Genomic DNA, 55,789 nt, shown 5'->3' with positions numbered 1-55,789 from the left:
TCGGCTCGATCGGTGCGCAGGTGGCGCTCGCGCTCGGCGCCGAGGTCTACGTGGCCGAGAAGAACGAGAAGGTGCACGACTACGCCCGTGAGCTGGGCGTGAAGGACGTGGCCACGGACATCAAGGCGTTCGCCGACCAGGGGCTCGACGTCGTCGTCGACTTCGCCGGATACGGCACCACCACCGCGGGCGCCGTGGAGGTCGTCCGGCGCGACGGCCGCGTGGTCCAGGTGGGGCTCGGCGTCGCGGAGGGCACCATAAACCTCCAGACACTCACCCTCAACCAGGTCGTCCTGCTCGGCTCCCAGGCCGGCACGCCCGAGGACTGCCTGGCGGTCATCGGCCTCATCGCCGATGGCAAGGTGAGCTCGCGCATCACCCGGATCGGCTTCGACGAGATCGGCGAGGGCGTCGAGCGGCTCGAGCGCGGCGAAGTGGTGGGGCGACTCGTCGCCATCTACGACTGAGCCGATCGGGCCCGCCCACGGAGGCTGTGGCGGGGCGGGCAGGACCGAAAGACCCCTCCCACCCCGTCTGATCGACACCGGCTCAGTCGCGGCGTCGGATCGGATCGCTGCCGTCCCAGATGCGGGCCGCTTCGGCGATCGGCTCGGAGTACGCGGCGGCGCAGGGCGGTGGGGCGCGGCGAGCGCTTCGTAGGTGGCGTTCCAGGCGTGCAGCGTCTGCACCACAGCGGTTGCACCAGGCGGGACTCCGGGGCGGACGACCGGTAGGGCGGCGCACCGGACGCGCGCGCCGCCCTGTCAGCCGTCAGGCGGCCGGCGTGTACGTGCGCTTCCCGCGTCGGTATGCGATCTCACCCAGCACGATGTCCACGGCGAGGAAGGCGGCCAGCGGGATGCCGAGCAGTGGCACGAAGTAGCCCAGCACCGCGATCGTCGCCAAGAGCGGGACGAGCAGGTACGGCGAAACGTGCTGCCAGGCCCCGCGGGACAGCGGACGGCCGAAGGCGGAGCCGCGGCCGCGCTGCCACCACATGCGGTAGCCCAGCACGATCAGCAGGATCAGGCAGAGGGCGAGGGCGGCCAGCGCGATCTGGTTGACGATGCCGAACAGCACGCCCGTGTGGGCGTCGATGCCCCATCGGGTCAGCTTGGCGAGCAGCGGGTAGTCGTCGAACCGCAGCACGTCGGTGACCTCGCCGGTCGCCGGATCGACCGCGACCGAGTCCTGCTTCTCGGGCCAGCCGCGCTGGATCTGCTTCACGACGTACGCGGTTGAGGCGTCGGCGGGCGGGACGATCTCCACCGGGTTCGACAGGCCCTCGGAGCGGGCGGCCTTCAGTACGACGTCGAGGCCGACGTCCGTGCCCGTCGCGCCCTCGGTGCCGCCCGCCGTTCCGCCGCCGTGCTCGGCGTGCTCGCCCCCGGCGGCGACGCCGGCAGCCACCGTGGGCGTCGCCTGACCGAGCAAAGTCCGCAGGTCGTCGATATTGGCCCCGGCGTAGGTCGACCAGGTCAGTCCCGTGGCCGACAGGAAGAACAGACCCGCCGCGGCCCATACGCCCACCGAGCCGTGGACGGTGAGTGTGCGCCGGCGGCCGCTCGTACCGCGCACCTTGCGCTGGGCCCGACGCCTCCCGAACCACAGCACCAGGCCACCACCCGCGATCACCCACAGCCAACTGGCGGCGAATTCGCTGTACATGCGGCCCGGCTCGCCCAGGTGCAGATCGCGGTGAAGGTCGTCGATCCAGGTGCGCAGCGGCAGCGCACCGGTGGAGCCGTACTGCTCCAGCGCCCCACGGACCTCGCCTGTGTACGGGTTCACGAAGACAGCGAGCGTGTGGTCGGCCTCGATGCCCTTCACACCGGAGAGCAGCACGCGCATTGTCGCGCCGTCCTCCGGTGAAGGTCTGACCGCACTGATGGTGCCCTCGGGATGTGCTTTGCGGGCCGCGGCCACCTGCTGCGAGATCGGCAACTCGCTCTTGCCGACGGGGACGCGCAGTTCGTGCGCGTACACGATCTTCTCGGCCTGGAACGAGCAGGCGTACAGGAATCCCGTCGCGGCGGCGACGAGCAGGAACGGCGCGACGAGCACACCCGCGTAGAAGTGCAGGCGCAGTACAAGCGGACGCAACGACGCCCAGGCGGACCGGTCCCCGGAGGTCTGTGCCTCCGTGACCTCCTGGCTGTCTCCGGACGTGCGGGATTGCGATGTGACGGACATGGTCTGATCTCCTGAATCCGAAGGCGGTCATCCGGGGTGCGGACGACGGCACACGAGGGCGCGACGATCCGCGATCCGGAGAACGGGGAAGCGGCCATGGCACCCGTGCGGGCGCACGGCCGGGGCCCGAGGCGCGGCGAAGGCCGGCTGCCTCGGGATGCCGGCTGTCGTCAGGCGACAGCGGTCCCCGGAGGTGGCCCCCGAGAGGTGATCGCGTGAACGAGGAGGAGCAGCGGCGACCGGTCCGTGGTGCGGCGGCGTACGCGGAGGCGCGAACGGTGCGGCGGCACGGGCAGGGCGAGCAACAGCCGCAGCGGCGCGGCCAGCCATCCGGCCACGACCCGCAGGATGCGGAACGCGGCGCGCTCGCCGTAGGCGAGCCACAGGCCGCACAGCAGCGCGGCCAGCAGGTGGGCGGTGAGCATGCCCAAGGACGACGAGCCGCCCATCGCGTGCCCTGCGTGATCCATGTGACTCATGCTCATGTGGCCCATGCCCATGGAGTCCATGTGCATCGAGCCCGTATCCGTGGTCATGGAGCCCATGCCATGCCCCGTGGAGAGCACATCCATGGAAGCCATGCCCCCGGAGGCCGAGCCGCTCGCCGATCCCGCAGCCGCCGACTGCGCGAACGAGAACGCCGAATGCAGGGCCGTCTGGGCGGCGACTACGACGGACACGATCAGCGGAAGCCCGCGCTCACGTCCCGCAAGGCACCAGCCCCCGGCGCCGGTCACGGTCACGCCGGCGGCCATGGCCCACGCGGACACGGTGTTTCCGGACATCATGACGTGACCCAGAGCGGCGAGCAGCACACAGACGGCCGCGAACACCGCGGCCCGAACCGTGCGAGCAGACCACCCAGCAGTCATGGCGCCTCATCCTCACAGGACATCGGTGCTCTTGCATGGATACGCACATCGCCCCGGCACCGCACTCAACCCGACGCACGTGATCCAGAACACAGCAGCGCACAGGAACCTACCCAAGCGCTGGATGAGTACACACCCGAGCGAGGACGGTCCCGCCGAGACCTATCGATCTCGGAAGCGTTGATGACCGCCCAGGCCCGCTCGGCGATCCGGTTGCGTTGGTCTCGGGCGTATTCGATTCGTTCCTGCTGGGTCAGCGCAGTGCCATGAGTTCGTCGATATCTGTACGCAGCTGGAGGTAGCGCCGCTCGGCGTGCCCTCGGCGATCGGCCGGTAGTGCGCCAGTGTGTTGATCTTCTCCGAGGTTAGGACGCGGCGCAGGAAGTCCAGGCGCCGGTTGCGGCTGGGCGGCTCGATCGCCTCGGTCTCGAATTCGTAGGTGACCTGTTCGGTGACGGCCAGCGAGACGGTCACCGTGACCTCTTCGTCGTCCTCGCCCACGTGCTCCGCCTGCTCGGGCTCCGGCCGACGGACGTTGAGCAGGCTGCTGGAGGAAAGCAGGAACGGGCCGGGCCCGCTGGGTGCCGCGTCGATGTGCACGGTGGCGGCGTCAGTCTCGGTGTCTTGGCTGGTGTCCAGGACGCTGAGGTCGGCGCCGCCGACGACGGGGATCTGATCGCCGGCCTTTCAGCTCGCCCGCACAGGCTGTGGGTTCGCCGGCGAAGGAGTGGTCAAGGCAGTTGGTGCCGTGTTGCATCGCGGTGGCCATGAAGCGCGGCCAGGCCACCTAAACCTGGCCGCGCTACGAGCCTGTCACCTGCACCGCCTTTCACCGCAGTTCTATCGCTGGGCGGCAAAGGCGTCGTCGGCGGCGGCGAGTACGCGCAGGATGTTGTCGGATGCGAGAGCGCGCAGCTCAGCGAGCGTCCAGCCACGTGTGGCGAGTTCGTCGAACAGGGCCGGGTAGCGGGAGACGTCGGCGAATTCGGGCGGCAGTGCGGGCGTGCCGTCGTAGTCGCCGCCTCTTGTTCCTCGCCGACTTCAACAACCGCGAGCTTCCAAGAGGCACTTCCTTCATGCGCGCACGGCGGCCAGCTCACCCGATCCAGGACCATGTCCGATCATGAACGACCACACGATCGGAAAGACAACGGCTTGCGAAATGCTCAGGCAGCCCAGGGAGTTTCTGCTCGACCCTGCCCTCGGACGCGCCCTGGCTCCGTCGCTTTACGCGCTCCCGTGAGCCGCCGTGACCAGCCCCGGTCGGGACATCTGCGACCACACCAGCAACACGTCGCTCACACTGCCCTGTTGACGCGTGCCAGTGATCACCATAGGCTGCCTCGCCGTCGGCTCCGGCACGCACCCGGAATCCAGATTCCGTCCGTCTGCGCGCGGCCGCCCCTCGTCGAGCCGTCGACGGCGGGTCAGGGGTCGCTGCCCGACAGCACCACCTGCACCGCCCCGTACCGACAACTCCGGGAGCAGCAAGTGAGAAGACGTCGCGCGGCCGCCTGGGCCGCATCAGCCGTCATCACCACCTTCGCATTGACCGGCACGCTCGCCGGACCCGCCGCCGCAGCGCCCGGCGCGACATCCGGGTCTGCCACCACAGCGCAGGCCCCGTCGGAGGTGGTGGCCACCGCGACCGACCCCGTCACGCACGAGGAGAACGCCCGCGTCCCGGAGGGCTCGCTCTGGACGCAGCACTACTTCCCTTCCTCGGACGGCAGCGGGGTCGAGCTGCACGCCGACGTGCTGCGCCCGGCAGACCTGCCGGGCGATGCGAAGACGCCGGTGATCCTGTCGGTGGGCCCGTACTTCTCCCACGCGGGGGAGACTTCTCCCGCAGGGTGGGACCGGGTCGGGCCATCGGCGCGCTTTCAGGATTTCATCGACGGCGCGCGGCTCATGGAGCGTGGATACACCTTCGTGATGGTGGACCTGCGCGGCTTCGGCGGCAGCACCGGGTGCCTGGACTTTCTCGGCCCGGGGGAGCAGGCTGACATCAAGGCGGCCGTCGAGTGGGCAGCGAGCCGGCCGTGGTCGACTGGCAAGGTCGGCATGTACGGCAAGTCGTACGACGCCAACACCGGACTGGCGGCCAATACCCTCAAGCTCAAGCCTCTGCGGGCGATCGTTTCCCAAGAACCGACGTGGAACAGGTACAACTACCTGTACAGCAACGGGGTGCCGCGTTCCAACGTGACCAGCACCCCGCGGAGTTACTACTCGATCGCGACGATGGCGACGCTGGCCGATGACAGCGACCACTACAAGGCGAACGCGGGGTACGAGAAGAACCACCCCGAGTGCGAGAGTGACAATCTCACCAACACCCAGAACCCCGACCCGAAGTCGTCGTTCTGGCGTGCCCGCGATTTTGCCTCTCGCGCCGCCGGATCCCAGACGCCGTTGTTCGTCACGTCGGGCTTCATCGAGGACAACACCAAGCCCGAGGAGATGCAGAAGTACCTGGCCAACCATCAGGGTCCGCAACGCGGCTGGATCGGCCAGTGGGAACACGTGCGCGGTAACGAGACCAATGCCAGGGGCCAGCTCAAGATGGGACGGGCGGGCTGGTTCGACGAGGTGATGCGGTTCTACGACCAGTACCTCCGCGGCATTGAACCGTCGGTGACCGACCCGGCGTTCTCCCTCGAGGACAGCCTCGGCCACTGGCGCGCCGAGCCGACCTGGCCGGTGACCAACGACTCGTACAAGGTGCGGCTGGCTCCCGGGCAGTACGTCGACGACGGGGGCAAGGCTCAGAAGGCCGCCTTGTCGATGACGGCGCCGGAGTCTCAGGGCTGGGACATCGAGTACTCGCCGGAGGTCGACTCGCTGACGACTGACCAGACGAGTGCGATCAGTGCCGACGCACCCGCCAACAGTTACTGGACCTGGTCCACGCCCGCCGCTGAGCAGGTGCGGATCACGGGTAGCCCGGAGATCACGCTGAAGACCAGGGGTCAGGGCAACGTCTGGGCACGGCTGTGGGACGTCGCTCCGGACGGCAAGGCGACGATGTTCAACGAGAACGTCGCACTGCTGGAAAGCAGCGGATCAACCTCCTTCGCTCTGAAGGCGACGGACTGGACCTTCGAGCAAGGGCACCAACTGGGGGTCCAGATCGGAACCATCACCTCAAACGGCTGGCGGAGCATTCCCTCGGGTGAGATGATCACGGTTTCCGACGCGCGGCTCGCCCTCGAGGTGCAGGACCCGCGGTTCGACTCGCCGACCCAGGGTGACCGCTCGCCGTACCTGGACACGTACGTGAGGGCGAACACCACCACGCTGAAAAACGTCGGCACCCCCACCTTCCCGCTGAGCATCTCAAAGAACGGATGACCTAGCGGCTGCCCGGCACTCGCATATGCGGGTGCCGGGCAGCGTGGCGTATCGCGTGCCGACGGTGATCAAGGTTCAGGCTGAACGACTCATGACGCTGAGGTCTGCCGAAAAACAGTACCTGCCCGACCCTGGTGGTCATTCGGCTTGGTCAAGCGGCGAGGCGTAATTCGAGTCGGGCGAGGTGGCTTGTTCGGGTGCGGTCGAGAGGGTGGCCGTTCCACCAGGCGTCGAGTCGGATCAGGTTCAGTGCGACGGCGCTGTAGACGTGTTCGAGGTGGGTCTTTGCCAGGCCGCGGTAGCGGGCCTGGTGCAGGTCGGTGACGGCGACTGCCTGTCGGATGGTGCCCTCGACGCCGGCGCGTAGGACGTATTCGGTGTTCCAGTCCTTGGTCTGCTGCCGCGCGCGAGCGTGCCGTAGGGCCTCGGTCATCTGCGGTGGGTGCAGGGACAGTTGGCGGCGGTTGCTCTTCGCGGTCGTGCACTGCTGTTTGAAGGGGCAGGGGATGCAGTCCAGGGCGGCGAAGGACACGACGGTCTTGGTTACCCCGTTTTGGATGTTCGGGGTCCAGGCGGTGCTGGTGTTGCCTGTGGGGCAGACAGCCTGATGGTTCTCCCAGTCGATGGTGAAGTCGTGAGCGGCGAAACCCTCCTTGGCCTTGGCCTGGCGGGAGGTGTCCAGCAGGACCGGGGTGATCAGGGCGACGCCGTAGCGGGCCGCGGAGCCGGTGATCAGTTCGGCGCTGGGGTAGCCGGAATCGATGTAATGCTCATCGGGGAGCAGGCCACGACGCTGCTGGGACTGGTGGATGCCTTCCAGGGCTTTGCTGTCGGGCAGCGTCGAGGCGGTGGTGGCGACATTGGTGATCACATTGGGCCGCCTCGGCGCCCGATCGGGCTTCGGCCTGCGCGGGGTCTTGGCTGCGGCCTTCGCCGTCGGCGGCACGTGCTCGGTGCGGCCGGCATCGTCGGCCGCGGTGGCGCAGGTCTCACTGATGTGGACCTTGTACCCGTTCCAGAAGGCGTCGCGTTTGGCGCTCCAGCGTGTGTCGGTGTCGTAGGGGGAGGCCAGGCGGGTACTGCCGGGCGGGAGTCCGTCACCGTCTTCGGTGTTCTTCTCCCGCCGCTTGACCACCTCCCGCCCGTTCCTCGCGGTGGTGCGGGTGTAGTTCTGCAGCAGCACGATCCGCAGGACCTGGGCTGCGGGCAGTTCCCGCAGCCACCCTGGCTGTTCGGGTGCGTAGACCGCGCCGAGCAGGGCAAAGCCGTCGCGGGCGTAGTCGATCGCGAGGGCGTCCTGCTTGGTCTTGGAGGCCGGCATCTTCCAGGAGTCGACCCGGCGTCCGTAGCGCCGCGACCAGCCGGGCACGTCGATGACCTGGGCCAGCCAGTCGGGAGCCGCCGCCGCCAGCGTCTCCACCAGTGCGCGGACCGACTCGCCCACCAACTCCAGCCGGTTCAGGTCCCGCACTGCCGCGACCACCGAGGTGGAATCGGTGCGCTGCTTGCCCCCGGCCTCCACCAGGCCCATCTCCTTGAGCCTGGCCAGCAGCAGGTCGAGCACCTTCTCTTCCAGGTGGTGGGCGACCACCCGCGAGCGGAACTCGGACAGCACCGTGTGGTCGAACCCGGTGTCCGCCAAGTCCAGCCCCAGCGCGTATGCCCAGGACAAGCGGTCCCGCACCGCCTCGGCCGCCTGCCGGTCCGTGAGGTTCTCCGCCATCTGGAACACCGTCACCAACGACAGCCGCCCCGGTGACCAGCCCGACGGACCTGTCACCCCGAACGCGGACGCGAACTCCACGTCGGCGAACAACTCCCCGAACCGGTCACGCACCGCCACCGGCAGCGGCATCTCCCGCCCGTGAAACCTGGCCCGTACCGCCCTGGCGACCTCCGCCGTCGGCTCAGGCCACGGCTGCGGCACCATCGTCATCCCGGCCCCACCCCCGCGACCGGAGGCAGGAAGAAACCGGCCGCACCACGATCATCTCGCAGACAGACAGCCCAACAGCACACTCAGCGAATGACCACCAGGGTCCTGCCCTTGCCGATAACCTCATCCGTGCACGTCAAGCGACATGTTGGTACTCGTGGAGGATGCCGCCCAGGCGTTCACGCCTCCGTATGCCGAGGTCGGCGATCTGACCTGGATCGTCGATCGCCGCGGGCAAGGGCTGTAGCGGACGGGCGTTCGCGATGCCCTGGTGGGGTCGGTGGCAGTTGTAGAACCGCTCGAACTCGCGCAGGGCATGGCGGAGATGGCGCTGGTTCCAGATCAAGGTGCGATCCAGGAGTTCGCGGCGGCGGGTCTGCACCCATTGGGCTGCGAGCTGGGTTTCCGAGGGGAGGCGTTCGCCGGCCTTGAGGTTGCCCGTCGAGATTTGGGTTCGCAGGTCAGCGGCGATGGTGTGACGGCGGGAAGGCACGGCGTGAGTCACCGCCTCTCAGCATTCGCAGGGCGATGAGCCGGGTCCGGGAGCGCATCGTCAGCAACTCACCCGATTCGAAGAGGAGGCGTTTGGCGCCGCCGGGGAGTTGGAAGAGGTCGGCCACGCGGCACGGCGTGCCGCCGATCTGGATGACGTCTCCGAGTTGCACGGTGGCCGAGGTGATCTCGATGTTGGAGGCAAGGGCACCGCTGGGTGCCCATCCCCTCACTGGGGTACCTCCCTCGGAGTCCTGCGGTCGTCGACCGGATGACAGGCGCACTCGCACGCTTGACCAGTCAGATCACCCGCCTGAAGAGGCGGCACCGAGAAGAAGTACCGGCTCTGCGAGACGCGCTCGAACAAGCTCACGGCGAGAACCTGGACCTCCGCCGTGAACTCGACCGTCGCGGTCGCGACACGACCAGACCTCAGGAGCAGGGGCCCTGCTGACAGATCAGTCCGCGCGTTCCAGCCCGAGGGCACTACCCACCGGGGTCGCCCGCCACATCGCGCTGACCTGCGGAAGCGATTCGATGAGCGTGGCGATCTGGGCCAGCGCTGCGGCCCGTTCAGGACCGATGGGATCGAAGTCAAAGCCCATGCTGTTGGTCCAGGCCATATCGCCCAGGTCGGCCCAGGCCGGAGCGTCGGCGAAGAACAGCTCGAGTTCTACGTTCCAGTGCTGCGGCTGCCAGAACTCGTCATCCTGGTCACCCTCGTCGCTCACCGCGAGCTGCCTGGTGAAGGCCAGTGCGGGGCGGTCATCATTCCAACTCCACCGGCCCCACTGCACGATGAACCCGTCGCCGTCGTCCTCTGCAGGCTCAATCCCATCGATCTGCTCCTGGACGAACTCCTGGAACGCAGACCAGGCCCGCGCAACGTCGTCGACCGCATCCGGGTCAAGTCCATGACGTCGAAGGATCAGCGCGAACATCTCAGGACTGTTCCTCCAGTGCGTGACCACGCCGGATGCTAACCGATCACCGCCAGCGCCAGGACGGCACCAAGCAACAGACCACCAGAAGGCCGCGATAACGCGCCGCGCTCGAGGTCGTTACAGCCGTCGCAACATCATCCCGAACTGGGAAGTAGCTATCAAAGAATCTTCGAACTCCGGATAGCGAGCGGTCCGAGCAGGATCACGTTCTCGCGGGCGTGCAGGAAGTCGAGCTGTCCGAGGTGCTCGACGGATCCATCCACATGACCTGCCAGCCGTGGCCGTCGAGGTCGAAGAAGCTGCGTGAGTACATGAAGCCGTGGTCTTCGGGGCCATCCGCCTCGGAGCCGCCCGCGGCGAGCGCAGCCTCAGCGACCCTGTCAACCTCATCGCGGGCTGACACGCTGAAGCAGTAGAGCGCCAGCGTGTGCGTGGTGGGATCGGCCATCGGCAGCTTCGCGAACTGCGCGAACGTCTCGTGGCTGAGCAGCATGACGGAGGCTTGCTCGCCGACCAGCATGCAGGCGGCGGTCTCGTCGGTGAACATCGGGTTGTAGCTGAACCCGAGCCGCGCGAAGAACGCCTTGCTGCGCTCGATGTCCGCCACGGGGATGTTCACGAACAGCATGCGACCGGCGTGTGCGGGAGTGGTCATGATGGGTCTCCAGTCCGAGGTTCGATGATGTACGACGGGGTAGACCAGCCCAGCCTGCGGAACTCATCGGTGGATTTCGGAACTCGCATCGAGCGACAGGCCGAAGCCGCGGGGAACAGCTATCAAGGCCTGCCGTCGATTCGGACGATGGCGCCACCTCCGAGTGTCCGCGCCCGTCCCGGCCCCAGCACAATCACCCTGCCGCCTCGGCTGCTCCAGTCGCAGACAGCGAACCCCGTGGGGCCCTCGTGTGAGTTACGACTTTCTCCGTTGATTCAAGGCGGCTCGCTCCGCTCACCGCGCGCAGGCCCGGCCCCCGGCCGGGCCTGCGCTCCAGTCTCCGCCCCGTTCCAGCCCGGCCGGTGCCCACGCCGCGCTCACAGCAATCAGTCACCTGATGCCAGAGAAGGTCCGTCGTGGCTGGCAGGGTCGGCTCCACGGCAGCCACTCTGGCGCGATCCACGAAGATCACGGCCTCAACGCCGCTCCTTACCCAGCAGGTCTACAGACTGCCGGACGCGCCGCAAACTTACGGCCCTGCTCCCTCGCCAAAATCGGCTCTGACGACGATCTTGTGATCCGGCCCGTGACACCAGGGCCTCCTATGACGATGTCAGGCGTGCGGTTCGCGGAGTCTTGAGGCGCTTCTTCCCCATTTGGCCGATGTCGTCGTCGAGTTCGTTCAGCATTCAGTGGACCAGATCGTCCTGCACACCCACGCGCGAGCGGCCAGGGCGAGGTATCCGCACTGTTCCAGGGCGTCTGGCGGGTGCACGGCCGATACTTCCGGCGCTTGGCGGACGCGGCGATCGGGGACAGGGCCGTGGTCGTCGAGCTGCTTGTGCGCCGTTTCCGCTGCCTTAACGGCGCCTGCACAGCGGTGACGTTCGCCGAGCAGATCGAGGGGCTGACCACGCCTCACGCTCGCAAGACCCCGCTGCTGCGGTCGGTGCCTCCGTCCATCGCCTGCATGCTCGCCGGCCGACCTGGTGCCCGTCTCGCCGCACTGCTGGGCATCCGGGTCGCCAAGGACACCCTGCTGCACCTGCTCCGCACTATGCCCGACCGGCGGGTGGGCCCGGTACGGGTGCTGGGCGTGGACAACTTCGCACTAAGCAAGGACGACTTGTACGCCACCATTCTGGTGGATCTGGAGGCTCGCCGGCCCGTCGACGTGTTGCCAGGTCGGGACGCCGAGCCCTTGGCCGCGTGGCCGGCCGGGCACCCGGAGGTGGAGATCATCTGCCGGGACCGGGCCGGTGCTTACACCAAGGGCGCCCGAACCGGCGCCCCGCAGGCCGTGCAGGTTGCCGACGGCTGGCGCCTGTGGCGGAACCTCGCCGAGGACGTGGCGAAGACCGTCGGCTCGCACCACACCTGCATCCGTTCCGCGTTCGCGACGAGCCCAACCACCGAGCTGGAGATGGCCGGCGGCAGGACTCAGCCCTTCGACCCTCCCGATGGGACGCGTGACTGCCTCGGCCGCCCGCGGCGCCTGGTCGCCCGCACCCGGGAACGCTACGCGGCGGTGCAGGAACGGCTGGCCCAGGGCAAGTCCCTGACCGCGATCGGCCGGGATCTGCGGCTGGATCACTCCACCGTCCGCCGCTTCGCCCGCGCCGCCATCATCGACGAGCTACTGGTCAAGGCGGTCAACCGGCAGTCCATCCTCGACAAGTACAAGCCCTACCTGCACCAACGGTGGAACGAGGGATGTCACGACATCCCCCGGCTCCACCGTGAACTCCGGGGGCTCGGCTTCCCCGGCGACATCCGGACCGTCCGCCGCTACCTGCGGTCATCGAAGGAGCATGACCTTCCAATGACACCCCGGCCCCCTCCGCGCCTCCGTCGGGTGGTCCGCTGGATCATGACGAACCCTGGCCGTCTCCCCACCGGCGACGCCCAGGAGCTCAAGGAGATCCGGGCTGCGTGCCCACACCTGGACGCTGCGGCCGGACACGTCCGCGACTTCGCCTCTGTGCTCCACAACCGACGCGACGACCTGCTGCCCGACTGGATGGACCGCGTCCTCGCCGACGACCTACCAGCTCTGCACTCCCTGGTCACCGGTCACGTCGGGACCAGGACGCAGTCGTCGCCGGCCTGTCCAGCTCCTGGAGTTCGAGCCAGGTAGAGAGCCACGTGACGCGAATCAAGCTGATCAAACGGAAGGGCTACGGCCGCGCCATGCTCGACCTGCCCCGCAAACGGATCCTTCTCGCGACCTGACTGGGCCCGGTCCGGTCGATCACAGGCGAGTGTCAGGTTGCTCCGACCAGCCGGGTGGCGCCGTCCAGATTTGCAGGGTCGGCTGGGATCTCTGCCACAGGTCAGCCCACGTACGACAGAGGTGGACCAGCACCTGATGATCAGCCCACCACTGTGAGGTGTGCCCAGAGGCTTTCTCTACAAGCCGCAACGTCGGCCGCTGGGAGCGGAGCTCAGACAGATGTTGATCGACCTCGTCGCCGTGGACACGCTCGACGAGAGTGAAGTGCCCTGCGGCGGCGAGGAGCGCATCGCACTCAATGAAGTGGTCCAGGGAAGGGAATGCTCGAACCTCGTCCGTCCCCCAGCCGATCATCACGGTGCCGTCGGGTAGGACTGAAGCGCCCGTGCCGCTGGCCGTGGTCGGGTGGATCGCGTAGAGGAATTCGACCCGCTCGTCACCGGGGTCCGGGTCCAGAACAGGTGCGAAGAAGATTCGCTCGCCCCAGTAGGGGCTTTGGTAGCTCAGCCCCGTGTAGCGGTCCTGGAGGCGTCGAAGCGAGGCGATCACATGGCCGTCGTGCGAGCCGAAGACCCCGTCGAGACGGGTTCGGCACTCCGCATCATTCATGCCGCGGTCTGCATCGATCACCTCGGCGTGCTCGCGCAGGAACTTGAGTGCGCACTGAGTCAGTGAGGCTGGGTGATCCAACACGTTCGGCATGCCGTCTATCTTGCACGTGCCTGCCTCAGGGACAGGGACGGCACCCGCCGGCTCCACCATCAGGCAGGCCCGGTCACGAACGGTGAGTCCTGCCGCCCGAATCCGTTGAACCCCGGGTTGAATCCGTAGCTGACCGGCCCCTGGCCCAGTCGGCTGCGGCAGGTGAAGGACGCCAGGCGCACCACTCGCCTGAGTCCGGCGCCAGGCAGGACCACAGGCGCAACGCCGAGGAAGACGCGGTGGACCCGGTCTGCGGCATGCACCTGGACCCAGCCATCGCCCCCGAACGGCGCGACACCGAAATCGGTAGCCACTTCTTCTACTCCGCGCAGTACGCAGCCAGATTCGGCACCACCCCGGACCAGCTAACCCCACGCCGGCGGTAGGCGGGACACTTGAGGGAAGAGCAGATGACCACGATCCCTGACCGCCCCAGACGCCGGACTCGGCACGGAGCGCCGCCCTGCACGGAGCGCCGCCCTGCACGGCTACGCCGCACAAGGTCGAGGGCCAGGTACGTGGGATCACCCGCATGGTCGACGATCGGTACTGCATCGACATCCTCACCCAGATCTGCACCGTCAACCGATCCCTGCAAGAAGTCGTACTCGGCCTCCTCCACAACCGCGTACGGCACTGCGTCACTGACACCGCCCGCGCCGACAAGGCCCAGCGCGAGGCCAAGCTCGACGAACTCGCCTCGCTCTAAGCCGCATACTTCGCCTGTGATCGCTCCTCAGACTGGTGAGGTCGCATGTTGAGGTGTCACGCATTCACGGCTGAAGCCCATAGCTCAATGACGCTGAGTGAGCAGTCAGGGGGCGACCTGATCACCGCCATCGACAAGCACACGGGCCAGGTGCCCAGCGTCGCCAGCATCCATCGCGCACCGCACTCCTGGCCGTGGGGCCGCTGGCCCTCCCCGCCAGGCCGAACATCACTGGTCGTCGGAGCGGCGCGGTGCTGTCCTGGGTAGGGAAGACGGCGTGGGCGAGGCGGCAGGTCCACGGATGCTGGCGCGCAACGCTTCGTCCGCCAGGGCGGTCCGACCGCGGCCGCTCCGTAGCAAAGCGGAGGAGACCGATGCCATGCTGCATCGCCGCACGGTCGGTGACGTGATGGCCGGGGAGGTCGTCACCCTCCGCCCCAACACGCCGTTCCAGGAGGTCGCCGCGCTGCTGGACGCGAACGACATCGTCGCGGCAGGTCGGTCTGCCGGGTCCTGAAGCCAACGTCGGAGGAGATCAGAGCGGCCCTCCTCCGACGTTGGAACTGACGGCCTCGCGCATAGGGCAGCTCCCCAGTTCGCCCCACCTCGCAACGTGGCCGTTTCGGCCAAGTCGAGCATTCGGCAGACGCCTCCAGTGCAGGCCCTCCACAGTCGAGGCCGTGCTGTTGAAGGGCTTCAGTCCGTCCGGAATCGAGCACGTTCGAACCTCCCGTCGCGTCGTTAGACCATGCGCTGCCGAGCGCCCCAGGTGTAGCACTCCCCCTTCAGGAAGGACCCGGGTGCCTGTGACTGACACCACGCCTGTAAACGCGAAGACACCGTCCTCTCCACCGCCGCCCCCTATCGACGGTTGGCGACCGTGGCACCACCGCAGTTTCCGCCTGCTCCTGGCCAGCCGGCGCGCGGGGCTATCCGCCAGTGCGATCAACGCCGTGGCGGTGCCCATCTGCACGCTCTCCGAGCGGCGCCTCAAGCGCTCCGTGATCGTCCCGGACGGCACCCCCGCAGCCGGCCTTGCTTCCGCGGAAGGAAACCGGCCTTGACGGAGACCACAAGCAAGCTGCACGACGAGCACGGCGAAGACGACGATGCCTCCACTACGCCCCTCATCGAGGAGACCCTGACGTTCGACCACCCGGGCGGGGACAGCCTGGAACTCGCCGACCTGCTGACCGGACGCAGCATGGCCCGCCGTCTCCCCTCCCTGATTCGGCGGACCTCCTCCCTGGCATGGGAAGTCGCCCCCCGGGCATTCGCGGTCTTGCTCGCCTGCCAAATCGTCTCCGGAGTGGCGGGGGCACTCGGCCTGTTCGCCACCACCCAGGCGTTCTCCGCGCTCATCGCGACGGCTCACGACACGAGTCGACTGAGCGGGGCGATCCCGGCCGTGTCCGTTCTTGCCGGGACGGCCGGCCTGCGGGCGCTGCTCGGCATCACGATCCAGGCCCTGTCCAACCGGCTGTCCCCGCGGATCTGCCGTGAGGCGGAGTTCCGGATGCTGGAGGCAGCCACCAATGCCGAGCAGGCTGCCTACGATCACCCGGGGTTCAATGACCGTTTTGATGCAGCCGAGCGGGGCGTCGACGTCAGCCGCGACATGATCGGCCAGTCCCAGAACTACGTCTCCTCCCTCGCCACCCTCCTCGGGGCAGCCGTGGTACTGGCCAGCCTGTATCCCCTCCTGCTTCCACTGCTCGTGCTGGCCGCCGTACCGCAGGTCATCGCCGGCATCCGGGGCGAACGCATCACTTACCTGGCGACGGTCGCCACCCACAAGGACCGTCGTGTGATGTACATGCTCCGCTGGCACCTGATCGCGAAGGACCAGTCCGACCAGGTCCGCACCGACACCCTGGCCCCCTACCTCCTGAAGAAGTACCGGGCGAGCGCGGAGCGTGTGGAGGCCACCAGCAACGCCGCCACCTGGAGGCGAGCCAAGGTCACTCTCGTGGGCGCCGCTGCGACCGGGCTCGGGTCGGCGGTCGTCTGGGGCGCGGTCCTCCTGCTGCTGGGATCCGGACGGATCTCCGCCGCGGCAGCCGGCACCGCCGTGTTCGCCCTGCGCTCCGCCGCCACCGGGCTGCAAGGGCTCGTCGGATACGGCCGGGACCTGCTCCGCACCGGGCTGTACCTCGACGACTGGGAGCGCTTCGTCAACGAGGCAGCCGGTCAGCGCCTGGACCGTGGCACCCTCGCACCTGGCCGGCCCAAGCACATCGCTCTTCGCCAGGTCACCTTCCGCTACCCGGAAGCCGCACAGGACACCCTGCACGCCGTCGACTTCGACGTCCGCCAGGGCGAGATCGTGGCCGTGATCGGAGAGAACGGGTCCGGCAAGAGCACCCTGATGAAGCTGCTGTCCGGGCTCAACCTGGCCACCAGCGGCACCGTCACCTGGGACGGCATCAGCACCGCCGACCTGGCCCCGCACGCGATGTGGCGGCAGACCTCGGTGGTCCCGCAGGACTTCGCCCGCTGGCCCATGACCGCACGCGAGAACATCACCCTTGGCCAACCGCGGCCGGAGGGGGACCGGGCCGTCCTCCGCGCAGCCGAGGCCAGCGGCGCCGACGACGTCCTCACCACCCTCCGGTCCGGACTGAACACCCTGCTGGCCCGGGAGTGGTGGGGCGGGGTGGCACTCTCCCCAGGTCAATGGCAGCGCATCGCGGTGGCCCGAGCAGCACACCGCGACGCGGGCCTGCTCGTCATGGACGAGCCCACAAGCGACCTCGACCCCAGAGCCGAGCACCGCATCTTCACCGGACTTCGCGACCTGGCCGGCGACCGAGCTGTCGTCTTAGTTACCCACAACCTCGCCAATACCTCCGTCGCCGACCGCGTCGTGGTGATGGACGAGGGTCGTATCGTGCAGAACGGCACCTTCCACGAGCTGATCAACCAGCCCGGCCTCATGCAGGACCTGTGGCGCCTGCAACAGGATCGCGATGCCTACCGGCCCAAAGGAGGACGCACATGATCCCGTCCCCGCGTGCCTACTGGGAGCCGCTGTGGTCAAACGGACGCCGCTACCGTCAGCTCGTCACTGCCGAGACCGAACTGCTGGCCGAGCACCTCGGCCCCGGCAACGGGCGCCCGGCGCTCGACATCGGCAGCGGCGACGGTGCCCTCGCCCGTCACCTCCACCACCAGCTCGGCTACCGCACCACCGGCATCGACTGCGCCCCCAGCGCCGTCGCCCTCGCCGCCGCCCAAGGCACCGCCTCTGGCACCAACCCGACCTGGCGATGCACGGACATCACCACCGACGACCTCGACACCTTGCCGGACCCGGCGTACGCAGCCATCACCTGCCGCCTGGTCTACCGGTGGATGGAAGACAAGCCCTTCTTCCTCGACCGTGTGCGCCAGCTGCTGGCACCCGGCGGTTGCTTCTGGGTCGTCACCGAGATCGCGGGCCGACGCGAGGACACTGACCGCCTCAAGGGCCTCGGGATCACCGCCGCCGAAGCCGAGACCCTCACCGCCGGCTGGTCAGTCGTTCGAATCGCCGACCTCGACGTACTCCGCTGCTACGCACTGCGGCCCTGAAGGCCGCCAGCAACTACCCACCGACATCAGAGAGCCCAGTGAATGCATCCCCGGCGAACGAACAGAGCTGGACCATTTACGGCCAAAGGCAACTCGACTACGGCTACACACCGCCTGTTCCGGAGCGGATCGACTGGGGATTTTGGCCCGCTGTCGGCCCCGGCGCCGAGGTCCTCGGCTCCATCGACGGCAAGCGAGTGCTCGACGTCGGATCCGGGCCCGGCCACCACGCCGTTCACCTGGCCCGAGCACACGGTGCCCTCGTGGACGGGATCGACCTGTCACCCACCCAGCACCAACGCGCTCTGCAGGCTCACGGCACCGAACCCGGAGTTCGCTTCGTATGCGCGGACGTCGTCCAGCACCTGCGCCATACCGATCCCTACGACGCCGCCTACGGCATCCGCACCTTCGGTTGCATCGACCCACACCATCTGCTCCCGGCCCTTCGGGACGGCCTCGCCGAGACGGCGCCCCTCGTATTCTCCGCCCTACATACCGACGGTGAGGGACGAGGACCCTCCAGCACGGTGGCTCCGCGCGAGCAGGCCATCCGCCTCCGGGACGAGGAACCCATCCCCACACAGATGTGGGTGCTCACACCCCAGCTGTGGGAGGACCTGCTCACCGATCACGGCTTCACCGTCGAGGCGGTGGACCTCTTGCGCGCGCCGGAGGACGATAACCCTGGCGTGATCCAGCTCATCCGAGCCAGGCGCCAGCCGCGCAGACAGCCGCCCCGCGCCTCCAGCCGACCCCGTACGAACCGGCCGCCGGCCCCGCACGCGGCCGTCGGTGTCGGTGCGATCCTCCTCAGCGAGCAGGAAGTGCTTCTGGGGCGCCATCGGCGCGGCACCCTCGAACTGCCCGGCGGAACCGTCGAGGCCGGCGAGTCCTTCGAAGGTGCGGTAATCCGCGAACTCGGCGAGGAGACCGGACTGATTGCCTGCCTTGACGACGTCAGGCTCCTGGGAACGCTCGTCGACCACGTCGGCGGCGTCGTGCGGGTCACGGTGGGCGCCCTGGTGCATGCCTGGCAGGGCCAGCCAACCACGCAGCCGCACGAAAGCGTCGGCGACTGGGCCTGGTATCCCCTGGATCAGCTGCCCGACGGGCTGTTCGTGTGCAGCGCGCAGATCCTCGCCGCTTGGCAACCCGACCTACCCATCGACCACACCCCGGCACACTTCACGCCCTTCGCCTACGGCACACCTCACTCCACGCCCCCGGTGGACGGCCTCACGTGACAGACGCCGCCGATTCGCACCTGTGGCAACACCGCGACTTCCGCCTCTACTGGACAGGCCAGGCCAGTGACGTCCTGGGCTCCCCGCTCAGCTCGAAGGCCATCCCCCTGGTCGCGGTCGTGAGCCTGCACGCCAAGACGTGGCAGGCCACCATCCTTGCGGCCGTGCAGGAGACGCGGCCCCTGCTGTTCTCGCTGCCCGCCGACGCCTGGTGCGACCGCGTCCGCAAACGGCCCCTGATGATGGCGACAAGTCTGGTTTGCACGGCAGCAGTGGGGGCAATTCCGCTGGCTGCCGCTTGCGGCAGGCTGACCCTGATGCAGCTGTGGGTGGCGGCCCTCGTGGTCGGCTTCTGCCACGTCGTGGGCATGGCGGCCAGCCTCTCGTACACTCCCCACCTCCTGCCGCCGCACCGGCTCCTGAGGCCAACGCCAAACTGGCCAGCGCCAACACACTGGCCGACATCGGCGGCCCCGCCCTCGCCGACGCAGTGATCGGCGTGATCGGCGCCGCCCGCGCGGTCGCCGCCGATGCGGTCTCCTACCTCGTCACCGCCTGGTGCACCCTGCCCATTCGCATCCCCGAGGCCGCCCCAGGCCCGCGCGCCGAAAGACCGAGCCTACGAAGCGAGATCCGGGCCGGCCTCGCCTACACCTGGCGGCACCCCCTCATCGGCCCACTCGTGACCACGAACGCGATCACCTCCACCGTCCTCGCCGGCACCAACGCGACACGGGCCCGGATTGCCGCCGACCTTCTCCTTCCTGATCCTTGTCGGGGCAGTGCCCGGCCGTCAGGTGACAGCCGCGAGGGCAGTGATCCGCTGCCAGCAGGTGGTAAACGCTTCCACCCAGGGTCGGGTCGCGTCGACGTGCAGCCATCGACGTCGGACGCGGTCGGTGAGGCGGGCAGGCAGGTGGTAGAGGCGGAAGCGCATGGTGTCCGGCTCGGCGTCGGCCAGGACGGTGCACACCCTGCACGCCGCGCACCGCACCCTGGTGATGCAGGTCTTCGGCGCCCCGCTGCGCGCCGGCGCGCTGCTACCGTCCCGGCCATGACGGAGCTGTTCACCGACACCGGCATGCAGCGCATCGCCGCGGTCACCGAAGGCGACGGACAGGACCCCGCACAGTCGCTGCTGCGCATAGTGCGCGAACGGCTGGACGCCGAGGAGCTCGAGGAAGCGCTCGTCGGCGCGCACTTCACCGTTGTCGCCCGCGCGGCTGCCGACTGCTGACTTGCCTTTCGATGCGGAGCAGTTGGCCCGTGTGACCGGTTCGGCCGCGAAGCAATGTTCCGCTACCTTCCTATCCGGCGGCTGGGCTACGGGGAGGCGCGACGGGCGGCTACATGACGGGCAGCTTCAAGATGACCGAGGAGTTCGCCTCGGCGATGGTGACAGTCATCCCCATCATCCTGCTGCTGGGCTGGGCCGAGGTCCACAAGCTCTCGACCACGTACGTCGCCAAGAAGGCACCCCCGCTCGACCGTGAGATCAGAGCGGCCATGTACCGGATCCTGAGCCAGGAGGCCGGCAGCCAAGCCGATGCCGACACTTCATCCGGCCAGGCGGCTGAGAACCGGAAGCCTCCTGGGCAAGCAAAGATCTTTGAGGGTCTCTTCGCCGTTGTCTGGGGCGTTTTGGCCGTCCTCCATGTTCTGGCAGAGCTGTACCTCGTTCGCTGGCTCGCCACCACCGAACGAGCTCCCTCCCCCGGCATGGCCCGCAACGTGACCATGATCGCTGGTGCCGGATTCGTCATGCTGCTGGTGGGCGCTTTCGTCCCTCCCCTGTTGCTCCTCTACATGTCCACTGCTCTATGACTGGTCTCATCGATTCCGTTGCTCAGCAGGTTCCTCAAGCCCTTCATCGGACCGACAGCCAGAGTGCAGCTCATGTGCGAGGCTTCTCGTGGAGAAGGGGACGCTGCAACTGCGGAGCCGACGAACGGCCCCCGCGACACCTCTGCGGACCCGGTGCCGTCACGGGGCTCCAGCTGACGAGTTCCCCCTCGATTGAGATGGGGTGTGAATCGGGCGATGGTGTGGTGCCAGCCCGCCCGATCGCCGTCCTGGCAAGATGGCGACATGGAACGTGTGCTTGGAATCGGTGGATACTTCATGCGGGCCGCCGACCCGGCGGCCGTGAGCGCGTGGTATCGCGATTGCCTGGGCCTTGACGCCGATGAGAACGGCCTGTGGCGTCAGGGAGCCGGGCTGACGGTGTTCGCGACGTTCGAGTCCGAGACCGACTACTTCGGGTCCCGCGCCCAGCAAACCATGCTCAACTTCCGGGTTCGCGACCTGGATGCGATGCTCGCGCAATTGCGCGCCAAGGGCGCGGACGTGGCCAAAGAAACGCAGGACATGGAGGGTGTCGGTCGATTCGGCTGGGTCACCGATCCTGAGGGCAATCGGGTCGAGCTGTGGCAGCCCGCCTGACCGCGTAAGTCACAGGTCGATCCCGTGAGGGCATACAGGGGCCCGGATGCCGACGGGGGATGCGGTAACCGGGCCTGTTTTCGCCGGCGCCCGCACTCCGCCGGTACGATCCCACCCCGTGGCAATCGAGCTGAGTGTCGAATTGATGGAGCTGGAGCGCGCGGCCTGGGCCGAGCAGCAGGAGTACCGGCTGACGGTGGAGACCGCCGAGGTGTTCACCAGCAACACCGAACGCGCCCACGCACTGGCGCCGTGGCTGACCTTCTACAACACTCGACGCCGACACACCGCGCTCGCAGGTCAGTCCCCGATCAGCCGACTGTCACCAAAGTCATGACCGATTACACCTAGTAGACCGTCGCAGCTAATTTTTGGGATAGAGGTGGCGCAGTTTGATGCGTGCGTCGTGGGTGGTGAACTGCCAGTCGACCTGACGTTGGTCGGTGTTGGTGGCGTTCTGCCAGGCTGAGAGTTCGGTGTTGAGGTTGTCGAGGTTGCTGATCCGGCGGTCGAGGCATTGCCGGGTCAGCGCGGAGAGTTCGATCTCGGCGATGTTGAGCCATGACCCGTGTTTGGGCGTGTGGTGGATCTCGAGGCGTTGGGCCAGGGCGAAGGCCTCTTCTGGTTCGAATGCCTCGTACAGTGAGGCGATGCCGTGGGTGTTGAGGTTGTCCATCACCAGCACCACGGCCTTGGCGTCGGGGTAGTCCACGCTCAGTAACTGTTTGACCTGGCCGGCCCAGTCGATCCGGGTCCGCTGGGACAGTGCCTGGACTCGACGCCATCCGCGCAGGGGTTCGGCCCACACGAAGATTGAGCACGTGCCGCGGCGGATGTACTCGCTGTCCTGGCAGGCGTCGTGACCAGGGCGGGCCGGGAGCGGGTCGCGGGCATGGTCGAGGAGTTGGTAGGGCTTCTCGTCCATGCACACCACGGGACGTGCCGGATCGTAGGGCCGGGCATAGACGGCCAGCACGTCTTCCATCCGGGCCGCGAACTCCGCGTTCGCTCGTGGTGGGATGGTCCAGCACTTTCTCAGGTGAGGACGCAGTTCCGTTTTTTTAAGACCCGCCCGATGGTGGAGTGGTCCAGGTCGGGGATGTCCTCGACCAGCGCGACGTGCTTCTCCAGCAGCCGCAGCGACCACCGGGTATAGCCCTGGGGTGGTTGTGAGCACGCCATCGCGATCAGCCGGGCTTCGACCTCACCGGTCACCGGCGAGGGCACCGGCGGGAGGTCGCGCTTCTTCCGAGCAATCGTGGCGTGCACATCGCCACCGGTCTCGGTGAAACGCTTGGCGACCAGCCGCAACGTCTCACCGGAGACGCCGAGCCGGGCCGCGATCACCTCCTTGGTGTCCACCTCACCCACCGAGCTGTCCAGCGCAAGCAGCACCCGCGCACGCATGATCATCGAGGCTCCACGAACACCTGTCGTGGTCACCCGGACCAGATCCTCACGATCCTGCGCGGTCAAACTGACCGGCCGCTTCTTCTGCGAACCCATGACAACAGTCCTATCTGGCAAAGGGGAAGGAATCTGCCAGACACCAACCTCCCAGTCAGGTGCACCATAACTAAGCGGCGACACGCTACTAGCCAGCTCCCCCACGGACGCACAAAGATCGCTCAGTGCCTGATGACGAACTGTTCGAAGCCGTCCGCGCTCGCGTGAAGGCGGGACGGCCCACCGACTCGACCTCAACATTAACGACGCCCGAACCAGCCTCGCTGGACACGGTCGAGGACGCGGAGCGCACTATCGGCTTCCCGCTGCCGCCACTGCTCCGTCGTCTCTACCTGGAGATCGCCGACGGCGGCGTCGGCCCATCCCGCGGCTTCTCGCCTCTGAACGACGAAGAGCTGGCCATGGTCAACGGCTATCTCGACTACCTGAACGCCGAGCTGGCCCCAGAGGATCCGCCCGCCCCTCCACCAGGCGTGCTGTTCTTCTGCGACTTCGGCGGCATCATGTGGGCGCTGCTCGACTGCCGCCATCCCGAGGGCCAGATGTGGTGGTGGGATCAAGGCGACCGCCACAAACTCGACCTGACCTTCCCCCAGTGGATGCAGGCATGGCTCGACGGGCACCTCACCCACAAATACATGGAGGCAAGGAAGCTGCAGGACGAATCCTGGGTCGGACCGTGGACCAACGAACAGCCCTAGTACTGCAACCGCATCTGCCGTGACAGGTGCTGGACTGGCTCGTTGTTCCGACTGTGCGATGAATCGTTGACGGTTGATCAGGTCGATTCGTGGTCCGAGGGGATAGCCGGGTTCCATGCCCGGTTCGCCCACCGTTTCGGCAGGTCGGAGCCCCGCGAGCGGGCGTCGGACTACCTGAACGGGCTGCTCGCGCCGCTTGAGAAGAAGAACGGGTGGACGCTGTCGGAGCAGGTCGGGCAGTTGCGCCCCGACGGCGTCCAGCGCCTGCTCAACCACTCCGACTGGGACGAGAACGCCGTCCGCGACGATGTGCGGGACTTCGTCGTGGAGACCATCGGCACCCAGGACGCGGTGCTGATCGGTGACGACACCGGCTTCCTGAAGAAGGGCACCAAGTCCGCCGGCGTCCAGCGGCAATACACCGGCACAGCCGGCCGCACGGAGAACAGCCAGGTCGGAACATTCCTGGCCTACGCCTCCGCCAGGGGGCGGGCGTTGATCGACCGCGAGCTCTACATCCCCGTCTCCTGGACCGATGACCGTGACCGCTGCCGCGCGGCCGGGATCGACGACGAGGTCCCCTTCGCGACCAAGAACGAGCACTTCAAGTGGATGCTGCAACGCGCCATCGATGCGGGTGTCCCGTTCGCGTGGGTCACCGCTGACGAGGCATACGGGCAGGTCAAGCACCTGCGCGTGTGGCTGGAGGAACGTCGGGTCGCGCACGTGCTGGCCACGAAGGTCAACGACACCGTGATCACCGCGCGCGGAGCGGACGCGCGGGTGGACCAGCTGGTCGCCGTGCTGCCCCGCCAGCGGTGGAAACGGATCTCCGGCGGGGCCGGCGCGCACGGTGAGCGGATCTACGACTGGGCGCGTGTCGCGATCCGCCCGTACTGGGAGAACGGCTTCGGGCACTGGGTACTGGCCCGACGCAGCGTCAGCGACCCGAGCGAGATCGCCTACTACGTCTGCTACGGCCCGGTCGCCTCCCGACTGAAAGACCTGGTCAAAGTGGCTGCCGCGAGGTGGGCCGTGGAGGAGTGCTTCCAGACCGCGAAGGGAAAGTGCGGTCTGGACCACTACCAGGTACGGCTCTACCGGGCCTGGTACCGCCACATCACCCTGGCCATGGCCGCCCTCGCCTACCTGACCGCCATCCGCGCCGCAGAAGCCGCAAAAGGGGCACTCTCGACGACGAGCAAGACCTCATACCCCTCAGCGTCCCGGAGATCCGCCGGTTGATGGGCCGCATCGCCGTCACACGCCACTGCCACACCAACGAACACCATCTGCACTGGTCACGCTTCCGACGACGCAGCCAGGCCCGAGCCCGCCGCTCCCACTACAAACGCCGAGGCCACATCCTCCAGATGCGGTTGCAGTACTAGTGGTGGTTTGGTGACGGAGGGTCAGGTCCGTATTGGGCCAGTAGCAGAGGAACGTTGCGTCGCTGCCTGGGAGCTTGTGATGACCCGTCGGTTGCCGTGTCCGCCTGCTCCGGGCCCGCTGGAAGCCTACGCCGCACGCTTCGATGACCTCTTCTCCACACTGGACAGCGCCGCGGGTTCCGGGAGTAGCGTCCGGCCCGGGTAGCCAGACCCTCCACCCACCCTCCACGCCGACCAGCGGTTCGCCCTACGAGCCGCAGACACGCAGCGAGATCGCCGCAGGTTGCCAGACCCGCCTGGGCCTGGCCGCCATGGAACAGGCAGGCAACGAACAGACTGGTAACCGCGGCAGGTTGGGAACCTGCCGCGGGCCGCGTCGCTGCCGTGGGTCACGTGCCTGCGCACGGGACCCGTTCCGCCGAGGTCAGTCCGCCATGGTCTCCCACCCGTAGTCCGGCAGCTTGAAGAAGGCGTCCCCGTTGACCCGGTCGGCGCTGCCCGTGAGATGTTCGTTGAGGGCTTCGGCGGGTGTCTTCCAACCGAGGACCTTGCGGGGAAACCCGAGCGCTGGATACTCGATCACCCGCTGGAGGTCGGCGACGAGCGTGTTGAAGACGATCTTGTCGTCGCTGATGCTCTTGAGGCAATCGTCGAACTCCTGCGCCTCCGAGGCACAGATCACTTCGATCTCGGGCCACATCTTGCGGGCGGTGGCGAAGGAGCGGCGCTCCACGGAGGGCTTGGCCACCGGCAATACCGACTTCGGCGTGATGACGGCCGCGGCGAGGACCTCGCGGGACCGAGAGATCCCCGATCCGCCTACCGACGGCGAACCGGCGGATGAGGGCACGGACACCTCGTTGGCCAAGGTCATCCCGCTGGGCCTGTTCGACCCGGGACTCGGTGCGCGACGACTACGGAACGTGACTTCTGGTCTGTGGCGGGATGCGGTCTCAAGTGTGCCGTGATCCACTGAAAGAGCAGACGTGATGGCGTCCGTGCGAGGGCGTGGGACGAAACAGCCGACCCGTAGGGTGTCGGAAGGGGCGTCCACATGAAGATCGTTGTGGATCTTACGCGGTGCCAGGGATACGCCCAGTGTGCTTTTGCCGCACCGGATGTGTTCGCGATACGCGGAGACGAGGCGCTGCTGTACGACCCGGATCCGGACCACGCGCAGCGGGAGAAGATCGCGCGAGCAGCGGCGGCCTGCCCGGTCCAGGCCATCTTTCTTGAACGTGAGGACGCCGGGCACCGGCAGCCTGGGCCCGGGGCGCAGGTGGCCGTTCCATTCTCTGAGGAGGCGTGCAAGCGGACCGGCAGAATCGTCATCGTCGGGGCGTCTCTGGCTGGGATGCGGGCTGGACTGGTGCTGCGCCGGGACGGCTTCACTGGCTCGCTGACCGTGATCGGGGACGAGCCTGATCCCCCTTATGACCGGCCGCCGCTGTCCAAGCAGGCCCTCTTGGGGCAGGTTGATGCGCGTCGGACCGCACTTCCCCGCCGCAAGGAGTTCGACGCACACTGGCGGTTGGGGGTCGCGGCCACGGGGCTTGACCTGGGCGGCAAGCAGGTGGTCCTGGCCGACGGCGAGAGGGTGGGGTTCGACCGGTTGCTCATAGCCACCGGGGTGCGGGCCCGCCCGTGGCCGAATGAGGCAGAGGCCGGGCTCGACGGGTTGTTCGCGCTGCGCACGCCGGCCGACGCGGAAGGGCTGCGGCATCGGCTGGAAGCACGACCCGGCCGGGTGCTCGTCATCGGTGGCGGCTTCACCGGCTGTGAGGTCGCCTCCGCCTGTCGCGAGCTGGACGTGCCGGTGACAGTCACCGAGCGGGGCCGGACCCCGCTCGTCGGGGCGCTGGGCGCAGTGATCGGCGGCGTCGCGGCGCGGATGCAGCGTGACCACGGGGTCGATCTGCGGTGCGGGGTTCAGGTCGATGCGCTGGACGGCGATGGGGCCGGGCGGCTGCGGCGGGCCCGGCTATCCGACGGCAGCGTCCTGGACGTCGACGTGGCGGTGGCCGCGCTCGGCAGCGTCCGCAACGTCGAATGGCTGGAAGGCTCGGGACTGGCGGCCGGTGTCTGGGGGGTGGCATGCGATGCGGGCTGCCGAGCTGTCGACGTCAACGGCGTCGTCACCGACGATGTGTTCGTCGCGGGCGACGTGGCCCGCTGCCCGCACCCCGTCTACGACTACCAGTACCTCTCCCTGGAGCACTGGGGCAACGCCGTCGCCCAGGCGAAGATCGCCGCACACAACATGATCAGCGCCGAGGGCGAACGGTGGCCGCACCTGGCGCTTCCGGAGTTCTGGTCGACTCAGTTCGGCACCGAGATCAAGTCGGTCGGCGTCCCGACCTATGCCGACCAAGTCGTCATCGCCCAGGGATCGGTGACCCAGCGCAGGTTCGTCGCCGTCTACGGCTACCACGGGCGCATCACCGCCGCGGTCGGCTTCAACCAGTCCAAGTGGCTGGAGTTCTACACGGGGTTGATCGACCGGGCGGCGCCATTCCCGCCGTCCTTCCGCACCACCGACCAGCCCGCCGACGCACGGCCGGTCGCGGCCGAGGTCCCGGACCGGCCCACCCCTCACGCCACCGTCGTGGTGACCGGTCACGGGCCCAGCGAGCGGCGGGCCACCTTGGTCCGCAGAACGTACCTGTGACGCCTGCCAGACCCACGACGCGTCCGGACCTCCGAGTTGCGGGAGATGCCCCCCATGACCCAGACCAGCATCTGGCAGCAGATCCTCGACTACTCCCACCGCGCCGACCCGTACCCGCTCTACGCCGAGCTGCGCAAGACACCCGTGGTACGAGTGGAGGACGGGAGCTATGTCGTGAGCACCTACCGGGAGATCGTCGCCCTGCTCCACGACCCACGGCTCAGCTCGGATATGCGTAACCTCCCCGAGTTGGCCGCCGACGCGTCGGCGCAAGGGTCCGACGAGGGCCCTGCCACGCTCCCGCCCAGCTTCATCCAGACCGACGCACCCGAGCACGACCGGCTCCGGCGCCTTCTGACGCGGAACTTCGGCCCACCGCACCGTCCCGGTCGCATCGACAGCATGATTCCCCACATGCTCGAGATCGTGACCAGCGAGATCGACGACTTCGTGGCGAAGGACCGGTCGGGCACGACCTGGGTCGACATCGTCGACGACTTCGCCTATCCGTTTCCGGTCACAGTGATCTGCCAACTGCTGGGAGTGCCTCGCGAGGACGAATCACGGTTCCAAGCGATGTCCGACGCGGTCATCCAGGCCAACGACCCGACCACCGGAGGGCTCTCGGAGCGGCAGCGCCGACGCGCGAAGGCCACCGCCGACCTCGGTCAGTACTTCGCCGAGCTCCTCGATGCCCGCCACGGTCAACGGGGCGACGACCTACTCTCCGGGTTGCTCGGCGGCGACGGCGACGAGGCGCCGATGTCACCCGGAGAGATACTGAGCAACGCGGCCCTGCTGCTCGTCGCCGGCCACGAGACGACGGTCAACCTCATCACCAATGGCATGCTCACCCTCCTGCGGCACCCCGAGGTGCTCGACCGGCTACGCCACGGCGACGAACCCGATCTGGCCGCCCGGGTGGTCGAGGAACTCCTGCGCTACGAACCACCGGTGCAGTTTCTGTCCACCAACCGGAACACCGTCGACGACATCGAGATAGCCGGCACCACCATCCCCAAGGGTTCACCGGTCACACTCGCGCTCGCCGCCGGCAGCCGCGACCCGGACTTCGTACCGGACCCCGACCGATTCGACCCCGATCGCGAGCACAACGAGCACCTCGGCTTCGGCGGCGGCATCCACTACTGCTTCGGTGCCCCGTTGGCCCGTCCCGAGACGCAGATCGCCCTGACCGAGCTGGCACACCGGCTGAAAAACCCCCGACTCGCCGCCGACCCACCGCCCTACCGGGCGAGTCCGTCCTTGCGCGGCCCCCGTCACCTTCTGGTCGAGATCGACGGCGTCACACCCCGCCCACCATGACCATGCACCGCACCCACCTGGGCACACCCCGGCGTACGTCGACTCCTGGTCCTCACGATGAACGCGTACTGACATCCCCCACCGACCGTGGCCAACCTCAGCGCCCAGGTCGGCCCGGATTGCGTGTTCTCCACCGACGCGACGAGTGCGCATCGAACGCGGATTTCTCCGTTTCAGCAGGAACCGGTGCGCATCGAATCGCGGACCTTAAAGGGCGCGCCATGGTTGCGTCCAGGGAAGTGGTGTACATCAGCAACGTGCCGGACCTGTACTCCCACCTCGGAAGCCGATGGATCATCCCCATCACGATCCTCCAGTCCTACCGCCAGGGGGACGCCACGTGGTCCGCCTCGACCGTGAAGGTGATCGGAAGCGGGATCGATGACGCCGATTTCGCGGACAAGCTGAGCCGCTTGATCGGCGACCACGACGTGGAGATCACGTCCACCTCGCACTCCGAGTCCGGCAAGTCGGCCTCCGTTTCAACGCGGCAGGAGCGGATTCTCCCCGCCGACGCGATCCGCGCCCTCCCCAAGGGCACCGCATTGTGCTTCGCCACAGGCATGCGCGCCGCCATGCTCGACCTGCGCCCCTGGTACCTGGAGCCCGGCGCCGACGAGCTGTCTGATTCCTCCGCCCGACCATCGAAGGACATCACCTCCCGTTCCGTCGCCAAGCACGCTCCCCAGCAGGACGACTACGGCACTGCCGCATAGCTCCCTGCCCACTCCCGCACGTCAGCCGGGCAGCCCAGCAGGGGCGCCCAGACCCTCGCCAGCGTCGCTCCCGCTTTCAGTAACCGGCCCACTATCGTGCCCGAAGCGACCAGAAGATTATTTACGGGCAGCCCTTAGGGGGCAGTGCAGGGGTTTACCGGATACCGGGTGGAGCGCACGCGGACGATGCTCAAGACCTCGGACAAAGTGAGGGGCAGTCACCGTGGTGGACAGTCATGCATCGGGTGAACGGCGCAGCCGCCGCTGGAGAGGGCGGTCGCACTTAGCTTGGGGTGCGGTATTGGCCGTAACGGTCAGTTTCACGGGCGCGGAGACCGCGAGCGGGGCGCCAGGTCGAGGGGAGGGCGGAACGGCGAGTGGAGGGCGGGTGCCGGGGCCCGCTGGGGCGGGTTCGCGCATCGAGTGGAAGCCGTGCGAGGTCGACGCCTCGGCGGAGTGCGGCGCACTTTCGGTACCGGTGGACTGGGGCAAGCCGGACGGGGAGCGGTTCGACCTCCAGCTCGCCCGGCGCAGGGCCACAGGACCTGGCACGCGGGTCGGCTCCATGGTGTTCGGGCCCGGCGGACCTGGGGATTCGGGCGTGGACCGGATCGTGGGTACGGGCAAAATGGGCCGCTTCAGCGACGACCTCCGCAGCCGGTTCGACATCGTCAGTTTCGATCCGCGCGGTGTGGGGCTCAGCAACCCCATCCGTTGCTCGCAAGAGCTCCTGGACAGGCGTCCGTCACCGGTCATGAAGAGCCGGGCCGAGTTCGACGCCACGGCGAAGTACAACCGTGACCTGCGAGAGGACTGCAGGAAGAACACCGAGAACGGACTCATCGACCACGTCGACACCCTCAGCATGGTGAAGGACCTCGATGCCATCCGGGCAGCTCTCGACGAGAAGTCCCTCACCTTCCATGGCAGTTCGTATGGCACGCTGCTCGGCGAGCTGTATGCGGAACAGTATCCGAAGCGGGTCCGTGCCCTCGTCCTGGAGGCCGTGGTGGACCACAGCCTGGGCACAAGGGAGTTTCTCTCCACGCAGGCCGCCACGCTCCAGGACTCCTTCGACGAGTTCGTGGCGTGGTGCGGACGGACCGAGAGCTGTGCCCTGCACGGCTCGGACGTGCGGGCCCGCTGGGCGGATCTGCTGGACCGCGCCGAGCAAGGGAAGCTGTCGGACAACGGCACGGCGCTGACCCAGTTCGACCTCAACGTCATGGTGATGAAGCGGCTGTACGGCCCCGAGTGGACGAGGCTGGGCAAGTATCTGCGCGGGCTGGAGGAGAGCAATCCGGAGGCGACGCGGGTGGCTGGAACGTCCGAGGGCAGGCCCGAACCGGCGCTTGGGGCGAATCCGTTCGAGATCTTCTGTCAGGACTGGAGTCTGCCAGTCCGCGGCTACCAAGGATACGCACGGGAGTTGCGCCGCGTCGGCAGGATCGCCCCGGACATGAAATACCCCCGCGCCCTGATGTCCGTCTCGGCTTGCCTCGGCGCACCCGAGCCGGACAACCCGCAGCACCGGCTGAAGGTAAGGAACAGCAGGCCCCTCCTGCTCACCAACTCGGTGCACGACCCGGCGTCCGGCTACAACTGGGCCACCCATGTAGCTGAGCAGCTCGGAAGCAGCGCGGTCCTGCACACCTACGAGGGCTGGGGCCACGGCACGTACAGCACCAGCCCCTGCGCACAGGAGATGATCGACGCCTACCTGATCTCGCTGAAGGTCCCTACCCCCGGTGCTAGTTGCCCTGCCGTCGAGCCGACCGGGTGAGGTAGAAGGGAGGTAGAACCATGTAGTGCCGCGACTTCGAGGCGACACTCGGGTGCCGGGAGGTGCAGGGCACGTTTCCCGACAGGCTCACCCAGGGGCTGTCCCCCAAAAGGGCTTCGTGTCGCTTCGAGCATGGTTGGCCGTTGTATGCCCACTCGCCTGTCCGGCTCGGGTGCGTCCGGACAATGCCGAGCGTGGCGTGGATGCCGGTTGGCTGTGTGGGGCCCTCGCTCTTGCCGGTCCAGGAGGTAGGTGCGCAGGACTCGGTGGGTGAGGTCGTCCAGAGGGCGGCGGTGACCTCCGATAGTGAGGGTACGATCCCCGAGTTCGAGGTCTTGGAGGGTGAGGGCCTTGATCGCGGGGCGGCGGGCGGCATGGACGACGGTCAGGACGAGGAAGACTTGCTGTTCGGGCGTGGTGGCAGCGGTGACAGCGTCGGTGTAGCAGTCGTCCGACAATGGCAGGATCGGCCGCCGTGGGTGGCTGCAGGCCTTGATCGCGTTGGTCGGGTTCTGGAAGACGGTCTTCTCCTGGCGAAGGTGTCCGAAGAGGGACCGCAGGCCGATGTGTAGCTGCTTGCGTCTCCAGTCGTCGTGGGCTTCCAGAGCGATCTGGACGTCGGTGCGCTTCACTTCACGCAGGTGGCGGTAACGGGCCGACCAGGTAAGGAGGGTGGGGTATGTGGCGGCCAGCATGCCCCTGCTGCTACTGCGGCTCCGGGGCAGCCGGCGGGGACCGCCGCGATGGGCGGCTGCCAGCCAACGGCGGACATCGTCGCCGATCTCGGGTGCGAAGGGTTCTGTGCGGCGGTCCAGCCACACCTCGAAGGTGTCGGGGTGGTCGTCGTCCAGCAGCCCAAGTTCTTGAAGAACCTCGCTGACACGGACCAGGCTGATCTTCCGGTGCGCATACAGCGGAACCAGCTCGGTGTAGCGGATCTTCTCCCCTGCAGGGGACGGCTGCGGCAGGGCTTCGGCGTAGTCGTCGGGCGTCCGTTTCGTGATCACTTGAGCCCGAGCAGGGCGAGCGGGCGGTCCGCGTTGCGGGCGTTGTGTCGCAGAGCGGCGGCGATGTTGGTCGCGCCGGCCAGCCGCAGGGCGCCTATGGCGAGGTTGCGCCAGGTGGCCATCGCGCGGGGCGCGTTGCCGGTTCGCAGCTGCGAGGCGTCTTCGGCGAACGTGGTGTCTCTGACGTGGTGCAGGGCCTCGATCTGCCAGTGGTCACGGATCAGGGTCGCAAGCTGGGCGGGGTTGGCGTGCTCGGCGGTGAGGCTGGTGACGGCGTAGACGGTCCTGATGGTGGTCTTGCCGGTCTTGCGGTCGGTGCGGCGGCGCTTGACCTGGACGGCTTGCCGGGCTCCGGGGAAGAGCAGGCCGTTGACCGTGGCCACCTTGATCCGTCGGATCTCCGAGCGTCCGTGGCCGGTGCCCCTCACCCGGCCCTGCAGCGGGATCTCTGTCCACGGAAGGGATTTGAGCTGCTTGCGGAGCTTCTTCTGGTTGCCCTTGACGATCACGATGTAGTGGGCTTCGCGACCGAGAATGTAGTCGGCGTGCTCGCGCTGGGTGTGCATGGCGTCGCTGGTGACGACCACCCCGGCCAGGTCGGCCACGGTCTCCAACAGCGGCTGGAAGCAGGTGATTTCGTTCGTCTTCTCCTGCACGTCCAGCTGGGCCAGGACCAGGCCGGTGGTGTGCTCCAGGGCTGCGAGCAGGTGGATCCTGCGGCCGTTGGCCCTGGCCGCTCCGCGCAGGCTCTTGCCGTCGACCGCCAGGCCGCGCAGCCGGCCCTCGGCTCGGTTGCGGCGGTCGGCGAGCCAGCGGCCGACCGCCAGGTCCAGCGTGTCGCCGTCGATCCGGGCCAGCAGTCGTCGAACCGTTGTTTCCGCAGGCAGAGACCGTTTGGGGAACAAGGGATCGAGTCGCATGCCGACTTGTTCCAGCACGTGGGGCGGAGCGTCGGCGATCCATTCGCCGACCGCCAGCAGCGACGTTGCCCCGGCCAGCACCGCGCAGGCGGCCAGGGCAAGAACGCCGACCAGCGCGTGGCGCACTCCGCGGGGATCACGCGGATCGGGCACCTGGGTGAGGCGGTCCAGCAGTCCGGGCACTTCTTCCGGCGCGGCCTCGGGATGCTCGCGAAGTTGGTCAAGGGCAGGCGGGATCAGCGATGATGCTTCGGCAGCCACGGTCTTCCAGACAGGTCACGGGGCGTCGAGAACTCCATGATCTTGGAGGCCGTGCCTGTTCCGCTCTCCCCGGCCGACCAGACCGTCATGAACCGGATGCCCGTCGACTACGCCGAAGCCCTGACGGCTGCGGTGGTGCGAAAAGGCCCGACATATTGCTGTGATGGCCCCCAACCACCCGATACTCCATCGCGCGACCCTGACCTCTTGGGTCAGAACCAGCCGCCGTCGACCTCGATGGTCCGGCCGGTGATGAACGAGGCATCGTCCGACACCAGGAACGAGACGACCGCGGCGATTTCAGAGGGCTGGGCCATCCGACCGAGCGAACTGGCAGTTCGGATAAGGGTTTTGAAATCAGTGTCGGCGTCGGGATGGACGTAGTGGGAAGCCGCGTGATCGGACATGTCGGTGACGGTTCCCCCGGGCGCGATGGCGTTGATGGTGATGCCACGCCGGCCGAGTTCGGGGCTGAGGTTGAGCGCGATGCATTCGACGGCAGCCTTACTCGACGCATAAAGGGCGTGGTAGAAAACGGCCTTGTGGGCACTCTGCGATGACGTCAGTACGATCCTTCCTCCTTCGCCCATATGCCGCGCCGCATTCTGTACGGCGAAGAACTGGGCTCGTGTGTTGATGGCGAAGACACGGTCGAATTCGGCGGGGGTGACGTCGTCCAACTTGCCAAAGTACTCAACTCCGGCGTTGCTGACCAGAATGTCCAGTCCACCAAGATCTTCGGCGGCCTGTTCGGCCAGCAGCCGGATCTGGTCCGGATCGCTGACGTCCGCCTTTATCGCGACCACGCGGCGGCCGCCGGCGGTGATCTCGGCGGCGATCGCTTCGGCCGCGTCCCTGCTGCTCCGGTAGTTGATCGCTACATCGGCTCCGTCAGCGGCGAGCCTGCGAGCCACAGCCGCGCCGATCCCTCGTGAGCCACCGGTGATCAGGGCATTCCTGCCTGTCAGCTTTCCGCTCATCGGTCTTCTCCCGTCGACGGGAATCCCGCGGCCATGCCGAATTGCGGGTAACGCAGCATGAGGGTCCCAGAACTCACGGCAGCAGATGATTTCTTCACCGCGCATTCGCAGTGGAGGGCTGCCGTGATCGTCCTCGCCACGTGGTGGGCGCGTCCTCGTTCACCACCGGGCCGTCAGCACCAGATTGGCCCGGCCTGGGCGCTGGCGCCACTCGGGGCAAAGTCCGGCCGCGAGTGGCACACCCGCCGTTCCGGCGCCTGCTCGCCTCGCCTCCAACCAAGACAACTCGCTCGCAATCGACGCCAGAGTACGCCGCACCATCTCAAACGCTCAGCCCTGCCAGCCCAAGCACCAAGTGAACCTCTCCGCAGGGCGCTCCCCGGTGGGCGTCGCCGTCACCCCGGACGGAAAGTCGGCCTACGTCGCCGACGAGGTGACAGCGCGCGTCCTTGCCGTCGGAACCGATACCCGCGCGGTGACGGCCGTGTCCGTCGGTGAGGGCCCCCTTCGACATGGCCATCGGGCCCGACAGCCTCTTCGCCTAGTCCGCCGATGTCGGCCCGGGCAACGTATCCGTGATCGACATCGGCAGCCACCGCGTCGCGGCGACCATTGCCCTGGGCCCTCCCGGCACCGACCCGTTCGACCTGGAGGTCACCAGCGAGGCGATCTACGTCATCAACCAGGGAGCGGGCATCCTCACGGTCATCGACCCGAGGTCCCACAAGGTCGTCGCGACTGTCACCGTCGGCGCCGGCCCCTACGGCGTGGCGGTGAGCTGAGCTCGCGACGCACCACCGGACCGGGCCGTACAGAACAAACCCGCCCCGGGACGATGTCCACGAGGACACCGTCCCAAGGGTGGGACGTTTCTGCTATCCGACGGCGTCAGCCTTCCCCGGGCTGGACCGCACAACGCGCGTCCGAGTCGAGGACGCCGGCGCCTGGATGCCCGGCTGGAGCAGCCGATGGACGCGCTGCACTGCCCACCGCCGGAGGGTTCTTTGCCAGGAAAGACTCGGGTTGCCGGCGGAACATGGACAAGGGGAACAGAAAAGGGGTCTTCCATGTCTCACGCTTCCACCGTCGCCGTCCTGGGAGCAGGCTCACTCGGCGCCGCGATGGCGATGCGTCTCGGAGATACAGGCCACGAGGTACGGCTGTGGAACCGGACGGAGGAGAGGGCCCGTGCGGTGGCTGAGCACGCTGCCGCGGTCACGGCAGTGAGGGCGGTGGGAGATGCGGTCTCCGACGCGTCCGTCGTCATCACTGTGCTCCGTGACGGCGATGCGGTCACCCAAGTCATGTCAGATGCCATCGGTCGGCTCGACAACGATGCCGTCTGGGTGCAGGCGAGCACGGTAGGGCCGCGGTATGCCTGCGCGCTGGCCGGTCTGGCTCGTGATCACGGTGTTGCGTACCTCGACGCCCCGGTCTCGGGAAGCACCGCTCCCGCTCGGCAGGGCAAACTTGTCTGGCTGGTTGCCGGCTCCGAGGAGGTCCTCACGCGGGCGCGTCCCCTGCTCGACGATCTCGGCTCGTCCGTGCTCCACGTAGGGACGGGGGTCGAGGGCAGCGCCGTCAAGCTCGTGGTCAACGCCTGGATGGCTGCATCGACGGTCGCCATGAGCGACGTCCTTGCGTTGTGCGACGCTCTCGGCGTCGACCATACGACGTTCGTCCGGGTACTTGAGGCGGGCCCCCTCGCCATGCCGTACGAGTTGCAGAAAGTAGCCGTCATGGACGACGCCTCGTACGCGCCCGGATTCACGGTGCAACTCGCCCTCAAGGACATCGAGCTGGCCGCGGCAGCCGCCACCCCCAGCCCTCTGCTCCAAGCCGTCCGGGACCGCCTGCAAGCGACCGTCGCAGCCGGCCACGACCACGACGACCTCGCCGCCGTCGACTACCTGAGGAAGCCGCCGTCGTAGTCCGTATCCGGGTCGTCGTCCCGGTCCCGGGCCGCCGAGGGTCACCCGAGCAGTAGCAGGGCGGCAGTTGGCGCGACGGTTCAGTACGACGCCTGCTGCCGGTGGTCCTCCGGTCCGGCCGACGGCGCGCATCCGTTCCTGTCGGATGTCGGCAGCGCGCTGGGGTGCAGGCCGGCCCGGCCTCTCCGACCGCCATCAGCAGAGCTCCTGCGGCCAGTGACCGGGTATGGCGGTATCTCGATGAACTTGGCCATGGCCAGCCCGAGCGCCATCACGTTCGTGGAGGTGCGCGGCCACGCGAGGTAGGTACGCTCGTTTGCCAGGTGGTCCCAGGCTTGGGTCGGGTCTGTGTCGTCCCCGCCTCGCTCCTTGCCCATGGCCTCGCTCTCCTTTCCGGACGCCGCCGGAATGCGCTCCGTGCGGCCGCCGCCGAATCCGAGCGGGATCGCAAGTGTCGCTTGAGGAGATTTGAGCATAATGGGCACATGGGCATATGGGGCAAACGGGACGACATGATCGTGCACGAGAGTGAGCCGTACAACGCTGAACCACCGCCCGGCACCCTCGTAGACCAGGTCACCCCCCTGGACACCTTCTACAGTCGCAACCACGGACCGTTCCCTCACATGGATACAGCAAGCTGGCGACTGCGGGTGGACGGCCTGGTCGATCGCACGCTGGTGCTGTCGATCGACGAACTGCAGCGCCGCTTCCCCGAACGGGAGCTGGTGGCAACGCTGCAGTGCGCAGGCAACCGCCGCGCCGACCTCATGGAGTTCCGCGACATACCGGGCCAAGTCCCATGGGGCCCCGGAGCCACCTCCACCGCATCCTGGGTCGGGGTGCGTCTGGCGGATGTGCTGGCCGAGGCCGGACTGCAGGCGGAAGCAGCCCACATCGCCTTTACCGGCTCCGACATCTCACAGGACGCCGACCCACCACAGCCCTTCGGCGCCTCCATCCCGGCGGCGAAAGCCACCTCCGGCGAGGTGCTCCTGGCCTGGGCAATGAACGGTCAGACCCTGCCCACCGCGCACGGCGCCCCGCTGCGCGTAGTCGTCCCGGGCTGGATCGGCGCCCGCAGCGTCAAATGGCTCCAGCGCATCACCGCACAGGCCGAACCGACCGACAACTACTTCCAAACCGAATACAGCGTCCTGCCTCCCGAAGCCGACCCTCACAAGGTCGAACCGCGCGACGGCATCACCCTTGGCCCGATCGCCATCCACTGCGCCATCCTGCAGCCCGACAAAGGCGCCCACCTGCCGTCTGGGCCGACCGAGGTCACCGGCTTCGCCTTCGCTGGGGACGACCGAACCGTGGCGCGCGTGGACGTATCCCACGACTGCGGAAGCACCTGGATCCACGCCGATCTGGACAAACCAGAAAATCCATGGACATGGCAGCACTGGCACGCCACGCTCACCCTGCCGGCAGGCGCGACGGAGCTCATCGCCCGCGCCTGGGACGACACCGCAGCCGTACAGCCTGAATCGCCGGCAACTGTCTGGAACGCCAAGGGATACGCCAACAACTCCTGGGCCCGACTGCACGTCACATGCCACCCCTGACTGGACGCTCCGGTGTTCGAGGAGCTGAAGCCCGTCGAGCAGCACAAGGCCACAGGCAAGCCCAGCATGTACGCGGCCCAAGGCGAGACATATAGGCGCAGAAGCGCGTCCGAGCAGCACGGATGCTGATGGGCCCACCCTTGAGGGCGCGTCTGAAGACCCCGTGACCGGTCAGACCACTGGCGGCAGGTCTTCGCGTGCGTGCGGGCGAAGTTCGCCGGAAAGTCGATGGCAGTGACCGCGGTGTCATGGCGTGATGGGCCTGGTGCGCTTCACCGCAGTTCAGTACCGCTATTGCGGCGAGCGTAGTCCCGTGGACCGCTCGTGGACGGGGGGCCGCCTGGTGTGCGAGCCAGGGTTCAGATGGCGGTGCGGCCGCCATCGACGGCGACGGTCGCGCCAGTGACGTAGCTGGCCTTCGACGAGGCGAGGAATGCGACGACCTCAGCTATCTCGGCAGGCTCGGCCGCGCGCTTCATCGCGGTGGTTTCGGCGATCGCGTCGAACAGCTCGCGGGCCGCGCCCCGGGTGTAAACCGGGCCGGGGGCAACGGTGTTGAAGCGGACGCCACGGCCGCTGTACTCGGCTGTCCAGCTCTGCGTCAGTGATGCCAGCGCGGCCTTGGTCGCGCCGTACGCGGCAGCGGTGGCCAAGCCGAAGCTGCCAGCCATGCTGCCGATGTTGATCACGCTGCCCGATCCCTTCGCCGCCATCGCGGGGGCGAACGCGGCCACGAGGAAGAACGGCGCGCGGACGTTGCTGGCGAACATCGCGTCGTAGTCGGAGACCTTCATGTCCTCGGTCGGTGCCCAGACGGCTTGTCCGGCATTGTTGACCAGGACGTCGATCTCGCCGACCTCCGCGGCGAACCGGTCGATACCGACCGGGTCCTCCAGGTCCGCCGCGACGAATCGGGCGTGGCCGCCGGCTGTGGTGATCTCGTCGACGGTCTCGGCGCCACGCTCTGCGTTGCGGCCGGCCACGACGACGGACATTCCGTCGGCGGCCAGCCGCTTGGCAACTGCCCGGCCGATGCCGGACGTGGCCCCGGTGACCAGGGCAGTGAGGGGGTGCGGGTCGAGGTTTGCGCGCTCCGCGGACATGGGATGCACCTTTCGGCTGGCCGGGGCAGGCGCACGCCCGACAGGCGGGTGAACCACGATGCGCGGCCCCTGGGTCCTACCCTCCACTGTCCCTGCCACCGCAGGCTCCAGCATCTGCGGCTACTCCGTCCCGGCGTGCCGCACAGTCGTCTTCACGGTCTTCTCCACCTTGTACCGATTGGCCCTGGTGACGGCGGCGCATTCGGTGATGGCCGCCTGGATACAGACCGCCCCCTCGCGCCATGCCCGCCACATTGCCGCCTGAGCGGCAGGCTTCCCAGCCCGCTCCCACCTGCCGGAGGGAAACCATCCGCGGCGGCAAACGACGGCCCACCGGTCACCCGGCAGCAGGTGATGCCTGGCTTTCGGGCAGAGGCCGGTCATCGATGACGTTCTTCATGACGAGGGTGGAGGTCAGGCGCTGGACCCCAGGCAGCCGGGCGAGCTGCTGGTCGTACAACTCCTGGAACGCGGCCAGGTCGGCAGTCGCGACTCGCAGGAGGTAGTCGGGCTCGCCGAAGAGGCGCTGGGCCTGCAGCACGTGGGGAACGGCGGCCACGGCCTCTTCGAAGGCCGTGACGGTGTCGGCGTCCTCCCAGCGCAGGGTGGCGAAGACGAGGGCCTCGAAGTTCAGGCCGACGGCGGCCGGGTCGACGACGGCGCGGTAGCCGCGGATGGCGCCCTCGCGTTCGAGGTCGCGCAGGCGGCGGTGGCAGGGCGAGACGCTGAGCTTCACGCGAGCGGCCAGCTCGGTGATTGTCAGGCGGCCGTCGAACTGCAGCTCGGTAAGAATCTTCCGACCCAGGGCGTCCATGGAGAAGATTCTCCCTCACATGACGCGATCATGGGGTAAATACGCAAACACCTTCGGGTGTATCCGGCCTAGCCTTCCCTCCATAGAGAAATGCGAGAGGGAACGATCGATGGATACGACGACGCTGGCGGCCTTCCTGGCAGTGGACCTGCTGCTGGTGTTCACTCCTGGCGCGGACTGGGCCTACGCGATCTCCGCCGGACTGCGGGAACGCTCCGTCGTCCCCGCAGTCACAGGGCTGATAGCCGGACACGCTGCCTATGCATTGGTAGCCGTCGCGGGCGTGGCGGTGATCGTGGCAAGCTCCCCGGCCGCGCTCACCGCCCTGACCATGGCAGGCGCCGGCTACCTGCTGTGGCTGGGCTGGGGTGTCCTGCGGCAGCCGGCCGTACCGGCGGCCGCTGGAGAGAGCGCGGACGTCTCCCGCCTACAGGTCATGCTCAAGGGCGCCGGAATCAGCGGCCTCAACCCGAAGGCGCTGCTGCTGTACTTCTCGCTGTTTCCGCAGTTCATCGACACCACCAACGGCTGGCCGGTCGCTGCACAGACCGGGCTGCTCAGCACGCTGCACCTGACCGCGTGCGCCGTCGTCTACCTCGCTGTCGGCGTCCTGGCCCGCACGGTCCTGAAGACCCGCCCCTCGGCCGCCCGGGCCGTCACCCGCATCAGCGGTGCCATGATGATCGCCATCGGCGCCTTCCTACTTGTGGAACGCCTGGCCGGCTGACGAACCTGCCCCGCTCCACCCGACACGGACCCGAAGGAGAGCATGTAGTGGAAGACGAGACGCAGCAGGAACAGGCGAGCCCCGCGGTCCAGAAGCGCGTCCGGGACAGCTTCGACCGACAGGGCCTCATGGCCCACCTCGGCGCCCGACTCACCCACATAGGCCCCGGCCGCGTACACATTGTGCTCCCGGCCCGCCCCGAGGTGGCCCAGCAGCACGGCTACGTCCACGCCGGCGCCACCAGCGCCATCGCGGACAGCGCCGGCGGCTACGCGGCGCTCACGCTGTTCAACGAGGACTCCGAGGTCCTCACCGTCGAGTACAAGATCAACCTGCTCACACCCGCCGCCGGCACCCACCTCGAAGCGATCGGCACCGTCCTCAAATCCGGACGCACCCTAACCGTCTGCCAGTTGGAGGTGTACGGCGTCCAGGGCGACGGCGAGCGCAAGCTCGTCGCCAACGGCCAGCAGACCCTGATCCGCGTGACCGGGCCCGCCGAATGAGCCCCCAGTCGGCCGCGCCGTCGTTGCCGTCCTGGGCCACGTGGTGGCAGCGTCCGTTCCCCAATGCCAACACGCTCCTGCTACCGGGGCGGCAACCAGCCCTGATCGACAGCGGGTTCGTCGGGCACGCGGCGGAGACCGCCGCCTGGGCCCGCTCTCAGGCCGGGGACGTCGCGCTCGTCCTGAACACCCACTGGCACTCCGACCACGTCGGCGGCAACGCCCTCCTCCAGGCCCGGGGCGCCGCCATCGCCGCCGGAACCCCGGAGGCCGAGGCGATCTCCCGCCGGGACCCCGGCTGTTGCGCGGCCGAGTACCTCGACCAGCCCGTCGCCCCGTATACCGTCGACATCCCGCTCGACGACGGGCAGGTCCTCCGCCTCGGGGACACCGACTGGGAGGTCGTACGAACTCCCGGGCACACCCCGGGCCATCTGGCGCTGTGGCAGCCGGAGGAACGGCTGCTCGTGGTCGGGGACGCGCTGTCGGACTACGACGTCGGTTGGGTGAACCTCGCCCTCGACGGCCTCGACGCTGCCGCCATGGCTCTCGCCTCCCTCAAGCGGATGGCCGACCTCGCCCCGCGCGTGATCCTCCCCTCCCACGGACCGATGCCCGCCGACCCCGCCGCAGCCTTCGCCGGAGCCCTGCGCCGTGCCCAGCGGCTCGTCGATGACCCGGACGGGGCGGTCTGGTACGGCGCCCGCCGGATCTTCGCCTTCGCCCTGATGATCCGCGAAGGTATCCCGGCCGACGAGGTCGAGCCATACCTCCACGCCCGGACCTGGCTGACGGACGCGGCACGCCTCCTGGACCTCGCGTCCGAGGCGCTCGCCACCGAGCTGGTCACAACGATGCTCGGCAGCGGCGCGGTCGTCCTGCGCAAGGGGCGGCTGCTCGCCGCCGCGGACCACACTCCCGTGGCGGCCGAGACGCTGCGCGTGCCGTACCCGCGGGCTTGGCCGAGCGTGGGGCCGCGCTGAGAGCAGGGGACGGAAGGGGATCCGGATCTCAGTCGGGCAGTCCCCCTGAGCCGTCACGCTTCGACGAGGTCGGCGCCTCTGCCGGACCGGCAGGGCCGCGTGGACCTGGAGGCGATGGCGCGGGCCCGCAACCTGCTACTGCAGCGGTTCGTCGACAACATCTCCGCCGACGAGCTGGCGCGGACGGCCGGCTGCAGCCGCTTCACGCTGTACCGCGGCTTCCGCGCGGCGTACGGCTTCGCACCCAGCGAGTACCAGAGGGATCTGCGGTTGCGCCGAGCCCGCGCACTCCTTGCCGAGGGCATGGCGCCGGCGACGGCGGCCGCCGAGGCCGGCTTCGCGGACCAGGCCCACCTCACCCGGTGGTTCACCCGCACCTACGGCGTCACCCCCGCCGCCTACCGCGCGGCGTGACGCACTCCCGCCGTCAGAAGGTCTGCTCCGGTGCCGGGAACGTACCCGCCGTCACATCGGCCGCGAAGTCCCGGGCGGCATTGAGTAGTACGCCGTGCACGTCGGCGTGCTGTTTCACGAAGCGCGGAAGCCGCCCCGTGCGCAGCCCGGCCATGTCCTGCCACACGAGCACCTGCGCGTCACAGCGGTTCCTGGCACCGATGCCGACCGTTGGCACCGCCACGCTCTGCGTGATCTCCGAGCCGACCTCCTCGGGCACCATCTCGATCAGCACGGCGAACGCGCCGGCCGCCTCCAGTGCCTTCGCCGCGGACACCAGCCGCTGCGCGTCCTCACCCCGGCCCTGCACCCGGTAGCCGCCGAGGCTGTGCTCGACTGCGGGGTGAACCCGATGTGCGCCATCATCGGGATCCCGGACCGGGTCAGCAGCCTCGGCGCCGGTTACGTCGTCGTCCACCAACTCCGCATCGACGACGTCGGCGACCGCGACGACGGCTGCCGTGCGCCGCCCGGCTGAAGCATTGTGTCTGGGATGCCGGACCTATCACGTCCAGGGGCAGTTAGGGCGGGCGTCGGTCGCACCAGCGGGCGGCTGGCTGCCACCCTGAAAGGGAGAGTGAGACTTCACTCGACTGGCACATCTGGGCTCTACTCGTGAGTACTATCTCTAGACACTGCTGCACATTGCGGCAGTTGTGTCCTGCGGGTGTCCCAGTCAGCGCAGACGGGTCACCCGCCTCCACCCGCTCGCGGACGGGGTTCGTGCTTTCACCCCCGTACCCGCGAGCTGCCGAAGGGACCATGCCATGTCTGAAATTCAGCCCCACACCACAGGACTGACGTCGCAGTACCTCGCCCAGGTGACGGGCGACCTTGAGCGCAACGTCAAAGAGCAGGAACGTATCAGTGCGGAAATCGGCACGCTGCAGGAGCAGTTGGGTGCCTTGCAACACGACCACTCCGTGCTGGTGAGCATGCAGGAGGCACTCGGCGGCGCGAGCGCCGCCGGCGAGGCAGACACCACGGCCACGCCGACCTTGCCGCGCCAGGCCACCGCCGACCAGCGGAGCAAGCCAAGGAAGGCGGCCGCCACGAGTGCAAAGGCGACGGCATCCAAGAAGAGCGCCGCCAAGGCCTCGTCCGCACAGGCACCCAAGACAGACACTAAGCCGACCCTCGTCAACCTGATCCGCGATCACCTGGAGCAGCAGAGCGAGCCGCGGTCCGCCACCGAAATCTCCGCCGCCCTCACGCAGGCTTACCCTGACCGCGGCGTCAAGACCACCGTTGTGCGTACCACCCTCGAAGGGCTGGTCGCCAAGAGCCAGGCAGAGCGTACCAAGCAGGGCTCGTCCGTCTTCTACACCGCCGCGGCCGCATCAAAGCCTGCTGCCGCCAAGCCTCAGCAGGAAGCAGTGGCCGGCTGAGCACCCCGCAGGAGAGCCCGTCTCACCGCCACCAGAGGACGGTCCGGTGGCGCCCCGGCCGCAACCTCAGCGCGCAGGGCCCAGTTGGCGTACAGCGTTCCGGGACTGGGCCTCCTCACACCGTCGCCCGCGCCATCGAGCGAACCGCGTCTACCAGGCCCAGCATTTGCCGCATGCACCGTACTGGTCCTTATCCTCACGGCGTACGTCGCAGTTCGGTCTGCCAACTTTCACCGGCATCGGGTGATCCTCCCCCTTCGGTTCCGGCCGGCCCCCTTGCCTTGAACACGATCTCAAGTCTTCACCCCGAGGAGCGAGGCAGGCCGACACTCCCCCTCCCCCAGACTTGTCACACCTCAGCCAATGACTGTGGTGGAGACCAACCTGTCGGACCTGCTGAACAACCCGAAGGCGACACCGGCCGCGCTTCGGGGCGCCCGCCGGGTGGCGCTCCGGCGTCGAGGTGACGAGGACCTGGCACTGACCACGGCGGCGCGCGCCGAGCAGGATCACGAGGTCATGGGCGCAACCGAGTGGCGGCACACCGCCGAGGTGCACGCCGACCCCGAACTGGGGGCGACGTCCGCGGAGCGGTCGGTGCTGCACGCGCTGGAGTTCGTCAAGGCCAACCGGGATCTGGACCGGCGCGCGGAGTGGATCGAGGAGAGCGTCACCGTCAAGCGCGACGGCAAGGACGTGGTCCTGACGGTCGACGTCGACGCCTTCGCAGGACCCTTGTGGAGGCGCACGCTGCGCGACCGGCGGCGGCCGGGGATGCTGGCCCGCCGGCACCTGGAGGTGTGCGTGTTCTCCCATCCGGCCGCCGAACCGCGGTCCGGGGACATCGCGGCGGTCGGCTCGGACTCCTACGCCAACCTTCACGCCCAGTTGATGAGCTGGGAGGAGTGCGAGGACAAGGTCGCAGAGTTCTGCACCCAGGCCGGCATCCCGACCGACACGAAGGCGCTGGCGGCGCACTACCGGGCGCTGCTGACGAAGACGGCCACGGAGGTCGATGCGGGCTACCCGGCCAACACCGACCTGCGCCTGGAGAGTGGACGGCCGGTGCTGGCGCGGCGCAAGGGCGCCGAGCGGCGGCCGGCTGCGATCGCGCTGGAGGCCGCAGTGCTGGACCGGCTGCCCGACCGCGCGCGGCTGGACATCCTGGCCCGCACCGCCCACCTGACCGGCTGGCCGCGGCATTTCGGCCCGGCCTCCGGTTCCGATCCGAAGATCCGAGACACCTTGGGCCGGTACGTGGTGACCGCGTTCGCCTACGGAGGGAACCTCGGGCCGACCGAGGTCGCCCGGCACATGCGCGGGGTCAGCGCCCACGAGATCTACACGGCCGGGAACAAGCACGCCACCCCAGACAAGATCTACAAGGCGTCGGCGGACGTGCTCAACGCCTTCGCGAAGCTGGATGTCGCCGCGATGTGGGGCGACGGGTCGACCGCGGCCACCGACGGCTCGCAGATCGACACCTGGGGAGACAGCCTGCGGGCCGAGTCCCACGTCAGATACGGCGGGTTCGGGCAACGAGCTGATCGCCAACTGCGCGATCTACTCCACCGCGCTGGACATTACCGATGCCGCCGAGGGCCATCTCGTGGACCCCGACGACCTGGCCACCGTCAGCCCGCTGATCACGCGCACGATACGCCGCTTCGGCGACTGGCACTTGGACCTCACCCCGCCCGAGGACGTCGTCGCCACCAGGTTGGACCTGGCCCCCGGAGCGCTGTTTCCCACCGCGTCGGTGTAACGCCCCGGCGGCCTAGCTAGGCTGAACGCATGACTGATGCGGCGGGACCGGTCGAGCCGTCCGGGGTGTGGGCCACAGCCGTGAGCGTGGCCCGGGTGAGGGCAATGGAGACGGCACGCGAGCAGCCGCTATTCCGAGACCCTCTGGCGCTGGCCTTCGCCACGGCCGGCGGGAGAGGCCCCGGGACGCCGCCGCCCCCGCGCGCGGACGAGGCGGCGCGGCGCCGCTGGCTCGGTGTGGCCTTCTCGATTGTCATCCGGACGAAGTTCCTGGACGACCTGCTGGACCGGGCGGTCGCGTCCGGTGTCCGACAGGTCGTGCTGCTCGGAGCCGGGATGGACAGCAGGGCCTTCCGGATGGACTGGCCTGCGGGGACCCGGCTGTTCGAGGTCGACACGGCCGAACCGCTGGGCTTCAAGGCCACGGTGCTGCGTCAGGAGCGGGCCGTTCCGCGCTGCGAGCGGATCACCGTCCCGGTCGACCTACGCGAGGACTGGCCCGGCGCCCTGGCCGCGGCCGGGCACGATCCGGCGCAGCCGACGGTGTGGATCGCCGAGGGACTGCTGATCTATCTGCCCGAGGACGCGGTGCAGTCGCTGCTCGAACGGGTCGGCGCGCTGTCCGCTGCAGGCAGCAGGATGGGCGTGACACTGGGCTCGCGCGGTGTGGTCGAACGCTTCCGCGGGGACGCCGCTCCGGGATCGGCAGCGTCGATGTGGGTCTGGGAGATGCCGGAGGACCCGGTCGGCTGGCTGGACGGCCTCGGCTGGGAGGCGGAGACCTTCACCCTGCGTGAGCGCGCCGAGGCCTACGGGCGTCCGGTGCTCACCCCGTCGCAGCAGGACGAGGGCGCCGGCGGACTGGTCTCGGCGGTGCGCGCCGCGCACTGAGCACGACGAAGGCCGGCCTTCGACTGTCCGTCCCTGCGGTCCGCTAGGCCGGCACGCTGGCCACGCCCGGGGCGAGGAACGGCTTGCCGTTCAGCCGCTGAGACACGCCGCTGCGGTCCAGGTAGGGGATGAACCGCCCGGCCTGAGAGAGCATCGCCACCGAGGGATCGACACCGACCACCAGCGATGCCTGACGCCAGAGCGGCACGGAATGTGCGACATCCCGCGAGTTCCCCTGAGCCCCGCTGAGCTCCTGCCCCCGTGGCCAGGGGGTTCTTCCTCCTTCGAGTGGCCTGCGGCCTTGTGACGTAACTTCGGGATTCTTGAAGCGTTCTCACCTCGTCCGACCAATCCGCAGTCGGGCCGAAGGCGAGGAGGCTCGGGTTGGCGGCGCTGGCAGTCGTACGGGACCTGCGTGAGCACTGGGCGCCCGCGTCGGCGGAGGAGCTGGAGCGGTTCGAGACGGACGTGCTGTCCGGGTTCGTCCTGGCGAGGGCCTCGGCGGGCCTGGCTGACGGCGCCATCCGCGGGGACGTCGGGCACCTGGAGCAGATCAGGACCTGGTTCGGCCGGCCGCTGTGGGACATGGAGCCCGCCGACGCCGACGCGTACTTCGGGAAGGTCCTGCGGAACTCACCGAGCGGCACCCGCCTGGCCAGGTCGCAGGCGCTGACCACGTACTTCATGTTCCTGGAGCTTCGGCACAAGGTCGAACTCCACCGCATGACCGGCCGCGTGGTCGAGTGCCCGATCGACGAGATGAACCGGCCGCGCGGGGCCAAGGACGCCCAGCTGCGGATCCCTCCGACCGAGCCGGAGGTCGGGGTCCTGTTCACCGGCTGGGGCAGTGAGCTGGCGACCTGCCGGAAGTTCGCCCCGACCGCCCGGAACTACACCGCGGCGAAGCTGATGTCCCAGGTCGGCCTCCGGGTGAGCGAGGCGTGCAAGCTCGACCTGGACGACATCAAGTGGGACCTGGGCCGCTTCGGCAAGCTCCACGTCCGCCACGGCAAGGGCGCCCGCGGCTCCGGGCCGCGCGAGCGGATGGTGCCGCTGATCAACGGCGCCGACCGGACACTGCGGTGGTTCATCGAGGACGTGTGGGGCCAGTTCGACGATGACCACACCCGCCCCGGCGCCCCGCTGTTCCCCTCCGAGCGCAAGAACGCCGACGGCTCCTCGCGCCGGGTGGGCGACGACGCCCTGCGCGGCGGGCTCAAGGGCGCGGCCAAGATGCATCTGTCGGGGTGGGGCGAGAGGCTGACGCCGCATGTCCTGCGGCATTTCTGCGCGTCCCAACTCTATGAGAACGGCCTGGACTTGCTTGCAATTCAGGAGGTTTTAGGACATTCCTGGATCGCTACGACGATGCGATACGTCCACGTCCAGCAGACCCGGGTCGAGGACGCCTGGGCCGTCGGGACCGAGCGGGCCGCGAAGCGGCTGGAAGGGCTCATCCGATGAGGTGGAACCTGCGGCTGACGGCCGCGAACAAGAATATCTGGAAGGCGTCCGAGCTCCAACGGGGCCTGGCCGAGCACGGGTTGGTGATCTCGGCTGGGAAGATGTCCGGGCTGTGGTCCGGCCAGCCGGTCTCCCTCAAGCTGGAGGACCTGGACGTCATCTGTGTCGTCCTCGGCTGCGAGATCGGCGACCTGCTGATCCCCGAGCCGGACAAGGTCACCCGTCCCGGTGAGGAGACCGGCCAGCAGGCTGCCGCGTCAGCGGCTGGCTCGGCGGTGGCCCCGGCAGTCGTGCCCAAGCGTCGTGACGGCCGTTCCCTGCCGCCGGCATGAGGGCGAAAGCCCGGCGTCGGGGCGTGTCGGGTCCGGCCAGCTGCGAGAGTTGTCTGGCCTGGGGCCGAGTCCAGCGCCCGTTCGTCCGCGGGCTTTGCCAAGCCTGCTACCTGTTCGCCCGTGACCACACGGTCGGCCGGTGCCGGGGCTGCCGGCGGCTGCAGCCCGTCCGCAAGGAGTACTGCCGGTTGTGCTGGGGCCAGGCCCGCGCCGACGCTCGGGCGACCGGCCGACTGCACGGGGCTGCCACGGCCGTGCACTTTCTGGACGGTGTCGGGCGCCATCAGCAGCTCTTCTTCGCCGACATGCTGTCGATGCGTGGCGCCCGCACGACTCCGCCCCGGCGCTATGACCGCCGAGGTGCACCGCGCAAGCCTCCGCCGCCGCCTGCGGCGCGACCGTACTCCCGATGGATCCAGCCGGTGCTGTTCGACGGGGCCCGCCGCGACTACCACCGTTTCGACCCAGGGCGGGCGGACACCACCACCAGCGGCTGGCTGGCCTGGGCTCGGCACCTCGCGCACGGCCTGGCCGAGGCCCGCGGCTGGCCCAGGGCAGTACGCCAGGACGTGGACCGGGCACTGGTCATGCTGCTGTCTGAGTACGCCGAGGGAGACATGATCCGGCACTCGGAGATCTTCTCCCCGCTGCGAGCACTGAACCTGAGCATCGAGCGCACCACCGAGGTCCTTCAGGCGATGGAGATCTTCCTGAACGACCGGCGTCCGCCCTTCGAGGACTGGCTGGAGGCAAAACTCGACGGGATAGCCCCGGGCATCCGGCGGGAGACCGAGAAGTGGGCCCGGACCCTGCACGATGGCGGCCCGCGCACCCTCGCCCGCGACCCAGACACGGTGAGGATCTACCTCACGGCGATTCGCCCGGCCCTGCTGGAGTGGTCGGCCGGCCACGACCACCTGCGTGAGGTGACCCGCGACGAAGTCTTGGCCCACGTCAAGACGCTCCAGGGACGGGACCGCCACCAGGCATTGGTCGCTCTGCGGTCGCTGTTCGCTTGGGCCAAGAAGAACGGCGTCATCTTCCGCAACCCGACCTCCCGGATCAAGGTCGGCCAGGCCGCCGCCCCCGTGCTGCAGCCGCTGCTGCCGCATCAGGTAGCCCGCTCTGCCGAGGTGGTCGCTTCGCCCGCCGGCCGCCTGGCCGTCGCCCTCGCCGCAGTCCATGCGGCCCGGCCCGGGGCGATCCACGCCCTGCAACTCGACGATGCCGACCTGGGCAACCGCCGGATCACCGTCGCCGGACGCACCCATCCGCTGGACGACCTCACCCAGCAGCTTCTGCTGGCCTGGCTGGAGCACCGGCGCCGCCGCTGGCCGAGCACCGCCAACCCGCACCTGATCATTAACATGAACACCGCGCTGGAGACAGACCCGGTCAGCAGTTGGTGGATCGAGCGCGAACTGCGCGGCCAGAGAGCCACATTGGACCGGCTCCGCATCGACCGGCAACTTGAGGAGGCCCTCGTCCACGGGCCCGATCCACTCCACCTCGCCGAAGTCTTCGGCATGGACGAGAAGACCGCGATCCGCTACGCGGACTCCGCCCGCGCTCTCCTGGAGCAGTCCGTCGAATCCGATTCACCTGAGTTCCCGCGAACCCGAGGGTCCATCCCCCGGAATCCGGGCAACGGACCCTCGGGTTCGCGCTGAAGAACCTTCAGTTCGCCTGAACTCGCGGGAGTCCAGGGGTCCCGCCGGTAATGCTGCTGGATTGAACGCTAAGGAATGATCTTGCCCTCTGACCGGAGGTCGAGGGCAGCCAGTCTCCTACGACGTCAAAGGCGCGGTGGTCTGTTCGTCGTGCTCGCGCAGCATGCGCATGACGGTCGCGGGTGAGGGGTGCTGGCCTTTCTTCTATGCCGCGGTCGAGCCGCTTGTGCTCGTGGACGACGAGGGTGACGCGCACGCCGGAGGCACGCAGTTCGCCGGCGAGGGCGACGACCTTGTCCAGTTCAGGGCGATGGGTGGCGCGGGTGGAGATCTTCTCGGAGAAGATCCGGGTGACCCCGGCTTCGGCAAGGGAGCCGAGTTGGGATTCGAGGGACTGCCGGGCGGTGGATGCGCGGGCGTACTCCAGGCGTACGTGACCGGCTGGCTCGGTGCCGGCGCCTGCGGGGCGGGGCAGTTCGATCCAGGCCGAGCCGGGCTTGCGCACGGCGGAGGTGCGGACGTTGAACGGCTCCGCGGGCGAGGCACTGCGGAGCGAAACCGCGGCGCTCCGCGCCGCAGGGTTCAGGACGGGATTCCCTCCCCGCCTGAAGACGGGGATTCCCTCCGAAGAAGAGGGATGGAACCACATGTCGGGCGCCGGAGCCATAATCGGGCTGGGCACCAGAGCGGTGCCGCAGACAAGAGCCGACGGATGGCGCCGCCGGAGCAGAGGAGTCCTCGAATGACGAAGTACCTGATCTCCTTCCCCGGTGAGGCCATGGTGTTCCCCGAGGAGGACTTCGAGGCGGTGGTCGAAGCCTCGCATGCCGTCATCGACGAGGCCAAGGCGGCGGGCGTGTACGTCTTCGGCGGCGGGATCGATGAGGACGTAGACCCGGTGCTCGTGGCCGGTGACGGCACCGTCACCGAGGGCACGTATCCAGGCCACAAGGTGCCCAACGGCGGCTACACCGTTCTCGAGCTGCCCTCACGGGAGGCGGCACTCGAGTGGGCCGCGAAGATCGCCGTCGCCTGCCGCTGCTCGCAAGAGGTCCGGCAGTTCCAGTACGACCCGGCCAGCTGACGAGGGCAACCTCAGCCAGAGTCGGTCGTGCGTCGCGCGCCCATGGTCATTCCGAGTCGAAGAACTGACGGCCGTTCACCACTCCGAGCGAGGATGTCACCGCCAACTCGATTCCGATCTCCGACAGCCTGGCCAAGTGTGCCAGCCGCCGGACCTCCCATTCTTCGAGGCTCCGGGCGGGAAGCGCCTTCGAGGGCGTCCACCCGTTCATCGCTGCGGCGAGGCCGGCAGCGTCACCGAACGCTTTGGATGTTCCTGAAGCAGTGTGCGGCCGGACCGTTCCCGCAGCATCCCCTATCAAGGCCGCGTGATCGGCCACCATGCGGTAGGGAGGGAGGTCGAATACCGGTTGCATGAAGACTTCTGACAGCCGAACAAGTCTGGCGAACTGCGGCGGCAAGGAGGAATCCGCCTGGGCACCGACCTCCTCAACCGTCCCCGGCATCAGCTCCCCTGGCGGCAAGAAATGTGCGAACTGCTCTCCGGAGCGTCCCGTCATGAGCCTCGAAAGATTGCGCTCGGAAACATTCACATACCACACCCAATTGACCCGCCGCGCCCCTTCCTCCAGCTCGCCGTTGGGCCCTGGAACCAGATAGCAAAGCATTTGCATGCCACGCGAACCGAAGAATGTGAATCGGTCCGAAAGAAGCTCCAGCAAGTCGTCCGGCACCCGGGATTCGGACTCCAGTCCACGCCAGGCCACGTAGCCCGCGTACACGGGACGAGCAGCGGGGTCGATAAGTCTTCGCGTGGCCGATCCGATTCCGTCGGCACCGACGAGGAAGTTGCCACGCACGGTATATCCGTCGGAGAACGCAGCCGTGACGTCATGGCCTTCCACCCGCACACGGGCGAGCGAGCTGTCCAGGCGGTAGCACACCTCGGTGAGCGGATCGCGAAGCGCGCGGTAGAGGGTGTCCCAGGAAGTCATCAACTGCGGGGCTTCGTAGCGCTCTGCCTTGCCGTCGATGTGGAGTTGCTGGCGTTCGTGCAGGGGGACGCCCACGGATCGCGCGGACGATCCCAGCCGCTCCAGCAGCATCTCGACCTCAGGCTGCATGACGATCCCGGCCCCGCGGGGCTCGGTCCGGCCGGCTGACCGTTCGTAGACAGCGACGTCCGCACCGGCGGATCCCAGTTCGTGCGCTGCCGCCAAACCTCCGACGGATCCACCGATGATCAGCGCCTTGAAGGCGTTCCTCTCACCCATCGTGAACCTCCGCTGTTCCGCGGGCGGCGTCCGCACCATTGATCGTCGCATCTGCGGCGGACCGAAGCCACGGCGCGCCCAGGGCATCTCGTCCTCTCGGGCTTCTGACATCTGCAATCGAGATAACCGTCATCACGAATCATCTCCTTGTTGGGGGAAGCAATGCAGTGCGCCAGACGCTGGAGTGTCAGTCCGAGCAGCAAGGACGCTGCTCAGACACCGACCAGTGTTCTGCCCGAGCCGCATCCGCTGCTCACTCCCGAGAAGGTGTCCGTGTCCGCATCCACTCAGCTCCAGGTCCCACACCGGCCGACCACCGCAAAGGCCACGCACGGCGTACCCGGATGGCTGGTCGCGCTCCTGGCCGTCGCCTCCGGTATGACCGTCGCCAACCTGTACTACGCCCAGCCCCTGCTGTCCTCGCTGAGCAGCGTCTTCCACACCAGCACGGCCACCGCCGGCGCACTGATCACCCTCACCCAGGTCGGCTACGTGGTGGGCATGCTCTTCCTGGTCCCGCTCGGCGACCGGCTGGAGAAGCGGAACCTCGTCACCGCCCTGCTGACGGTCACGACCCTCGCCCTCGTGGCGGCCGGCCTTGCCACCAGCTTCCCGATGCTGCTGATCGCCTCGCTGGTCAGCGGCGCCACCTCGGTCGTCGCCCAGATCCTGGTGCCCTTCGCGGCGAGCCTCGCGCCCGACCATGCCCGGGGCCGCATCGTCGGCCGGGTGATGAGCGGTCTGCTCACCGGCATTCTGCTCTCCCGCACCCTGAGCAGTCTGGTCTCCGACCTCGCCGGCTGGCGCGTCGTCTTCCTCGGCTCCGCCGTCCTGATGGCCGTGCTCGCGGTGGCCTTGCGCGCGGCCCTGCCTCATCATGCCCCGACCACCACCATCCCGTACCACCACGTGCTGCGCTCCACCGTCCAGCTGGTGCGCACACACCCCGCGCTGTTGCGCCGTGGCCTCTACCAGGCGGCCATGTTCGCCGTCTTCAGCGCCTTCTGGACCACTGTCTCCTTCGTCCTGACCGGCCCCCACTTCCACTACTCCCCGGTGGGCGTCGGCATCTTCGCCCTCGTCGGCGCGGCCGGCGCCGCTATCGCACCTGTGGCGGGTCACTGGGCCGACCGCAAGCTCGTTCGCCCCATGACCGGCGTCGCCTTCGCCGTCGCAGCGGTCGCCTTCGCCCTCGCGGGCTTCGGCCAGCACAGCATCATCCTGATCGCCCTGGCCGCCATCCTGATCGACATGGCGGTGCAGACCACCCTCATCCTCGGCCAGCACACCATTTACCAGCTCGATCCGAACGCACGCGCACGCCTCAACAGCGCGTTCATCGCCACCTTCTTCCTCGGCGGCGCCGCCGGCTCCCAGCTCGGCTCGATCGTCTACCACGCCGGAGGCTGGAGCGCGCTCACCATCCTCGGTGCCGCCCTGCCCGTCCTGGCCCTGCTCTACTGGACCACGGAACGCGGGCACAAGCCCGAACCACACGCTGACCCCGACACACCACCGACGGCACGTTGATACGCCAGGCCACCACAGGCCACTGCCGACCACAGGACGCACTCGCTTCAGCCCAGGAAGACGCCCCTCCCGGCTGAAGCGGGTGCGGTGTCCTGGACGGACAGGGTGTTGTTCACGGGACCAACCACGCCGACCCTCGCCCTACAACGAGCCACTCCCTGCGAGCTCCGATACCAGCGGTCACGGACGTATCCGGGGGAACACTGCCTTACGTGATATGCCGCAGCAGTGCCGCAACCGCCGGAGGCGCTTCGCCGCGGGGCCGCGCCACCATGACCTTCCAGCCAGGCGCGTGCTGGGCGAATCGGCGCGCGGCCAGATCGGGGAAACGTGCGGCAATCGACTCCGGCATGATGCACACGCCCAGATCGTGCCGGACGAGTTCGGACGCAGCGACAATGTCGTTCACCTCAAAGGTGTAACTGCGCTCGACGAGAGCCGCGCGGAAGGCCCGGTCCACTGCGTAACGGATCGCCCAGCCTGGTGTGAAGTCCACGAAGGGCAGACGTGCGACTTCCGCGAACGTCACCAGGGAGTCATCGGCGAAAGCCCGCTCAGGCGAGGCCAACAACACCATCTCCTCGCGTGACAGCAGCCGGGTCACCAAACCCCGTTGCTGCTGACGATCGAATGCGACAACGGCCAGATCCACCGTGCCCTCACGCAGCGCCTGCCGAATATCGGCCACCGCCGCCTGCCGGAGGTTGACCACCACGCCCGGGTGCTCCGCCCGCAGGCTCGCCAGAGCACGGTGGAGTCCGGCCCAGACGCCCTGCATCGTGCCGACGGTGACACGCCCCCGAAGCTCCCCCCGCACGGCATCGACTGCGGCCCGGGCCTGCTCGGCAGCCCGCAGCGCCGTACGTGCCGCCGGTACGAACGCCTCACCGGCAGGGGTCAGCGTCACCCGGTGCGTGGTGCGCTCGAACAGCTTGCTGCCCAGCTCCTTTTCCAGCGAACGGACCGTTGTCGACACCGCGGACTGGACGACATGCAGCCGCTGCGCCGCCGCCGTGAACCCCTCTTCCTCGGCGACCGCGACGACAACCTCCATCTGCCGCAGGTCCATGGCCCTCGCCGCCTCTCCGATTCGGCATCCCCGCGAATCATCTCTCTACGAGATCACCGCACCCACAATTCATCGTATCCGCTGCAGAACTCGTGACATCTCGCCCGCAAGCCCCGCGCAGTCGGCGCCCTCGGCGCACACCGGTGTCCGCGCTCATCACCCTCACCGACGGCGAGTTCGGCGCGCTCAGCAGCCCCGTCTGACCGACGCTGGATGCCGACGCCGGATACCGAACCACTCTCGAAGGACAGCTCATGAAGATCGGCATCATCGGAGCAGGCAATATCGGCGGCAATCTCACCCGTCGCCTCACCGCGCTCGGGCACGACGTATCCGTGGCCAACTCCCGCGGCCCCGAGACCTTGGTCGCCCTGGCCGAGGAGACCGGTGCCACCCCGGTCACTGCCGCCGAAGCCGCCCGCGGCGCGGAAATCGTCGTGGTGACCATCCCGCTCAGGCGGGTCCCCGGCCTGCCCTCCGGCCTCTTCGACGGCGCGGCCGAAGGATTCGCCGTCATCGACACCGGCAACTACTACCCCAAGGAGCGCGACGGACGGATCGCCGCGATCGAGGAAGACGGCCTGACCGAGAGCCGCTGGACCGAGCAGAACCTCGGCCATCCGGTCGTCAAGGCGTTCAACGGCACCCTCGCCCAGGACATCCTCGCCATGCCGCGGCCAGCCGGGCACCCCGAGCGGATCGCGCTGCCCGTCGCCTCGGACGA

General features: G+C 68.3%; 60 protein-coding genes and 4 pseudogenes (2 of these 64 cut by a window edge). 39 read left to right on the top strand and 25 right to left on the bottom strand.

Annotated features, from left to right (window positions below):
• Window positions 1-467, top strand: partial view of a zinc-binding dehydrogenase gene (locus OG395_RS47390; RefSeq protein WP_327248452.1) — the end only. 472 nt of this gene lie to the left of the window's left edge; 467 of the gene's 939 nt are visible here — the last part of the coding sequence; its start codon lies off the left edge, out of view; its stop codon occupies window positions 465-467.
• A 304-nt stretch (window positions 468-771) separates the two neighbouring features.
• Here OG395_RS47390 and OG395_RS47385 read toward each other — a convergent pair whose 3' ends face one another.
• From OG395_RS47385 to OG395_RS58660, 4 genes and pseudogenes are all read right to left on the bottom strand, one after another.
• The gene (locus OG395_RS47385; protein WP_327248451.1) at window positions 772-2,193 is read right to left on the bottom strand and encodes a PepSY-associated TM helix domain-containing protein; all 1,422 of its coding nucleotides are present in this window, start codon (window positions 2,191-2,193) and stop codon (window positions 772-774) included.
• Between the two features lie 170 nt (window positions 2,194-2,363).
• Complete coding sequence (locus OG395_RS47380; RefSeq protein WP_327248450.1) at window positions 2,364-3,065, bottom strand: hypothetical protein; 702 nt, start codon at window positions 3,063-3,065, stop codon at window positions 2,364-2,366.
• Between the two features lie 162 nt (window positions 3,066-3,227).
• On the bottom strand, window positions 3,228-3,665 hold the full coding sequence (locus OG395_RS47375) for a hypothetical protein (protein ID WP_327248449.1): 438 nt from the start codon (window positions 3,663-3,665) through the stop codon (window positions 3,228-3,230).
• A gap of 240 nt (window positions 3,666-3,905) precedes the next feature.
• Window positions 3,906-4,076, bottom strand: a pseudogene (locus OG395_RS58660) (membrane dipeptidase); the annotation flags it as partial.
• Window positions 4,077-4,556: 480 nt separating this feature from the next.
• Here OG395_RS58660 and OG395_RS47370 point away from each other — a divergent pair.
• The gene (locus OG395_RS47370; RefSeq protein ID WP_327248448.1) at window positions 4,557-6,419 is read left to right on the top strand and encodes a CocE/NonD family hydrolase; all 1,863 of its coding nucleotides are present in this window, start codon (window positions 4,557-4,559) and stop codon (window positions 6,417-6,419) included.
• 151 nt (window positions 6,420-6,570) lie between these two features.
• Here the strand turns inward: OG395_RS47370 and OG395_RS47365 are convergent, their stop codons facing one another.
• The 5 genes from OG395_RS47365 to OG395_RS47340 form a co-directional block, all read right to left on the bottom strand.
• Window positions 6,571-8,355: a transposase gene (locus tag OG395_RS47365; protein ID WP_327248447.1), complete on the bottom strand. Its 1,785-nt coding sequence runs from the start codon at window positions 8,353-8,355 to the stop codon at window positions 6,571-6,573.
• Between the two features lie 136 nt (window positions 8,356-8,491).
• Entirely contained in the window at window positions 8,492-8,848 is a 357-nt protein-coding gene (locus OG395_RS47360; RefSeq protein WP_442818688.1) for a GntR family transcriptional regulator, read from the bottom strand.
• Window positions 8,817-9,080 carry a hypothetical protein gene (locus OG395_RS47350; RefSeq protein WP_327248446.1) on the bottom strand — a complete coding sequence of 88 codons (264 nt, stop codon included), beginning with the start codon at window positions 9,078-9,080 and terminating at the stop codon, window positions 8,817-8,819. The genes OG395_RS47360 and OG395_RS47350 overlap by 32 nt, the downstream gene beginning before the upstream one ends.
• Before the next feature lie 225 nt (window positions 9,081-9,305).
• The gene (locus OG395_RS47345) at window positions 9,306-9,788 is read right to left on the bottom strand and encodes a hypothetical protein (RefSeq protein WP_327248445.1); all 483 of its coding nucleotides are present in this window, start codon (window positions 9,786-9,788) and stop codon (window positions 9,306-9,308) included.
• 205 nt (window positions 9,789-9,993) lie between these two features.
• A complete protein-coding gene (locus OG395_RS47340) occupies window positions 9,994-10,446 on the bottom strand; it encodes a VOC family protein (RefSeq protein ID WP_327248444.1) in 453 nt (150 codons plus the stop codon).
• A 769-nt stretch (window positions 10,447-11,215) separates the two neighbouring features.
• Here OG395_RS47340 and OG395_RS47335 point away from each other — a divergent pair.
• The gene (locus tag OG395_RS47335) at window positions 11,216-12,583 is read left to right on the top strand and encodes an ISL3 family transposase (RefSeq protein ID WP_327248443.1); all 1,368 of its coding nucleotides are present in this window, start codon (window positions 11,216-11,218) and stop codon (window positions 12,581-12,583) included.
• A 114-nt stretch (window positions 12,584-12,697) separates the two neighbouring features.
• Here the strand turns inward: OG395_RS47335 and OG395_RS47330 are convergent, their stop codons facing one another.
• Both OG395_RS47330 and OG395_RS47325 read right to left on the bottom strand, forming a co-directional pair.
• Entirely contained in the window at window positions 12,698-13,441 is a 744-nt protein-coding gene (locus tag OG395_RS47330) for a hypothetical protein (protein ID WP_327248442.1), read from the bottom strand.
• Window positions 13,441-13,695 (bottom strand): hypothetical protein, encoded by a 255-nt coding sequence (locus OG395_RS47325; protein ID WP_327248441.1) that lies wholly within the window; start codon window positions 13,693-13,695, stop codon window positions 13,441-13,443. Before OG395_RS47325 ends, OG395_RS47330 begins: the two co-directional genes overlap by 1 nt.
• A 218-nt stretch (window positions 13,696-13,913) precedes the next feature.
• On the opposite strand from OG395_RS47325, the gene OG395_RS47320 reads away from it, so the two are divergent.
• From OG395_RS47320 to OG395_RS58655, 11 genes are all read left to right on the top strand, one after another.
• Window positions 13,914-14,090, top strand: coding sequence for a metal-sensitive transcriptional regulator (locus OG395_RS47320; RefSeq protein WP_327248440.1), 177 nt, complete (start codon window positions 13,914-13,916; stop codon window positions 14,088-14,090).
• 379 nt (window positions 14,091-14,469) lie between these two features.
• Window positions 14,470-14,607 (top strand): hypothetical protein, encoded by a 138-nt coding sequence (locus OG395_RS47315; protein ID WP_327248439.1) that lies wholly within the window; start codon window positions 14,470-14,472, stop codon window positions 14,605-14,607.
• 543 nt (window positions 14,608-15,150) lie between these two features.
• Window positions 15,151-17,091 (top strand): ABC transporter ATP-binding protein, encoded by a 1,941-nt coding sequence (locus tag OG395_RS47310; RefSeq protein ID WP_327248438.1) that lies wholly within the window; start codon window positions 15,151-15,153, stop codon window positions 17,089-17,091.
• Window positions 17,088-17,663, top strand: coding sequence for a class I SAM-dependent methyltransferase (locus tag OG395_RS47305; protein ID WP_327248437.1), 576 nt, complete (start codon window positions 17,088-17,090; stop codon window positions 17,661-17,663). Before OG395_RS47310 ends, OG395_RS47305 begins: the two co-directional genes overlap by 4 nt.
• Before the next feature lie 38 nt (window positions 17,664-17,701).
• The gene (locus tag OG395_RS47300; protein ID WP_327248436.1) at window positions 17,702-18,910 is read left to right on the top strand and encodes a bifunctional class I SAM-dependent methyltransferase/NUDIX hydrolase; all 1,209 of its coding nucleotides are present in this window, start codon (window positions 17,702-17,704) and stop codon (window positions 18,908-18,910) included.
• Entirely contained in the window at window positions 18,907-19,404 is a 498-nt protein-coding gene (locus OG395_RS47295; protein WP_327248435.1) for a hypothetical protein, read from the top strand. Before OG395_RS47300 ends, OG395_RS47295 begins: the two co-directional genes overlap by 4 nt.
• A gap of 441 nt (window positions 19,405-19,845) precedes the next feature.
• Window positions 19,846-19,968 carry a hypothetical protein gene (locus OG395_RS47290; protein WP_327248434.1) on the top strand — a complete coding sequence of 41 codons (123 nt, stop codon included), beginning with the start codon at window positions 19,846-19,848 and terminating at the stop codon, window positions 19,966-19,968.
• A complete protein-coding gene (locus OG395_RS47285) occupies window positions 19,965-20,147 on the top strand; it encodes a hypothetical protein (protein WP_327248433.1) in 183 nt (60 codons plus the stop codon). The genes OG395_RS47290 and OG395_RS47285 overlap by 4 nt, the downstream gene beginning before the upstream one ends.
• Window positions 20,148-20,260: 113 nt before the next feature.
• A complete protein-coding gene (locus tag OG395_RS47280; RefSeq protein WP_327248432.1) occupies window positions 20,261-20,734 on the top strand; it encodes a hypothetical protein in 474 nt (157 codons plus the stop codon).
• A 264-nt stretch (window positions 20,735-20,998) separates the two neighbouring features.
• Window positions 20,999-21,352: a VOC family protein gene (locus OG395_RS47275; protein WP_327248431.1), complete on the top strand. Its 354-nt coding sequence runs from the start codon at window positions 20,999-21,001 to the stop codon at window positions 21,350-21,352.
• Window positions 21,353-21,470: 118 nt separating this feature from the next.
• A complete protein-coding gene (locus OG395_RS58655; protein WP_442818687.1) occupies window positions 21,471-21,689 on the top strand; it encodes a hypothetical protein in 219 nt (72 codons plus the stop codon).
• Between the two features lie 27 nt (window positions 21,690-21,716).
• Here the strand turns inward: OG395_RS58655 and OG395_RS47265 are convergent, their stop codons facing one another.
• Both OG395_RS47265 and OG395_RS47260 read right to left on the bottom strand, forming a co-directional pair.
• Window positions 21,717-22,499: an IS630 family transposase gene (locus OG395_RS47265; protein WP_327243833.1), complete on the bottom strand. Its 783-nt coding sequence runs from the start codon at window positions 22,497-22,499 to the stop codon at window positions 21,717-21,719.
• Entirely contained in the window at window positions 22,388-22,858 is a 471-nt protein-coding gene (locus tag OG395_RS47260; RefSeq protein ID WP_327242201.1) for a helix-turn-helix domain-containing protein, read from the bottom strand. Before OG395_RS47260 ends, OG395_RS47265 begins: the two co-directional genes overlap by 112 nt.
• A 125-nt stretch (window positions 22,859-22,983) precedes the next feature.
• Between OG395_RS47260 and OG395_RS47255 the strand changes: the two genes are divergently transcribed.
• Together OG395_RS47255 and OG395_RS47250 are read left to right on the top strand one after the other, a co-directional pair.
• Window positions 22,984-23,520 (top strand): SMI1/KNR4 family protein, encoded by a 537-nt coding sequence (locus OG395_RS47255; RefSeq protein WP_327248430.1) that lies wholly within the window; start codon window positions 22,984-22,986, stop codon window positions 23,518-23,520.
• Window positions 23,521-23,586: 66 nt separating this feature from the next.
• Window positions 23,587-24,765, top strand: coding sequence for an IS701 family transposase (locus OG395_RS47250; RefSeq protein ID WP_442818686.1), 1,179 nt, complete (start codon window positions 23,587-23,589; stop codon window positions 24,763-24,765).
• Window positions 24,766-25,335: 570 nt separating this feature from the next.
• On the opposite strand, the gene OG395_RS47245 is transcribed toward OG395_RS47250, so the two are convergent.
• Entirely contained in the window at window positions 25,336-25,659 is a 324-nt protein-coding gene (locus tag OG395_RS47245; RefSeq protein WP_327248429.1) for a hypothetical protein, read from the bottom strand.
• On the opposite strand from OG395_RS47245, the gene OG395_RS47240 reads away from it, so the two are divergent.
• From OG395_RS47240 to OG395_RS47220, 5 genes and pseudogenes are all read left to right on the top strand, one after another.
• Entirely contained in the window at window positions 25,652-25,879 is a 228-nt protein-coding gene (locus OG395_RS47240) for a hypothetical protein (RefSeq protein WP_327248428.1), read from the top strand. The genes OG395_RS47245 and OG395_RS47240 overlap by 8 nt on opposite strands.
• 86 nt (window positions 25,880-25,965) lie before the next feature.
• Complete coding sequence (locus OG395_RS47235) at window positions 25,966-27,579, top strand: FAD-dependent oxidoreductase (RefSeq protein ID WP_327248427.1); 1,614 nt, start codon at window positions 25,966-25,968, stop codon at window positions 27,577-27,579.
• 54 nt (window positions 27,580-27,633) lie between these two features.
• Window positions 27,634-28,905, top strand: a complete 1,272-nt coding sequence (locus tag OG395_RS47230) for a cytochrome P450 (protein WP_327248426.1) — start codon at window positions 27,634-27,636, stop codon at window positions 28,903-28,905.
• Between the two features lie 239 nt (window positions 28,906-29,144).
• Window positions 29,145-29,621: pseudogene (locus OG395_RS47225) on the top strand (TraM recognition domain-containing protein); the annotation flags it as partial.
• A gap of 388 nt (window positions 29,622-30,009) precedes the next feature.
• Window positions 30,010-31,404 (top strand): alpha/beta hydrolase, encoded by a 1,395-nt coding sequence (locus OG395_RS47220; protein ID WP_327248425.1) that lies wholly within the window; start codon window positions 30,010-30,012, stop codon window positions 31,402-31,404.
• On the opposite strand, the gene OG395_RS47215 is transcribed toward OG395_RS47220, so the two are convergent.
• The 3 genes and pseudogenes from OG395_RS47215 to OG395_RS47205 form a co-directional block, all read right to left on the bottom strand.
• The gene (locus OG395_RS47215; RefSeq protein ID WP_327248424.1) at window positions 31,338-32,411 is read right to left on the bottom strand and encodes a hypothetical protein; all 1,074 of its coding nucleotides are present in this window, start codon (window positions 32,409-32,411) and stop codon (window positions 31,338-31,340) included. The genes OG395_RS47220 and OG395_RS47215 overlap by 67 nt on opposite strands.
• A gap of 155 nt (window positions 32,412-32,566) precedes the next feature.
• Window positions 32,567-33,457: pseudogene (locus OG395_RS47210) on the bottom strand (ISAs1 family transposase); the annotation flags it as partial.
• Between the two features lie 347 nt (window positions 33,458-33,804).
• Window positions 33,805-34,572, bottom strand: coding sequence for an SDR family NAD(P)-dependent oxidoreductase (locus OG395_RS47205; protein ID WP_327248422.1), 768 nt, complete (start codon window positions 34,570-34,572; stop codon window positions 33,805-33,807).
• Window positions 34,573-35,147: 575 nt separating this feature from the next.
• Here OG395_RS47205 and OG395_RS47200 point away from each other — a divergent pair.
• Together OG395_RS47200 and OG395_RS47195 are read left to right on the top strand one after the other, a co-directional pair.
• Window positions 35,148-35,354, top strand: a complete 207-nt coding sequence (locus OG395_RS47200) for a hypothetical protein (protein ID WP_327248421.1) — start codon at window positions 35,148-35,150, stop codon at window positions 35,352-35,354.
• Between the two features lie 186 nt (window positions 35,355-35,540).
• Complete coding sequence (locus OG395_RS47195; protein ID WP_327248420.1) at window positions 35,541-36,503, top strand: NAD(P)-dependent oxidoreductase; 963 nt, start codon at window positions 35,541-35,543, stop codon at window positions 36,501-36,503.
• Between the two features lie 80 nt (window positions 36,504-36,583).
• On the opposite strand, the gene OG395_RS47190 is transcribed toward OG395_RS47195, so the two are convergent.
• Complete coding sequence (locus tag OG395_RS47190; protein WP_327248419.1) at window positions 36,584-36,880, bottom strand: YidH family protein; 297 nt, start codon at window positions 36,878-36,880, stop codon at window positions 36,584-36,586.
• A 108-nt stretch (window positions 36,881-36,988) separates the two neighbouring features.
• Between OG395_RS47190 and OG395_RS47185 the strand changes: the two genes are divergently transcribed.
• Window positions 36,989-38,074, top strand: coding sequence for a sulfite oxidase (locus OG395_RS47185; RefSeq protein ID WP_327248418.1), 1,086 nt, complete (start codon window positions 36,989-36,991; stop codon window positions 38,072-38,074).
• Window positions 38,075-38,433: 359 nt separating this feature from the next.
• On the opposite strand, the gene OG395_RS47180 is transcribed toward OG395_RS47185, so the two are convergent.
• Window positions 38,434-39,177, bottom strand: coding sequence for an SDR family NAD(P)-dependent oxidoreductase (locus OG395_RS47180; protein WP_327248417.1), 744 nt, complete (start codon window positions 39,175-39,177; stop codon window positions 38,434-38,436).
• A gap of 58 nt (window positions 39,178-39,235) precedes the next feature.
• Here OG395_RS47180 and OG395_RS47175 point away from each other — a divergent pair, with 58 nt between their 5' ends.
• Window positions 39,236-39,442 carry a hypothetical protein gene (locus tag OG395_RS47175; RefSeq protein WP_327248416.1) on the top strand — a complete coding sequence of 69 codons (207 nt, stop codon included), beginning with the start codon at window positions 39,236-39,238 and terminating at the stop codon, window positions 39,440-39,442.
• A 72-nt stretch (window positions 39,443-39,514) separates the two neighbouring features.
• On the opposite strand, the gene OG395_RS47170 is transcribed toward OG395_RS47175, so the two are convergent.
• Entirely contained in the window at window positions 39,515-39,991 is a 477-nt protein-coding gene (locus OG395_RS47170) for an Lrp/AsnC family transcriptional regulator (RefSeq protein ID WP_327248415.1), read from the bottom strand.
• A 109-nt stretch (window positions 39,992-40,100) separates the two neighbouring features.
• On the opposite strand from OG395_RS47170, the gene OG395_RS47165 reads away from it, so the two are divergent.
• From OG395_RS47165 to OG395_RS47150, 4 genes are all read left to right on the top strand, one after another.
• The gene (locus OG395_RS47165; RefSeq protein ID WP_327248414.1) at window positions 40,101-40,718 is read left to right on the top strand and encodes a LysE family translocator; all 618 of its coding nucleotides are present in this window, start codon (window positions 40,101-40,103) and stop codon (window positions 40,716-40,718) included.
• 47 nt (window positions 40,719-40,765) lie between these two features.
• The gene (locus tag OG395_RS47160) at window positions 40,766-41,224 is read left to right on the top strand and encodes a PaaI family thioesterase (protein WP_327248413.1); all 459 of its coding nucleotides are present in this window, start codon (window positions 40,766-40,768) and stop codon (window positions 41,222-41,224) included.
• Window positions 41,221-42,207, top strand: a complete 987-nt coding sequence (locus OG395_RS47155) for an MBL fold metallo-hydrolase (RefSeq protein ID WP_327248412.1) — start codon at window positions 41,221-41,223, stop codon at window positions 42,205-42,207. The genes OG395_RS47160 and OG395_RS47155 overlap by 4 nt, the downstream gene beginning before the upstream one ends.
• A 99-nt stretch (window positions 42,208-42,306) precedes the next feature.
• Window positions 42,307-42,621, top strand: coding sequence for an AraC family transcriptional regulator (locus OG395_RS47150; protein WP_327248411.1), 315 nt, complete (start codon window positions 42,307-42,309; stop codon window positions 42,619-42,621).
• A gap of 13 nt (window positions 42,622-42,634) precedes the next feature.
• Here OG395_RS47150 and OG395_RS47145 read toward each other — a convergent pair.
• Window positions 42,635-43,053, bottom strand: a pseudogene (locus OG395_RS47145) (3-methyl-2-oxobutanoate hydroxymethyltransferase); the annotation flags it as partial.
• On the opposite strand from OG395_RS47145, the gene OG395_RS47140 reads away from it, so the two are divergent.
• The 4 genes from OG395_RS47140 to OG395_RS47125 all read left to right on the top strand — a co-directional run bounded on the left by OG395_RS47140 (window position 43,013) and on the right by OG395_RS47125 (window position 46,703).
• Entirely contained in the window at window positions 43,013-43,138 is a 126-nt protein-coding gene (locus OG395_RS47140; RefSeq protein WP_327248410.1) for a hypothetical protein, read from the top strand. The pseudogene OG395_RS47145 and the gene OG395_RS47140 sit on opposite strands and share 41 nt — an antisense overlap.
• A 289-nt stretch (window positions 43,139-43,427) precedes the next feature.
• A complete protein-coding gene (locus tag OG395_RS47135; protein WP_327248409.1) occupies window positions 43,428-44,048 on the top strand; it encodes a hypothetical protein in 621 nt (206 codons plus the stop codon).
• Between the two features lie 363 nt (window positions 44,049-44,411).
• Complete coding sequence (locus OG395_RS47130; RefSeq protein ID WP_327248408.1) at window positions 44,412-45,833, top strand: Tn3 family transposase; 1,422 nt, start codon at window positions 44,412-44,414, stop codon at window positions 45,831-45,833.
• A 9-nt stretch (window positions 45,834-45,842) separates the two neighbouring features.
• The gene (locus OG395_RS47125) at window positions 45,843-46,703 is read left to right on the top strand and encodes a class I SAM-dependent methyltransferase (RefSeq protein WP_327248407.1); all 861 of its coding nucleotides are present in this window, start codon (window positions 45,843-45,845) and stop codon (window positions 46,701-46,703) included.
• A gap of 43 nt (window positions 46,704-46,746) precedes the next feature.
• Here the strand turns inward: OG395_RS47125 and OG395_RS47120 are convergent, their stop codons facing one another.
• The gene (locus OG395_RS47120) at window positions 46,747-46,911 is read right to left on the bottom strand and encodes a hypothetical protein (protein WP_327248406.1); all 165 of its coding nucleotides are present in this window, start codon (window positions 46,909-46,911) and stop codon (window positions 46,747-46,749) included.
• A gap of 176 nt (window positions 46,912-47,087) precedes the next feature.
• On the opposite strand from OG395_RS47120, the gene OG395_RS47115 reads away from it, so the two are divergent.
• From OG395_RS47115 to OG395_RS47105, 3 genes are all read left to right on the top strand, one after another.
• Complete coding sequence (locus tag OG395_RS47115) at window positions 47,088-48,167, top strand: tyrosine-type recombinase/integrase (protein WP_327248405.1); 1,080 nt, start codon at window positions 47,088-47,090, stop codon at window positions 48,165-48,167.
• The gene (locus tag OG395_RS47110) at window positions 48,164-48,499 is read left to right on the top strand and encodes a helix-turn-helix domain-containing protein (protein ID WP_327248404.1); all 336 of its coding nucleotides are present in this window, start codon (window positions 48,164-48,166) and stop codon (window positions 48,497-48,499) included. The genes OG395_RS47115 and OG395_RS47110 overlap by 4 nt, the downstream gene beginning before the upstream one ends.
• A gap of 188 nt (window positions 48,500-48,687) precedes the next feature.
• Window positions 48,688-50,169: a hypothetical protein gene (locus tag OG395_RS47105; protein ID WP_327248403.1), complete on the top strand. Its 1,482-nt coding sequence runs from the start codon at window positions 48,688-48,690 to the stop codon at window positions 50,167-50,169.
• Between the two features lie 7 nt (window positions 50,170-50,176).
• Here OG395_RS47105 and OG395_RS47100 read toward each other — a convergent pair whose 3' ends face one another.
• Window positions 50,177-50,674: a recombinase family protein gene (locus OG395_RS47100; RefSeq protein WP_327248402.1), complete on the bottom strand. Its 498-nt coding sequence runs from the start codon at window positions 50,672-50,674 to the stop codon at window positions 50,177-50,179.
• Between the two features lie 237 nt (window positions 50,675-50,911).
• On the opposite strand from OG395_RS47100, the gene OG395_RS47095 reads away from it, so the two are divergent.
• Complete coding sequence (locus OG395_RS47095; RefSeq protein ID WP_056627301.1) at window positions 50,912-51,253, top strand: YciI family protein; 342 nt, start codon at window positions 50,912-50,914, stop codon at window positions 51,251-51,253.
• A 46-nt stretch (window positions 51,254-51,299) separates the two neighbouring features.
• Here OG395_RS47095 and OG395_RS47090 read toward each other — a convergent pair whose 3' ends face one another.
• Window positions 51,300-52,466, bottom strand: a complete 1,167-nt coding sequence (locus OG395_RS47090) for an FAD binding domain-containing protein (RefSeq protein ID WP_327248401.1) — start codon at window positions 52,464-52,466, stop codon at window positions 51,300-51,302.
• A gap of 273 nt (window positions 52,467-52,739) precedes the next feature.
• Between OG395_RS47090 and OG395_RS47085 the strand changes: the two genes are divergently transcribed.
• Window positions 52,740-53,996 carry an MFS transporter gene (locus OG395_RS47085; RefSeq protein WP_327248400.1) on the top strand — a complete coding sequence of 419 codons (1,257 nt, stop codon included), beginning with the start codon at window positions 52,740-52,742 and terminating at the stop codon, window positions 53,994-53,996.
• A gap of 208 nt (window positions 53,997-54,204) precedes the next feature.
• On the opposite strand, the gene OG395_RS47080 is transcribed toward OG395_RS47085, so the two are convergent.
• Window positions 54,205-55,065, bottom strand: a complete 861-nt coding sequence (locus OG395_RS47080) for a LysR family transcriptional regulator (RefSeq protein WP_327248399.1) — start codon at window positions 55,063-55,065, stop codon at window positions 54,205-54,207.
• A gap of 254 nt (window positions 55,066-55,319) precedes the next feature.
• On the opposite strand from OG395_RS47080, the gene OG395_RS47075 reads away from it, so the two are divergent.
• Window positions 55,320-55,789, top strand: partial view of an NADPH-dependent F420 reductase gene (locus OG395_RS47075; RefSeq protein ID WP_327248398.1) — the 5' portion only. 193 nt of this gene lie beyond the right edge of the window; only the first 470 of its 663 coding nucleotides appear in the window; it begins with the start codon at window positions 55,320-55,322; its stop codon lies beyond the right edge, outside the window.

It is taken from the genome of Streptomyces sp. NBC_01320 (genome assembly GCF_035974375.1).
GTDB lineage: Bacteria > Actinomycetota > Actinomycetes > Streptomycetales > Streptomycetaceae > Streptomyces > Streptomyces yanii.
Note: the sequence above shows the minus strand (reverse complement) of the source record. Positions and strands in the feature narration are given on the sequence as shown.

Coding starts and splice junctions, on each gene's coding strand:
- OG395_RS47385 (WP_327248451.1), bottom strand. CDS start 2,193: ATGTCCGTCACATCGCAATCCCGCACGTCCGGAGACAGCCAGGAGGTC.
- OG395_RS47380 (WP_327248450.1), bottom strand. CDS start 3,065: ATGACTGCTGGGTGGTCTGCTCGCACGGTTCGGGCCGCGGTGTTCGCG.
- OG395_RS47365 (WP_327248447.1), bottom strand. CDS start 8,355: ATGACGATGGTGCCGCAGCCGTGGCCTGAGCCGACGGCGGAGGTCGCC.
- OG395_RS47345 (WP_327248445.1), bottom strand. CDS start 9,788: ATGTTCGCGCTGATCCTTCGACGTCATGGACTTGACCCGGATGCGGTC.
- OG395_RS47340 (WP_327248444.1), bottom strand. CDS start 10,446: ATGACCACTCCCGCACACGCCGGTCGCATGCTGTTCGTGAACATCCCC.
- OG395_RS47330 (WP_327248442.1), bottom strand. CDS start 13,441: ATGGTGGAGCCGGCGGGTGCCGTCCCTGTCCCTGAGGCAGGCACGTGC.
- OG395_RS47320 (WP_327248440.1), top strand. CDS start 13,914: ATGGTCGACGATCGGTACTGCATCGACATCCTCACCCAGATCTGCACC.
- OG395_RS47315 (WP_327248439.1), top strand. CDS start 14,470: ATGCTGCATCGCCGCACGGTCGGTGACGTGATGGCCGGGGAGGTCGTC.
- OG395_RS47305 (WP_327248437.1), top strand. CDS start 17,088: ATGATCCCGTCCCCGCGTGCCTACTGGGAGCCGCTGTGGTCAAACGGA.
- OG395_RS47290 (WP_327248434.1), top strand. CDS start 19,846: ATGGTGTCCGGCTCGGCGTCGGCCAGGACGGTGCACACCCTGCACGCC.
- OG395_RS47285 (WP_327248433.1), top strand. CDS start 19,965: ATGACGGAGCTGTTCACCGACACCGGCATGCAGCGCATCGCCGCGGTC.
- OG395_RS47280 (WP_327248432.1), top strand. CDS start 20,261: ATGACGGGCAGCTTCAAGATGACCGAGGAGTTCGCCTCGGCGATGGTG.
- OG395_RS47275 (WP_327248431.1), top strand. CDS start 20,999: ATGGAACGTGTGCTTGGAATCGGTGGATACTTCATGCGGGCCGCCGAC.
- OG395_RS47260 (WP_327242201.1), bottom strand. CDS start 22,858: ATGGGTTCGCAGAAGAAGCGGCCGGTCAGTTTGACCGCGCAGGATCGT.
- OG395_RS47235 (WP_327248427.1), top strand. CDS start 25,966: ATGAAGATCGTTGTGGATCTTACGCGGTGCCAGGGATACGCCCAGTGT.
- OG395_RS47230 (WP_327248426.1), top strand. CDS start 27,634: ATGACCCAGACCAGCATCTGGCAGCAGATCCTCGACTACTCCCACCGC.
- OG395_RS47205 (WP_327248422.1), bottom strand. CDS start 34,572: ATGAGCGGAAAGCTGACAGGCAGGAATGCCCTGATCACCGGTGGCTCA.
- OG395_RS47195 (WP_327248420.1), top strand. CDS start 35,541: ATGGACGCGCTGCACTGCCCACCGCCGGAGGGTTCTTTGCCAGGAAAG.
- OG395_RS47190 (WP_327248419.1), bottom strand. CDS start 36,880: ATGGGCAAGGAGCGAGGCGGGGACGACACAGACCCGACCCAAGCCTGG.
- OG395_RS47185 (WP_327248418.1), top strand. CDS start 36,989: ATGGGCATATGGGGCAAACGGGACGACATGATCGTGCACGAGAGTGAG.
- OG395_RS47180 (WP_327248417.1), bottom strand. CDS start 39,177: ATGTCCGCGGAGCGCGCAAACCTCGACCCGCACCCCCTCACTGCCCTG.
- OG395_RS47175 (WP_327248416.1), top strand. CDS start 39,236: ATGCGCGGCCCCTGGGTCCTACCCTCCACTGTCCCTGCCACCGCAGGC.
- OG395_RS47170 (WP_327248415.1), bottom strand. CDS start 39,991: ATGGACGCCCTGGGTCGGAAGATTCTTACCGAGCTGCAGTTCGACGGC.
- OG395_RS47165 (WP_327248414.1), top strand. CDS start 40,101: ATGGATACGACGACGCTGGCGGCCTTCCTGGCAGTGGACCTGCTGCTG.
- OG395_RS47155 (WP_327248412.1), top strand. CDS start 41,221: ATGAGCCCCCAGTCGGCCGCGCCGTCGTTGCCGTCCTGGGCCACGTGG.
- OG395_RS47140 (WP_327248410.1), top strand. CDS start 43,013: ATGTGCGCCATCATCGGGATCCCGGACCGGGTCAGCAGCCTCGGCGCC.
- OG395_RS47135 (WP_327248409.1), top strand. CDS start 43,428: ATGTCTGAAATTCAGCCCCACACCACAGGACTGACGTCGCAGTACCTC.
- OG395_RS47130 (WP_327248408.1), top strand. CDS start 44,412: ATGACTGTGGTGGAGACCAACCTGTCGGACCTGCTGAACAACCCGAAG.
- OG395_RS47125 (WP_327248407.1), top strand. CDS start 45,843: ATGACTGATGCGGCGGGACCGGTCGAGCCGTCCGGGGTGTGGGCCACA.
- OG395_RS47110 (WP_327248404.1), top strand. CDS start 48,164: ATGAGGTGGAACCTGCGGCTGACGGCCGCGAACAAGAATATCTGGAAG.
- OG395_RS47095 (WP_056627301.1), top strand. CDS start 50,912: ATGACGAAGTACCTGATCTCCTTCCCCGGTGAGGCCATGGTGTTCCCC.
- OG395_RS47090 (WP_327248401.1), bottom strand. CDS start 52,466: ATGGGTGAGAGGAACGCCTTCAAGGCGCTGATCATCGGTGGATCCGTC.
- OG395_RS47080 (WP_327248399.1), bottom strand. CDS start 55,065: ATGGACCTGCGGCAGATGGAGGTTGTCGTCGCGGTCGCCGAGGAAGAG.